The sequence below is a fragment of the Pseudomonas sp. GD04058 genome (assembly GCF_029836855.1).
Classification (GTDB): Bacteria; Pseudomonadota; Gammaproteobacteria; order Pseudomonadales; family Pseudomonadaceae; genus Aquipseudomonas; species Aquipseudomonas bharatica.
The window spans coordinates 1-55,371 of the sequence record NZ_JAOECN010000016.1 but is presented as its reverse complement, the minus strand read 5'-3'; the positions used below and the strand labels follow the sequence as shown (position 1 = coordinate 55,371).

Here is a 55,371-nt window from a genome sequence, read left to right as displayed (position 1 = left end):
CCACCAGCTTCGTCTTCGATTCCCGTGGCCGCCTGCACCTGGGGTTGTCCCATTCGCTGACGGCGAAGGAATGCGCCGAAGACCTGCTGACCCTGATGGAGATCTGCTGATGCTGCCGATTCGCAAACCCCTGGCCGTCCTGGCCCTGTGTGCCGCCGCCCTGCCGGCGCTGGCGCAAACCACCGTGGAAAATGCCTGGGCCCGTGCCAGCGTGGCCAACCAGCATTCCTCCGGCGCGTTCATGACCCTCACTTCCGATACCGACGCCAAGCTGGTCGCCGTGCAGTCGCCGGTCGCCAAGGATGTGCAGATCCATGAAATGAAGATGAACGGCGACGTGATGACCATGGGGCCGGTCTCGAGCCTCGACCTGCCGGCCGGCAAGGCGGTTAGCCTGGATGCCAACGGCTATCACGTGATGCTCATGGGCCTGGTTCACCAGCTCAAGCAGGGTCAGGAAGTACCGCTCACCCTGGTGATCGAGGATGCCAAGGGCAACAAGGAAAACCTCGAGATCAAGGCGCCGGTGCGCTCCTTGACCGAGGGTGAGCCGGAAATGAAGCACGGTCACGTGCATCAGTGATTTCACGGGCTTCGTGTGTCTTGAAGGTCCGTCAGTAGATCGCATCAGGGCTGACAGGTGCTTGTCATTACGTTTCCGGTGACCTTGAGATCGAGCGCCGCCCGCGCGGCGCATCGCTGGCAAGCCAGCTCCCACATTTGTTGCAACGTACCTATGCCTGACAGGCCATAGTGATCGCCTTGCTTGTACGACGCGATACCCTGTCGAACCCAACAGTCTCCCCGCAGTTGATCGCCGAACATCCAAAAGGCTGGCAACGGAGATCTCACAGGCCATGGCACGTTGCAACAAATGTGGGAGCTGGCTTGCCAGCGATGCGCCGCGCGGGCGGCGCTCGATCTCAAGGGCGCTGAAGATCTCCCGGCGAGCGCCTGGTGGCCATAACGCGGTTCTCTGACGGGCACGTCGCAGCCACCAAAACCGATACCCACACCCCAAATACCCATCACCCCAAACACCCCCTTCCCGCTATTTCCCGCCACCCGTCCGGCCGCTTCGAACCAAAGCGAATCCTTGCAACGCCATGGACTCACACATCATGTACGGCAAACGTCGTGCATCCCTAGTTTTCTATGAGGTGAAAGATCATGGCTAACAATGAAAACCGCACTGGCTCCAAGCAAGGCGGCGGCAACCCGGGCAACTTTGCCAACGATCGGGAAAAAGCCTCCGAAGCCGGTCGCAAGGGCGGGCAACATTCGGGTGGCATGAATCAGGACCGGCAGAAAACCCAGGACTCCGGCCGCAAGGGCGGCCGTTCCTGACGCGGTAGCGTAGTGAATGACGGGGCATAGCCATGCCCCGTTCGTCTGGCGCATCGGAGGCCTCGGCCTTGATGCGCCATTTGCTATTGTGAAGAACTTTCCTGGAGAACATGGCCATGAACAAAGGCGCAGCCCTGTTGCTGCTGTCCGGCCTGCTGGCCCTGGGCGGCTGTTTCGACAACTCCGATCACCCCGGCAAGGACTCCGACCCGAGCAAGCCGTCGCTGCAGATGCAGCAACCGCAATCGGAAAGCCCTGCCTCGCAATTGGCTCCGAGCAAGGACAGCGACAACTGATCATCCCGATCAAACCTTCCGCACCTCCTGGTAGTCATTAGTGGTAACAGACCTATGACCAGGAGGTGCCCCATGACCTTTCTTTGCCTGCTACGTGGATGCCAGTGGCGCTCGATGCCGGTGAACGATGCCGTGCCCGGCGATTGCGAGTGCTGCGAGCGTTGCGGTGCCTTGCGTCATCACCTTCTGCAACTTCCGCGTCGCTAGGAGTCCGCCATGCCTCGTGCAATCTGGAAGGGCGCGATCAGCTTCGGCCTGGTGCATATCCCGGTCGCCCTGGCATCCGCCGTGCGCAGCCAGCGGGTCGATTTCGACTGGCTTGACCAACGCAGCATGGATCCGGTGGGCTACAAGCGGATCAACAAGGTCACCGGCAAGGAAATCAGCAAGGAACATATCGTCAAGGGCGTGGAATACGAGAAGGGTCGCTATGTGGTGATCAGCGAGGACGAGATCCGCAAGGCCCGGCCCGAAGCGACCCAGACCATCGATATCTTCTCCTTCGTCGACGCCGGCGATATTCCCCTGCAACACTTCGACACGCCTTACTACCTGGCGCCGGACAAGCGCGGCGGCAAGGTCTACGCCTTGCTTCGCGATACGCTGGAAAGCACCGGCAAGGTGGCCTTGGCCACGGTGGTGCTGCATACCCAGCAGCATTTGGCACTTGTGCGGCCACTGGACGAGGCGCTGGTGCTGATTACCTTGCGCTGGCCAGACGAAGTGAAGGACCTCGCCAGCCTGGAGCTGGATGACAGCGTGACCCATGCCAAGGTCAGCAAGGCCGAACTGGACATGGCCAAGCGCCTGGTCAAGGACATGAGCGGCAGTTGGACACCCGAGGATTACCGCGACGAGTTTCGCCAGACCATCATGGACCTGGTGGAAGAAAAGGCCTCCAAGGGCAAGATCAGCGTGGTCGAGCAACCGGGCGAGGAAGGCGAGGGCAAGGGCGCCGATATCATCGACCTCACCGAACTGCTCAAGCGCAGCCTGGGTGGCAAGGCCAAGCCGGCGCCGAAGAAGAAGACGTCGCGCAAGGCCTCTTGAACCGGCCCCCGGCAAGGCCTGCGGTCAATCAGGCCATCAGGGACCTGAGATAGTCGCCGAAGCCACCCCGGGCGCGGCTGTCCATGCGGCTGCTGGTGGTCACACTGTTGCGCGCCGTCCATACGATAGTTGCCCCGCACGCCTGCAGGTCTTCGATCAGTTGCACATCCTCGTTCAGCGCTAGCGGGCGGAAGCCGCCCACCCTTTGGTAGGCGCGGGCGCAGATTCCCAGGTTGGCGCCGTGGATATGCCGGTGTCCTTCGCGCATCTGGTAGTGCTCCAGGTAGCGCTCGCGCAGTGCCTGGTCCTGCTCGGCCTGCCATTGTTCGATATGCACCGTGCCACACACCGCATCGGCGGCGAAGTCCAGCTGGCAGAGCAGCCAGTCCGCCGGTACGCAGCTGTCGGCATCGGTACAGGCCAGCCATTGGGCGCCACGCTGCAGCATCAGCTCGGCGCCGGCACGGCGCGCCTGGCCGACATTGCGCACCTCCACCTCCAGGGTGTCTACGCCGAAGCGGCGGGCGATGGCGGCGCTGGCGTCGGTACAGCAGTCCAGCACGACCAGGATTTCGACCCGATGCCCCACACTTGCAGCAGTGTCGGCGGCGGCGCGCATGGTGGTCAGGCAAGCGTGCAGCGTGTCGGCTTCGTTGTGGGCGGGGATGATCACGGCAATCATGGGCAGGTCTCGTCGAGGTCGATCACGCTGGGCTGGCAACTCCAGTATTCCAGCAAAAAATCCGCTTCTTCATGACGCAGCACGCGGTACAGCGGCAGGCGCTCTTCCAGCAGGGCGTGCACCTGGCGGCCGTTCTGCGGGCAGCCATCGATGGGGTGCAGCCAGTGACAGGCGAGCAGCCCGCCGTCCTCGCCCAGGCTGGCGGCTGCCTGCTCGATCACTTGCAACCACTGCTCCGGGTCGAGGTAGTAGCCGATCTCGCCGAGTACGATCAGGTCGAAACTGCCGCCGGGCCAGTCTCCCGGCAGGCGCCCTTGCCCCACCTGCACATTGCGCAGGCCGCCCAGGCGCTGGCGGGCAAGGGCGACGGCGGTGCTGTCGAGGTCATGACAGACCAGCTCGGTGCAGCGTTCGGCCAGCGCCGCGCTCAGCTCACCGTTGGCACAGGCCGGCTCGAAGATCCGCTCGTAGAACTGCCTGGGCAGGCTGGCCATGATCAGTTCACGCTTGCGCTTTTCGTACCAGCGGGTGCGGAAGGCCCAAGGGTCGTCGCTGGCGGCGAACAGGTCGGCGAAATAGCGCGCATCCACACTCATCGGAACACCAGTTCGAAAGGTTGCATCAGGCACTCCAGGGTTTCGGCCGGGAGCACCGGCGGGCGCTCGCCATCGGATTCGATCTGGCTGACATGGGCGGCAATCGCCTGTTGCTTGCGTTGCACGGCATCGGCGTCCAGTTGCACCTTGCAAGCCCGTTCCCAGGGCAGCCGCGGATCCTCGGGCTGCGCCCAGTACCAGGCCCATACCGGCACTTCAAGCAGGGTCGCGCCCTTGGCCTGCGCCGCTTGGGCACAGGCGCGGCCAACCGCCTCGTGGTCGCAATGGCCGTCGCCACGCCAGGTGCAGAGCAGCAGGTCGTCGGGCCGCAGCAATTGGCCCAAATGGCCGACCAGGTAGGCTTCGTCGCGGGCTACCGCGGTGTCCTTGAGCGACAGGCGCTGCCAGTCCAGGGCCTGCAGGTTCAGGCCGAGCCGGTGCAGGGCGTTGCGGCTTTCCTGGGGGCGCTGGCGACGCAGGCGATGCTCCGTCCACTGTTGCGAGCCGGGATGGCTGGCCTCGCCATCGGTGGCCGAGATCAGCAGCAGGTCCTGCTCGCGCCCGCGCAGGCTGGCGAGCAGGCCGCCGCAGGCGAGGATCTCGTCGTCAGGGTGGGGCGCCACCACGATCAGGCGGCGCCCCGGTGGGCACAGCTGCTCGGGGGTGATCCAGGTGGCCCGGGCCAGATGGGCCGACTGCTGCCATTGTGCGGGTGTGGTCGCCGGCCCACGGAACAGGTCTTCGCTCATAGCTGCCAGGCTCCCGCCGGCACCTGGGCCAGTTGTTGACCGAGGACGGCGAGATCGCGTTCGGCATGGCTCTGGCGCAGGAAGACCGGCAGGTCGGCGGAGAGCCGGGCGAAGTGGCTGTTGTGGCAGAACGGCGTGGCACCCAGGGCGCGGCCGACATGCTGGATAACCTGGCTCACCGCCTGTTCGACCTGGGCACGGGTGCGCCGTACCAGCAGCTCGGCGTTGGCGCCGGGGTTGGCGTCGATCCACGCTGCGCATTCGCGCAGGGTCGCCCGGGCACCGCCCAGTGCGGCATCGACCGCGCCCAGGTGGGCCTCGGCATGCGGGTCGGGACGTGGCTTGCGACAGTGCTCGCGCAGGTAATCGGCCAGCGCCTCGGCGGCCCCGTACCAGCACGCAGCGATTCCGCCGCCGCCGTGCCAGAAGCCAGGTCGCGATAGGTACTGCCCGGGAGCGCCAATGGCCACGGCAGGAGTACCATCGAACTCCATCACCACACTGGTAGTGGTGGCCATGCCCACCGCCTGCCAGCCCTCGGCAAGGATGCTCTGGCTCGGATGGGACAGCTCGATGGCCACCAGTTGCGGCTGCTCATTACTGTCCCAGGCGGTCAGCAGGGCGTTGTCGATCTGCAGGGCGCCGGAGCACCAGGCCTTGCGTCCTTCCAGCAGCACCGTGTCGCCTTCGCGTCCGACGATGCGCGTGCGGGCCTCGGCCGACTCGGCGGCCCATACCCCCCAGATGCCTTGGCCGACCCGGTGGCTGGCGCTGCACTCGGAGAGGATCGCCAGGGCATCGGTGTGCCCCTCGTACAGCTTGGCCAGGCTCAGGTCGCAGCCGGCGATGCGCGCCAGGGTCTGCCAGCGTTGCAGGGTATGGCCCTGGCCGGGCAGTGGCAGCAGGTCGAGATGGTCCTGTTGCAGCGACTGCATGACCAGCGGCAACTGGGTGTCCAGATGCAGCGCCTGGGGGCGCTGGGTAAAGCTGCGCAGCAGGGTGTCCAGGCTGCCCAGGTCGAAATCCTGGATGATGCTCATGGCGGTGGCTCCTTCACAGGCCGAGTTTCTTGCGCATGCCGGCGGTGATCGACTGGCGGGTGCTGGCGTAGTCCTGCCACGGGTCGTTGCCGTCGGCCAGGCGCTCGTCGATATTGGCCAGGGTCCATTGGTTGGCCCCCTTGAGCCCGGCCAGTTCCTCGGGCCAGATCGGCACCGACACCGGCATGCCTTCCCGGGCCCGCAGCGACCAGGCGCAGACGGTGGTCGCCCCCTTGCCGTTGCGCAGGTAGTCGATGAAGATCCGCCCGACCCGGTTCTTCGGCCCGGAGACCGCCGACAGCCGTTCCGGGAACAGCCCGGCCATGTGGCTGACGATGGCGTGGCTGAAATCCTTGACCTCGTCCCAGCCGGCCTTGCGCTGCAACGGCACCACCACGTGGATGCCCTTGCCGCCGCTGGTCTTGAGGAAACAGCGCAGGCCCAGCTCTTCCAGAAGGGTGAGGGTCAGGGTGGTGGCTTCGATCATCGCCTTCCAGGGCAGTTTCGGGTCCGGGTCGAGGTCGAGCACGAAGCGGTCGGGGCGCTCGAATTGCTTGTCGGTGGCGTTCCAGGTGTGCAGTTCGAGCGTGTTCATCTGCACCGCGCCAAGCAGGGTGTCTTCGCGGTTGATGATCATCGCGGCCTGACCGGCCTGGTCCTTGTCGTAGGTTTTCACGTGGGGCAGGTCAAGCTGGGCGGCGTTCTTCTGGAAGAACAGTTCGCCGTCCAGCCCGTCCGGGGCGCGGACCAGCGCCACGGGACGGTTCTCCAGGTGCGGCAGGATCAGCCCGGCAACCTTGGCGTAGTATTCGGCGATATCCAGCTTGGTGGTGTTGCTGCTGGCATCGATGATGCGATCAGGATGGGTCAGGCGCATCGCCTTGGTGCTGCTGTTCTTCACGGGCATGGCACGCTCCAGGTTGATGGCGCTGGCCGGCTTGTCGTTGCGCAGGCCATGGAAGACCGCGTGGCGAACGATGCCGTCGCGGGTCATCTGGGCGAAGCTGACCTCTGCCAGCAACTGCGGCTTGAGCCAGTGAACGCCCCGGGCTTCGGCGCCGGTCGGCGGGTTATCCAGTGGCGGGCGCGGCGCCTCCAGCGGCTGCAGCCGACGATGCAGGCTTTGCAGGGTCTCGGTGCTGAAACCCGTGCCGACCTTGCCCGCATAACGCAACCGGCCATCGTCATGCAGGGCCAGCAACAGGGCGCCGAACGCTGCCCGGCTGCCCTTGGGCTCGGTGTAGCCGACCACCACGAACTCCTGGCGTTTCTGGCACTTGAGCTTGATCCAGTCGCTGCTGCGTCGTTCCACATAGACGCTGTCCTGGCGCTTGCCGATCAGGCCTTCCAGGTTCATCTGGCAGGCGCTGGCGAGCAGCGAGGCGACCGGCTCGGCGAAGCTCGCCGAGTAACGCAGCTCCGGCGGCGGGTCGGCGAGGATCGCTTCAAGGGCGGCGCGCCGCTCCTGCAGTGGCAACTGGCGCAGATCGCGACCTTCGAGCCAGGGCACATCGAACAGGTAGTAGAGAATGCGTTCGTCGTGCTCGGTATCGAAGGCGTTCTGCAGGGCCTGGAAGTCGGCCACGCCGTTGTCGTCGGCGACCACCATCTCGCCGTCGAGCCAGGCGGATTTCAGTTTGAGCGTTTTCAGCGCCGCCACCTGGCGCGGCATCTTCGCCGTCCAGTCGTGGCCATTGCGGGTGAACAGGCGCACCTCGCCATCGTCGATACGGGCAAGGATGCGGTAGCCGTCGAACTTGATCTCGTAGCTCCAGTCGCCTTGCGGCGGCGAGTCCACCAGGGTGGCCAGCTGCGGCTTGAGGCTTTCGGGCAGGGCGGTCTTGGGTGCCTTTTTCGTGCGGCTGGCGGATGCGGCTTTCTTCCTTGCCGCGGGGGCCTTTGCCGCAGGCGCCGCGACGGGCCTGGCCGAAGGCAGGCTGCGGTCGCTGAGCACGCTGTCCGGGGCGGCTTCGAGGATGTCGTAGTCCTTCTCCTCGCGGGCCTGGGCATCCGAGGACTTGACCAGCATCCACTGCTCCTTCTTGCCGCCGAGGCGGGTGCGGAACAGGTTCCAGCGCCCGCCGAGCTTTTCCCCTTGAAGTTCGAAGCGCAGGTGGCCCTTGGCATAGCCCTGGTGCGGGTCGCCTTCGGGAATCCAGATGCCGCGGTCCCACACGATCACGTCGCCGGCACCGTAGTGGCCTTCGGGGATATGACCTTCGAAGCTGGCGTAGTCCAGCGGGTGGTCCTCGACGTGCACCGCGAGGCGCTTGACCTTGGGATCCAGCGACGGGCCCTTGGGCACCGCCCAGCTTTTCAGGGTGCCATCGAGCTCCAGGCGGAAATCGTAGTGCAGGTGGCTGGCGTCGTGTTTCTGGATGCAGAACTGCAGCGCCCGGGCCTTGCCACGGGCTCGCTTGCCGCTGGGTTCGGGGGTGGCGGCGAAGTTGCGCTTGCGTTGGTACTCCTCGAGGGGCTTGGCCATGGCGAATGCTCTGTGTCCGGCGTCTTACCAAGTGGGAGAGGGCGTGCGGGACGGGAGTTCAATCGGCGTGGCGACCGGGCGGCAGAAAGACTGAATCATTTTCCGCGCAGGGGAGTCGACTTCAGGAGAGCTCATCCGCAAGCGAGGTTGCCATGAACGAGAAAAGCCAAAGGCCGGCCACCCATGTGCCAGCCGAAATCGACGACATCCAGGACCGCATGGGCGAAGTCCGCGAGCTGGATTTCAGTGACCGCCATGACGAACGCCAGGGCCGCGCCGGCGATGCGCGGCCGGCAGAGGAATTCAACCGCGAGTTTCCCGCCGAGCGTGTCGAGCGGGGTGGCATGAGTGGCGGTGAAGCGCTCACTGAAAGCCTGCACGAGGACAATGTCACCCTGGACGACCTCAGCCCCGACACCCTGTTCGACCAGACCGGCGCCCGCGATCCTTCCGAGCGAGGCGGCCCGGGGCCGGCAGACCAGCAATTGCGCCGGGTCGACGAGGACGAGATCGGCGGCGGCATCGGCCTGGACGAAGCCGAGCTGGCCCGCTCGGCGCCACTGGACGGCAAACCCTGGACCGATCGTGTATCGCCGCCCGAAGGCGATGAAGACGTTTGAGAGGAGGACACGACCATGAGCGAACAACATTGCGCCTGTCCCGGATGTACCTGCGAGGTGGACGCCAACGCCGTGCAACTGGCTGGCGAGGCCTATTGCTGCAAGGCCTGCGCCAGTGGCCACGCCAACGGCGAACCGTGCCGCATGAGTGAATGCCACTGCGGGGACGACAAGGCCAGGCAGCCAGAGGAAGAGCAGGTGGATAACGCACTTGAAGAAACTTTCCCGGCCAGTGATCCCATTTCGCCTTGAAGCGCGGTAGCGATAAGCCTTAGCGCGAAGAGGTCTTGAGAACTGGCATTTTTGCCAGCAGAACAGAGGGTGGGCCGAGCGGTATTTTTCCATGACCCAAGTGGGGTTATCGAAAGGTACCGGAGGCTCGCCATGTCCACCAAACCCCTTCTGGCTCTGTTGTCCGCCGGCATCCTGCTGGCTTCCAATGGGCTGGCCCTGGCGGCCAACCAGACGTTCACCGCTGCGGGCACTTATGAAGTGAAGATGCCTGAGTCCACCAACAAGGTGTACATCACCCTGATCGGTGCAGGCGGAGGCGGGAGCGCGGCAGGTGGTGGTGCGGGCGTGACATTGGTATGCACCTATGACCTGTATGCCGGGCAGATCGTGACCCTTACCGTGGGCGCCGGAGGGAAGGCAGGCACCAGCGGCGCGTCCGGGGGCGCCGGCGGAGAAAGCGTATTGTCTTTCAACCGCGGCGCTTACCAGGTTCCCGTAAAGGGCGGCAAGGGAGCGACGGCTGAAGGCGGGAAGGGTGGTAGTGCAGGGCCCACCCCCGAATGCGGGTTCAGCAGTGGTGGCAATGGCACTGCGACTGCGGGCGGCAAGCCGGATACCGCGGAGGCGTCGCGTCAGGAAGGTGCGAGGCGCGAGGCAAAGATGAAAGACGAACTTCGCCAGTTCTTGGCCAAAGAGCATCCAGATATCGACATGATGCATTTAGACCTTAGTCCGATGCTCAAGGACCTGGACTCCGCCACTGCAGCCGACGCAGTCCGCGCCGCTGCCTGCAAGACCGCCGGCAGCGGCGGGGCTCCAGGCATGTCTGGTGCGGATGGTTGTGCATCCATCGATTATTGAACGAAACGGTGCCTGGGTTGGCTTGAAACATTCCCGGCCATTTCGCCTTGAAGCGCTTTGGCGATAAGCCTTAGCGCGAAGAGGTCTTGAGAACTGGCATTTTTGCCAGCAGAACAGGGGGTGGGCCGAGCGGTATTTTTCCATGACCCAAGTGGGTTCATCGAAAGGTACCGGAGGCTCGCCATGTTCACAAAACCCCTTCTCGCTCTGTTGTCCGCCGGCATCCTGCTGGCTTCCAGTGGACCGGCCCTGGCGGCCAACCAGACGTTCACCGCTGCGGGCACTTATGAAGTGAAGATGCCTGAGTCCACCAACAAGGTGTACATCACCGTGATCGGTGCAGGCGGAGGCGGGAGTGTAGCAGGTGGTGGTGCGGGCGTGACATTGGTATGCACCTATAACCTGTATGCCGGGCAGATTGTGACCCTTGTTGTGGGGGCCGGCGGGAAGGCGGGTACCAGCGGCGCGGCCGGTGCAGCAGGTGGTGAAAGCGGATTGTCTTTCAATCCCGGCGGGTACCAGCTTTCCGTGAAGGGTGGCAAGGGAGCGACGGCTGAAGGAGGGAAGGGTGGTAGTGCATTGGCTTCCCCCGAATGCGGGCTCAGCAGTGGCGGCAACGGCACTGCGAGCGCCGGCGGCAAGCCGGATACCACGCAGGCTTCGCGTCTGGAAGGTGCGAGGCGCGAGGCAAAGGTGGAAGAGGAAGAGCGCCAGCTCTGGAGCAAGGTTAACGGCGTGTCTATCAACGATCTGGATGTTCAAAAGCTTGAATACGAACTTAATCGGATCACCCTGGAGCCGCAGATCGCCGGTGCAGCCGACGCAGTCCGCGCCGCTGCCTGCAAGACCGCCGGCAGCGGCGGGGCACCCGCAATGCCCGGTGCGGATGGATGCGCATCCATCGATTATTGAACGAACCAGTGGCTGCGGCTGGTCATCGGCTCAGCGCCCTGACCAGCTCCGCCTTGTTCATCTTCGAACGTCCGGAAATGTCTTGCTTCCTTGCCTTGTCCATCAATTCCGCCTTGGTCAGCTCGCCCAACGACTGATCCGGTCGTGGCTCTCCATGTTTGGTCTTCACCGCCCGTTGTGCCGAAGACTGTCGCGCCTTGTGCTTGGCGCTTGCACTCTTCTTCTGCCCGGACCCGCCGGCTTTTTCACCGCCGCCGGACTGCTTGTTTACCGTGGCCCAGGCTCGGGCTTCGGCCTCGTCCCTGGACACGCCCTTGGCCTCGTAGCTGTCCTCGATATGCTCGGCCTTGCGTTTCTGTTCTTCGGTGTACTTCGCTTTGCTTCCGCGTGGCATGGGTATGCACTCCTGTGTGGGTTGCAAGGGAAATCTGCGGGCGTCACGGCATGCGCCAGGTCCCGCCTGCCTTCTCGCAGTCGATCCTGGCCTGCCCCTGGTTGCGGGTGTCGTAGTAATAGGTCACCACCCGCGCATCGTTCGGAACCTGTGGCCTGGCCGCCTGCGGGTCATTGCTGGTGGACTTGGGGTTGGCCAGGCTTTCCTGGGTCAAGGGTGCAGTGCATTGACCGATTTCCTGGTCCGGGCAGCGTGGGACCCGCTGTTTCAGGGTATTGAGCATTTCCTTGTTCTCGCTGCTGCAGGACCAATCGATGGCCTCGTCGGGCATGCCTTCGAGCCTGTAGCAGGTACGCGTCTCCACCTCCGGCACCGCGGCGCTGGACGAGCGCGTGGTGACCTGGCAGGCATCGGCCAGGACCGTGCCGCTGGCAAGGCTGGCAAGGATCAACAGCAGGGCAGGGGTATGCATGATCGTCTCCCGTCACAAAGGTGGCTGCGCCGGTTGGCCCGGTTCGGTTTGCAGCCCGGCATCGAGTTTCAACCGGTGCAGCAACTCCCGGGCATCGAAGGGCGCGCGGACTTTCAGGTCGTTGTCGAAATAGCAGTACACCGCCTTTGCCCCCTTGGTCGCGGCTTCCCGGGGCCCGGCCAGGTGTGCATCGCCCGGTTGTTGCCCGCGGCTCCAGGTGCGGATGCGTTGGGCCCAGCGCTGCAGGGCTTCATCGGTGTAGCCGCTGGCGTACAGCTCGGCATCGCCATGCAGGCGCAGGTAGATGAAGTCGGCGGTCAGGTCTTCCAGGTAGGGCCATTTCCCGGCGGTATCGGCGACCACCAGAGCCACCTGGTGTGCGCGCAACAGTTCGATGAAGGCCGGGTCACGGAAGCTGTCGTGGCGGATCTCCACGGCATGGCGCAGCGTACCGTTGCCCTGGGTTTCGAAGGCGCCGTCTTTCTTCAAGCGCTCGGCGCAATGGCGTGCGCATCGGCTGGCCGCGGCGTGATCATGGGGCAGGCGCTGAAGAAAATCGGCGAAGCGCTGCGGGTCGAATTTAAGGCTCGGCGGGAACTGCCACAGGATCGGCCCCAGCTTGGCGCCCAATTGCAGCGGCCCGGAGGCGAAGAAGTTGGCCAGCGGCTCGTCGATCTCCTTGAGCCGTCGCACATGGGTGATGTAGCGCGGCGCCTTGACCGCGAAGACGAAGTCCTCGGGCGTCGCGTCGCGCCATTCGGCATAGCGCTGCGGGGTCTGCAGGGCATAGAACGACCCGTTGATCTCGATGCTGCTCACCGCCCGCGAGGCGAATGCCAGCTCCTTGGCCTGGACCAGGCCCTGGGGATAGAACACCTTGCGCCACGGGGCATAGCGCCAGCCGGAAATACCGATGCGAATCTCGCTCACGCCGTCGTTCCTTGTGCTGCTCGTTACAGGTTGCGACCGGGGCGCGGCAAGGCGGGTTCAGCAAGATTGACGAGTGGCGCGCAGTGGCCGGACTGAACTTTGCCAGCCCCAGCTTTTCCACCGAATGTCGGGTTCGACACGCAGGACCGCAAGAGGAGGCCCTCCCATGAAGTTCTCCCGTTTCGCCCAGAAGCTGGCCAACTGGATGGGCCGTCCGCTGACCTTCGCCATCGCCTTCGGCCTGATCCTGGCTTGGGGCATCAGCGGGCCGCTGTTCCACTTCAGCGACACGTGGCAACTGGTGATCAATACTTCCACCACCATCGTGACCTTCCTCATGGTGTTCCTGATCCAGAACACCCAGAACCGCGACACCGATCAGTTGCATATCAAGGTCGACGAGCTGCTGCGCGCCACGCGCCGGGCACACAACGCCTTGCTCGGGCTCGACGACCTGGATGAAAAGCAGCTGCATGCGCTACGCGAGCGCTACCAGCACCTGGGCGAACTCGCCGAGAACAAGGGGGCCGACAAGCAAACGCGTGACAACGACCCCTGACCCAAGGACCCACAGCACGAGGTGACCATGGCCAGTCATATCATCCATTTCACCGGACCGATCAATGCGTCCACCTGCGGCAACCTCATCACCACCTGCTCGCGGGCTCTGCAGCAGGGCGCCGAGTGTATCCAGCTGAATATCGCCACCATGGGCGGGGAATGCAGCTACGGCTTCAGCCTCTATAACTTCCTCAGGGCGCTGCCGGTACCGGTGCATACCCACAATCTCGGCACGGTGGAGTCGATGGGCAACATCCTGTTCCTGGCCGGCGAGCGGCGTACGGCCTGTGCCCTGAGCAAATTCCTGTTCCATCCCTTCCACTGGACCCTGCACGGTTCGGTGGACCATGCGCGGATGGCCGAATACGCGATGAGCCTGGATTACGACCTGCTGCTGTACGCGCAGATCGTCGAGGAACGCACCCAGGGCGCGGAGGAGGTGCTGGATATTCCGCGCTACCTGATGGCCCATCCGCGGATCGTCACGCCCGAGGAGGCGATGCGCTGCGGCTTGATCCAGGCGGTGGACGATTCGGTGATCGGCGTGGATGTGGTGCAGTGGAGTGTGCATGCCTGAGCCGGTTCTCATGTAATCAACCGCAACTTGCAGGTCACGTTTTGTAAAGACCCCATGCCTATCGCTGGCAAGCCAGCTCCCACAGGTGCTGCACATGGCTTGAGGTCTGCGCTGACCCTGTGGGAGCTGGCTTGCCAGCGATGGGCATCGGTGTCTACCCAATTCGGGGTTGATGCGCCGCGGACCTTGCAGTGTCACCCGCCAGCGTAATGACGATATGATGTTTCAAATTATTACGCGTGCAATGGGGGAAGAATGCCGCTCAAGGATTTGTTGCTGGCGCTGGTGGTGATCGTTGCCTGGGGCCTGAATTTCGTGGTGATCAAGGTCGGTCTGGACGGCCTGCCGCCGATGTTGCTGGGCGCGCTGCGGTTTATCCTGGTGGCGTTCCCGGCGGTGTTTTTCATCCGTCGTCCGCAATTGCCCTGGCGCTGGTTGATCGCCTACGGCTCGACCATTTCCCTGGGCCAGTTCGCCTTTCTCTTCGAGGCCATGCACAACGGCATGCCGCCGGGGCTGGCGTCGTTGGTGCTGCAGTCCCAGGCCTTCTTCACCATGATCTTCGCTGCGCTGTTCCTCGGTGAGCGCCTGCGCAGCGCGAGTGTGTTCGGCTTGCTGGTCGCGGCGGGTGGCTTGGCGCTGATCGGCAGCGAGAACGACAGCCATGTTCCCTTGCTGGCGTTGCTCCTGACCCTGTGCGGCGGTGCCTGCTGGGCCATGGGCAATATCATCACCCGACGTTTCGGCAATATCGACCTGATGGCCCTGGTGATCTGGGGCGGACTGGTTCCGCCGCTGCCGTTCCTGGGCCTGTCGTGGTACCTGGAAGGCCCGGAACTGATCGAGTCGTCGCTGCGCAATATCGGGTTGAGTTCGATTTTGTCGCTGGTTTACCTGGCGGTCATCGCCACCATGCTCGGCTACGGCTTGTGGAGTCGCCTGCTGTCGCGCTATCCGGCGGGGAAAGTGGCACCCTTTTCGCTTCTGGTTCCGGTGGTAGGGCTGACCTCTTCGGCCTTGCTGCTGGACGAGCGCCTCAGTGCGATCCAGTGCTGGGGCGGCCTGCTGGTGATGCTGGGGTTGCTGATCAACGTATTCGGCCCGCGTCTGCGGGAAGCATTGAGGACCGCCCAGGCCTGAGACGCCATTGGTCGGGGATCGACATGCTGACCGGTTGGTCGCTAAATGTCCGGCTAGTCTTCTGAGGGTTGAGATCGATATTTTCAGGTTCTCCGCTGGAGGATCGGTATCGGTCGCTTTCAGAGGGGAGCAGGAACATGAAGGATCAATTTCTCGAAGACCTCGGCGACGAATTCCCGATCAATGCCGTGGTGCGTTGTGGCCAGTCAGCGTTTCGCCTGGGCTTCGCCCATATGACCCTGGACGATGCCCAGGCCACCTTCAAGCCGAGGATGCCGGCGCGTATGGAAGGTCGCCGCTTCCTTCCCGCAGCATTGCCCAAGCGCTGACGCCGCGGCCGGCGTGTTGCCTGATTGCTGAAAGCACCGACGGGTACGCGATTCCGGCCAATTCATGCAGCTTTGTTTGACTTCGCTCATTGCGCCGCCCTGCGGCGCTGGAGAGTGATGGCGATCTATGCCTTACTATGTGCCGTCAATGCGCTATTCCAGTGGAGGAAAGCAATGCGTATCAGGGAAGAAAAATACTGGGAATGGGCGGATGCGATGCTGCATAGCCGCAGCCATGATGAAGTGCTCAACGACGGGATCAGCATCGACGTCCAGGTTCGGCTCTCGCGCACCGGCGCGACCCAGCTGTTCCTCGGCGTGTACGCCCGCCACGGCAAGGCGCTGCTGGAGGAATACTATCCGTCCAGGCCGGGGGAGAGCATGAGCCGGGCGCTGGTCTGGGGCGTGGATCGGGCCAGGGCGATGGTCGCCGGGTTGCAGCCTGAAGAACCGCTGGCGCTGTTGCGCCGCGCATGACCAAAACCTTTGGTAAAAGGCCGGTGTGACCCACCGGCCTTTTCTTCGCGCATTAAAAAGCCCGGCCTTGCGGGCCGGGCTCAAGCGAACGGAAGACTCAGCTAAGGCGGTCGATGACCCGCACGCCCTGGCCTTCACGCAGCGCTGGCCACTCCTGTTGCAGGGTTTCCAGCACGCGACCGACGAACTGGGTATCAGCGGCCGCTTTCTTGCCGACGTAGCCCTGGCCACGGCGGTACATCTTCATCCGCGCTCGCATGCCGGGCTTGCGCTGTTCGAATTCATCTTCGGTGGTGCAGGGCGACAGGCTGTCGATATGCACTTCACCGGCTTCGCAGATCCACAGGATATGGCTGTCGAGCGTGTCTTTGCGCGCAGCGAACAGCTTGGCCAGTTCCTGGATGGTCGGTTGTTCGTTCAGATTCATCATTAAAGCCCCCATAACCCTTCAGTGGTTGATTCGTTCAGACTCGCGCTTCATGTAGCGCATCTACCAAGGCTGCTACAGCAGCATCGCAACAGGGGCTTTCTTCACTCTGCCTTTTGGACAGTCCCACTCCACGGACAACCCGCATACCGCTCGGATCGTCTGGAACACCCTTGCCAGCGCTCCCGATCGGGGAGACGGGCCCATCATGCAAGAGCCCGATAAACGGCGTCAACGGGTTTGTAGTGATTTTTTCTTATCACTACAAAATTGATTTCCTGCTTATGTAGTTATTGCCGGGTTGTCCTACAAAATCCGCGATGGGCTAATCCGGCAGGGGTTGATCGATGTCATTTTCTCCGCGCAACGGCGCAGGGATGATTGAAGGAAGGGTGCAAGCCTCGCGCTAGAGCGCTTGCCAACATTTTCCAAGCCAGCGAGGCAGGCCATGAATACGTCGTCCACAACCGCTTCCCACAGGCTGGGGTTACCCATCGGCCTGTGGGTGGGCATCGCCGCGTTGATCGGCGTGCTGCTGCTGCCGTTGCCAAGCGATCTGCCGGTGGCCGGGCACAGGGTCCTGGCGATCCTCGCCTTCGCGGTGGTCATCTGGATCACTGAGGCGGTGTCCTACGAAGCCAGTGCGATCATGATTACCTCGCTGCTGGCGTTTCTCCTGGGAACCGCGCCGACCCTGGCTGACCCGAGCGTCAGCTATGGTTCGTCCGCCGCGGTGGGCATGGCCCTCACCGGTTTTTCCAATACCGCACTGGCGCTGGTGGTCGGCGCGCTGTTCCTCGCCGCCGCCATGACCCACACCGGCCTGGACCGGCGTATCGCGCTGGTCACCCTGGACCGCGTCGGCGTCAGCACCCGGCGCATCCTCCTGGGCGCGGTGGTGGTCACTCTGCTGCTGAGCCTGGTAGTGCCCAGCGCCACGGCGCGCAGTGCGTGCGTAGTGCCGATCATGATGGGGGTGATCGCCGCATTCGGCGTGGACAGGCGCTCGAACATCGCCGCCGGCATCATGATCATCGTCGCCCAAGGCACCAGCATCTGGAACATCGGTATCCAGACCGCCGCCGCGCAGAACCTGCTGACCGTGGGTTTCATGGACAAGATGCTCGGTGCCCGGGTGTCGTGGATCGATTGGCTGGTCGCCGGCGCGCCGTGGGCGGTGCTGATGTCGGCGCTGCTGATCGTCGTGGTGCTGAAGATGCTGCCGCCGGAGACCGACAGCATCCCCGGGGGCAAGGCCGCGGTGTCTGCGCAACTGGCGGCGCTGGGGCCGATGAGCACCGCGCAGAAACGTCTGCTCGGCGTGTCCCTGGCCCTGCTGCTGGCCTGGGCCACCGAAGGCAAGCTGCATGGGTTCGACACCACCTCGACCACCTATGCCGGGCTGGTCCTGCTATTGCTGCCGCGAGTCGGCGTGATGACCTGGAAGGACGTGCAGGCGCGTATTCCCTGGGGCACGGTGATTGTCTTCGGGGTTGGCATCAGCCTCGGCACCACCCTGCTCACCACCCAGGCCGGGCAGTGGCTGGGCGCGCAGGTGGTCGCCCATACCGGGCTGGACCAGTTGGGTACGCTGGGGGTATTCGCGATTCTCGGCGCCTTCCTGATCCTGATCCACTTGGGCTTCGCCAGCGCTACCGCGCTGACTTCGGCGCTGTTGCCGATCCTGATCGCGGTCTTGCAGACGCTGCCGGGCGACTTCAACCGCCTGGGCATGACCATGGTCCTCGGCTTCGTGGTCAGCTACGGCTTCATCCTGCCCATCAATGCGCCGCAGAACATGGTCTGCCTGGGCACCGAAACCTTCAACGCACGCCAGTTCGCCAAGGTCGGGATTGTCGTGACCCTGGTTGGTTACCTGCTGATGCTGGTGTTCGCCGCTACCTGGTGGCACTGGCTCGGGTGGATGTGAACGAGAACGGCGGCCTCCAGGGCCGCCGTTTCATCAGAAGTTCGCCGGGGTGTTGGCGCTGATGATCTCGGCCTCGTCCTGGCCGATGTTCTTGAAGCTGTGGGGCAGGGTGGTGGGGAAGTAGTAGCCGTCACCGGAGTTGAGGATACTCACCTGGCCATCGACCCGCAGTTCGATGGTGCCACGGGTCACCAGGCCGCATTCCTCGCCTTCGGCATGGACGATCGGCTCTTCGCCGGAATCCGCGCCGGGGGCGTACAGCTCGCGCAGCATGCGCATCTGCCGGCCTTCCACGCTGGCGCCGACCAGCAGCATGCGCATGCCGCTGCGGCCGAGGTCGGGCTGTTCGGCGGCGCGGAAGACGAAGCGTTCTTCCCGCGGTGGCTCGTCGAAGCTGAAGAACTCCGCCAGGGACATGGGAATCCCTTCGAGCAGTTTCTTCAGGGAACTGACCGAGGGGCTGACGCGGTTCTGCTCGATCTGCGAGATCGTCGAGTTGGTCAGGCCACTGCGTCGGGCCAGTTCCCGTTGGGAGAGCTTGTTGCGTTCACGCACCAGTCTGAGTCGTGTCCCCGTGTCCATAGCCGCCTTGGTGTTCAGAAGAAAAAATGGGCGACGCATTAAAACACACTCGCGGGGGGTGTGTCGGGGCCGGATTTCCATGGGCTTCTTTCGCGCCTCGTGGCTGGCCGGCCCGCTTCGGCGGACATGGGTCATCGTTACATTGTTAACATGTTATCTTTTCGCCCGCGAAGCCAGGAACCTCGCTGTTTACCTGGATCCATTAACGCCATGACTTGCATGCGGAGCCCCAATGATTCGTAACTCCAATCCAGCGCGGCTGATCGTCCTGCTCGCTGCCCTGGTGGCCTTCGCGCCGCTGTCCATCGATACCTACCTGCCCAGCCTGCCGCTGATCGCCAGGGACCTGCAGGCCAGCGCTGGCAGCGTGCAACTGACCATCAGCCTATTCCTGGTCGGCCTGTGCCTGGGCATGCTGGTCTACGGCCCGCTGTCCGACCGCTATGGCCGGCGTCCTCTGTTGCTCGGTGGCATCGGCCTGTACCTGGTGGCGACCCTGGGTTGCCTGTTCGCCGGCTCGGTGGAGCAGCTTGTCGCCTGGCGCTTCTTCCAGGCCCTGGGCGGAGCCGCGGCCTCGGTGCTGGCGCGGGCCATCGTGCGCGACCTGTTCGCCCTGGCCGAAGCGGCGAAGGTGCTGTCGCTGATGCACCTGGTGACCATGCTTGCCACCCTGGTCGCACCGCTGCTGGGCAGCGTGCTGATGGAGCTGGGTAGCTGGCGCACGGTATTCCTCGGGCTGCTGCTGTTCGGCGCGACCTGCCTGGTTGCCGCCACCTGGAAGCTCGCCGAAACCCACGCGCCCGATCAGCGCGGCGAAAGCCTGGGCACGGTATTCCTGGCCTATTGGCATATCGCCACGCAACCGTTGGCGCTGGGCTACATCCTGTGCATGGGCCTGGCCTTCGCCGGCATGTTCGCTTTCATCACCGCGTCGCCCTTTGTCTACATGGAGTACTTCGGCGTGTCGCCGCGCAGCTACGCCTGGCTGTTCGGCCTGAACATCGCCGGGATCATCCTCATGACCCTGGTCAATGCCCGCCTGGTGACCCGTCGGGGGCCGTTGCGCATGCTGGCGGTAGGCGCGGGCCTGGCCGGGATGTCAGCCCTCGGATTACTGGCGGCAGGCCTGACCGGCTGGGGCGGGCTGGCGCTGGTGGTGGCCCTGGTGGTGGTCTATGTCAGCGTCACCGGGTTGCTCGGGGCCAATTGCGTAGCCAGCCTGCTGGCCTTGTACCCGCGCCAGGCCGGGGCTGCGGCCGGGCTGGCGGTGGCCTGCCAGTTCGCCCTGGGCGCGCTGTTCTCCGCGCTGGTGAGCGCTCTTGCGGACGGCACGCCGCGGCCGATGTGCCTGACCCTGGCGCTGGCGGGGCTGGGCTGCCTGGCCTGCTATGGGATGATCGTCCGAGGTGTCAGGCACAAGGCCTGAGGAGGGAACGACAAGTCCACGGAAGCGTCCATACTCAGTGAACCCCGGCGGCGTTTGCCTCATGCCGGGGCACCTGTTACAAACAGGTGCGAGACCCGCGCGTGCGGTGTTCACAACAGCGGTGCCACAGTCGTTCGCAGGCACCGAACAGCATGGAATCCAGAATGACCCAAAGACAGGTAATCAATGCTTCGGTCGCCCCAAAGGGTAGCCTGGAGACGCTTTCCCAACGTGAAGTCCAGCAATTGAGCCAGGCCGGCTCGGGCAGCATGTATACCCTTTTCCGCCAGTGCGCCCTGGCCATCCTCAACACCGGCGCCCATGTCGACAATGCCAAGACCATCCTCGATGCCTACAAGGACTTCGAGGTCCGTTTTCATCAGCAGGACCGCGGCGTACGCCTGGAACTGCTCAATGCCCCGGCCGACGCCTTCGTCGATGGCGAAATGATCGCCAGCACCCGGGAAATGCTGTTCAGCGCCCTGCGCGACATCGTCTACACCGAAAGCGAGCTCGACCGCCTGAAGATCGACCTGGACAGCTCCCAGGGCATCACCGACTACGTGTTCCAGCTGCTGCGCAACGCGCGGACCCTGCGTTCGGGCGTCGATCCCAAGCTGGTGGTGTGCTGGGGCGGCCACTCCATCAGCAGCGAGGAATACCAGTACACCAAGAAGGTCGGCCATGAACTGGGCCTGCGCAAGCTGGATATCTGCACCGGCTGCGGCCCGGGCGTGATGAAGGGGCCGATGAAGGGCGCCACCATCGCCCATGCCAAGCAGCGCATGAGCAGCGGGCGCTACCTGGGGCTCACCGAACCGGGAATCATCGCCGCCGAGGCGCCGAACCCGATCGTCAACGAACTGGTGATCCTGCCGGACATCGAGAAGCGCCTGGAAGCCTTCGTCCGTGTCGGCCACGGCATCATCATCTTCCCCGGCGGCGCCGGCACCGCGGAGGAATTCCTCTACCTGCTGGGTATCCTGATGCACCCGGAGAACCGCGAGCTGCGCTTCCCGGTGATCCTCAGCGGCCCGCGCAGTGCGGCGCCGTACCTGCAGCAACTGCATGCCTTCATCGGGGCCACCCTTGGCGAGGCGGCGCAGGGCCTGTACCAGATCATCATCGATGATCCGGTAGAGGTGGCGCGGGTGATGACCGAGGCGCTGAAGGAGGTCAAGCAGTTCCGTCGCGAGCGCAACGACGCCTTCCATTTCAACTGGTTGCTGAAGATCGAGGAGAGCTTCCAGCGGCCGTTCGACCCCACTCACGCCAATATGGCGGCACTGCAGTTGAGCCGGTCGCTGCCGCCCCATGAACTGGCGGCCAACCTGCGCCGGGCGTTTTCCGGGATCGTGGCGGGGAACGTCAAGGACAAGGGCATCCGGCTGATCGAGGAACACGGACCCTACGAGATCCATGGCGACCCCGAGATCATGGGGCCGCTGGACAAGCTGCTGCAGGCGTTCGTCGAACAGCACCGGATGAAGTTGCCGGGTGGGGCGGCCTATGTGCCGTGTTATCGGGTAGTGGCGTAGCGCTTCAGGGCCTCATCGCTGGCAAGCCAGCTCCCACAGAGACCGCAGAACCTGTGGGAGCTGGCTTGCCAGCGATAGGGCTTTCGGGATTTACACAAAATCCCCGTCAGCCATCAATTGCAGGCCCCCGTCGGCCTGCTCCTTCACCAGCCCACTGGCCAGCAACAGTGGCTTCACCCGCACATGCAGGCTCGGCTCGACAAAGGCCTTCACCGCTTCCAGGTCCAGGCTTCCGGTCATCGGCATCTCTTCCTTGTTGTAGGACAGCCAGGCCTTCTTCAGACCGCCCAGCACGTCCGCCGCCGTTGTCACGGCGAAGCGCCGATGCAAGGGAATTCCGTTGAATTCGAAACTGTGGGCGAAGGCATAGGCGCTTTCGTCGTTGGCGCTGTCCTTGCAGCGCGCGCAGGCACAACGGCCGTCGCCGAAGGCATTGCTCAGGTAGGTGTTGAAGTCCACCACGGGCTTCAGGCTCAGGCGCTTGTCGACTTCGAACAGGTCACCGGTCATTTTCGCTTCGGCACTCAAGGTCATCTCCTTTGCGGTCGTGCGGATTCAGCCGGGCACGATACCAGCGCGCGGCCCCGGGTGCTCGTTTTCATGATGGCCGGGCGGGCTTTTAGCGGCGGCCTGGCTTATCCTGTGCGACTTTTCCCGTCCGTCCATTCCGGAGCCGCCGAGCATGCAGAAATACACCGCCACCGTCACCATCAGCGCCGAGCAGCGTGATGACGTCGAAGCCACCGAAAATACCGGTGTGCAGGTTTCCCTTGAGGCGGTGTCGGAAAAGCTGAAGAAAGTCCACTTCAACGGCACCCTGGCCGCCCCGGAAAACCCTACCCATATCTGCGTCACCCTGGACAACGGCCTGACCTACTACGGCGAGATCCTCAATGGCCACGCCGAGCTGGAATACGGCTGGATCGCCTTCGAGTCGGACATGCTGACCCCGGAAGAACTCGGGCTGTAAGCGCTTGCCCCGGGCCGCTGCGGATTTATTTTCAGCGGCCTGCATCCGTTTCCCCTCCAGCCAGGTAGTCCAGACAGCAGCCGTCGCGCTGTCGAACCGATTCCCTGACTGGAGTCATGCCCATGAACGTCAAATTCCGCTTCGAACTGGTCGTTGCCGTCCTGTTGTCCAGCTCCCTGGCCCACGCCAGCGGCACGCTGCCCGACAGCATCAAGGTGCCCGACGGACACAAGGTCGCCCTGGAGACCACGGGCGTCGGTGAAATCACCTACGAATGCCGCGACAAGGCGAATATGCCAGGACAGACCGAGTGGGTCTTCGTCGGGCCGAAAGCGGTGCTCAACGACCGTAGCGGCAAGGCCATAGGCGATTACTTCGGTCCACCCGCCACCTGGCAGGCCAAGGACGGTTCCAGGGTCACGGGCACGCAACTGGCGCTGGCGCCTTCGAGCCCTGGCAACCTGCCGTACCAGCTGGTCAAGGCCAATCCGGCCGAAGGCAAGGGGGCCATGAGCGGGGTGACCTATATCCAGCGCACTGCGCTCAAGGGCGGGGTCGCGCCGGGCAGCGCCTGCACCACGGCCGACAAGGGCAAGCGCGAGGTGGTGAGCTACCAGGCGGATTATATTTTCTGGACCGCCCGCTAAATCACCACTGCCAGCCCGGGGGCTGGTCTACGCTGCTTTCAGCCAGTCCCCAGCCACGGCGAGACCCTGTGACCTTATCTGCTCCTGCGTTCGACTACGAAGACCATCTGGCGGCCTGCGCCCGCGGCGACCGCCAGGCCCTGCGACGCCTTTACGACGTCGAGGGCCCGCGTCTCCTCGGCGTGGCCCGGCGATTGGTCAAGGACACCGCACTGGCAGAGGATGTGGTGCACGACGCGTTCATTCGCATCTGGACCCGCGCCGCCACCTTCGACCCGGCGCGGGGCAGCGGGCGTGGCTGGATGTTCAGCATCACCCGGCACCTGGCGCTGGATTTCCTGCGCAGCCAGGAACGGGACGTGGAGCTGGACGAACGTAACGAGCCAGCATTGACCGATACCGGCGAGCTCGACGGGCTGTTGCACGGCGCTCGCCTGACCCAATGCCTGGACCAACTGGAGCCACTACGCCGGGCATGCCTGGTTCACGCCTATGTCGATGGCTACTCTCACGCCGAGATCGCGCGCAAGCTCGATAGTCCGCTGGGGACGGTGAAGGCCTGGGTCAAACGCAGCCTGGCTGCCTTGCGCGAGTGCATGGGATGACAAGCGGCGACGGTAAGGACCACGATCTGGACGCCCAGGCCGCCGAGTACGTGCTGGGTACGCTGCCGTCCGAGCAGCGTCAGGCGCTGGCCCGGCGTCTGCAGCACGAGCCGGCGTTGCGCGCGGCGGTGGATGCCTGGGAGCGCCGCCTGCAGCCGCTGCAGGAACTGACACCGGCGCAATTGCCTTCGGATTATCTATGGCAAAGGATCGAGCGCAGCCTTGATGGCCTCTCGCCTGCGGCGGCCATAGCGACCCCTTCGCGCTGGTGGCAGCGTGCAACGCCCTGGCGCTGGACCACCGCAGCAGGGCTGGCGGCCAGCCTGTTCATGGCCGTTGTACTGTGGCGTGAAGCGCCTGCACCGGTACCGACCTACCTGGTGGTGCTGGTCGCCCCGCAGGACCAGGCCCCGGGCTGGGTCGTGCAGGCAAGCAGCCCGCGCAGCGCCCAGCTTATTCCGCTGGGCATGGCCGAGGTACCGGCGGGCAAGACCCTGCAATTCTGGACCAAGGCCGACGGCTGGAGCGGTCCGGTTTCGCTGGGCCTGATCAAGCCGGGCGAGCGCGTCGAAGTGCCGCTCGAAACCCTGCCGCCGCTGGAGGACAACCAGCTCTTCGAATTGACCCTGGAGGGCCCGTCGGGCTCGCCGACGGGCAAGCCAAGCGGTCCGATCCAGTTCATCGGGCGGGCGGTCAAGGTGCTCTGAGCGAGCACCAAAATGCGACACTGCAAAATAATTGCACTAAAACAGCACTTTTTTGAATTGGAGCAACGGGCCGGTTTTCTTCAGACTGCCAGGCAATCTTTCCATCTCCACGGAAGGAGCCCATTGCGTATTGCCCCTCGCGATACAAGTCCGCCCAGGTTGGGCGGGCTTCTTTTCTTCAAGAAGGTGCCTGGTCGTCACATGTCTAGTCGTGGTCTTGGTCACTGGTTCGATCGCTTCATTCCGGCTGCGTTGCATATCCCCCCACAAGAATGGTTCCGTGCCGCGATCGGTGCCTTGCTGGCATTGGTAGCAGCGGGGAGTGCGTGCAGCTACCTGTTCGGTTCGGCTGCGGCACTGCACCTGATGGCGCCGCTGGCGGCGTCCACCGTGCTGCTGTTCGCCGTGCATTCCGGCGCGCTGTCACAGCCCTGGCCGCTGCTCGCCAGCTACGTCTGTGCGGCAGCGGTGGGCATCAGCCTGCACCACTGGTTCGGCCCGGGCCTGTTCGTCGCCAGCGCCGCCCTGTTGCTGGTGATCCTGTTAATGTGCCTGCTGCGCTGCCTGCACCCGCCGGGGGCGGCGCTGGCGGTGAGCCTGGCCCTGGCCGATCCGTCGCTGGCGGCCATGGGGGGGCGTGTGATCGAGCCGGTGATGCTCAACGCCCTGATCGTGCTGGCCGTGGCCATCGGCTACAACCGCCTCACGGGCGTGCTTTATCCAAAGATCGGCATGCCACGCAAAGCCGCCCATGCCACCGCCGACCAGCCGGCCAGCGAGCGCGTCGGGATCAGCAGCAGCGACCTGGACGATGCCCTGGAGGAACTGGGCGGGTTTGTCGATGTGACCCGCCCCGAGCTGGAGCGGATCATCCTCGCTACCGAACGTCACGCCGTGCAGCGCAGCCTCGGCGGCCTCACGGCGGCCAGGGTAATGTCCCGCGACGTGCAGTTCGCCACGCCGCAGACCACCTTGCAGCAGGCGTGGAAGCAGTTGTCCTCCCATCACTTGAAGAACCTTCCGGTACTGGACGGGTCCGGCAAGCTGGTGGGTATCGTCAGCCTCAGCGACCTGGTCGGCCCGGCCATGGCCCAGGCGAAATTCAGTTGGCGCGGGCTGTTCGGTCGCGGCAAGGCGGTGACCCTGGCGCAGATCATGAGCGAGCCGGTGATCACCGTGGACAGTGATCTGCAGGCGGTGGAATTGATTCCGTTGCTGTGCGACCGCGGCTTGCACTGCCTGCCGGTACTGGAAGGCGGGAAAGTGGTCGGTGTGGTGACCCAGACCGACCTGATCGCCGCGCTCAGCCAACACCTGCTGGCCCAGGACCGGCTGGCCAAGGCCGCCTAGATCAGCGGATCCCAGCGTTGCGACCAGTCGCTGTCGCGCGCCACCACCTCGCGCAGCAGGTCGAAGGCCTGCTGCAGCACCTGCGAATCCCGTTCCCTCGGGTACACTAGCCAGGTCGGATAGGGGAATTCCGGTGCCTGCGGCACGCGCTCCAGCACCCCGCGGTCCAGATAGCTCTGCACCACCCGCGTGCGGAAATAACCGCTGCCGCCGTGTTCGAGGATGAACTGCAAGGCCAGCGGCCCGAGGTTGAAGCTGATGTCCGGGCGCGTGCAGTCGGGCAGGGCCTCGTCGTGCAGGCGGCGGAAGGCGTCGCCCCAGTCGATGTAGACGTAAGGCTCGGGTTTGCGCTTGAGCTGGATGCGGATAAGTTTTTCCTCCAGCAGTTGCTCCACCTGCAGGCCGGGGCTGTAGATCGGCTGGTAGACCAGCGCGGCGTCGAGGGTGCCGGCTTCCAGTTTGTTCAGCAGGCTGTCACTGGCGCCGACTTCGCTGCGGATCGCGTGGTGCGGCATCCGTTCATGAAGCACGCTGACCCAGTCGAGCATCAGCGGGTTGCACAGGCTGACTTCGCCGCCGATGCGCAGCACCTGAAGGGAGTTGTCGGTCAGCGGCAGATCGCGCCGAGCCGCTTCCCAGGTGTGCAGCAACTGCTTGGCATAGGGCACGAAGGCCTCGCCGTTGGGCGTCAGGCTGGCGCCGGTGCGGCTGCGGATGAACAGCTGGCTGTCGAGTTGCTGTTCGAGCTTCTGCACCCGGGCGCTGATGGCCGTCTGGGTAACATGCAGGCGCTCGGCAGCAGCGACCAGGCTGCCGCTGCGCACGATTTCAAGGAAGGTCCGGGCCAGCTCGATGTCCATGGGGCAACCTGGAGGAGAGGGGAGCTGGGGATTTTAAGGCTTTTGGAATGAAATGGGATTTTCTGGACATCCCAAAACCTGTGGGAGCTGGCTTGCCGGCGATGAGGCCGGCTTGAACAATGATGGTGTCAGGCCTGACCCTATCGCTGGCAAGCCAGCTCCCACAGGTTCAGCAGTGTCCTTGCTGTTTCGGTTGTGTCAGTAGCGGATCATCACCGATTTCAGCTCGGTGTAATCCTCGATGAACGCCCCGCCGAATTCCCGGCCCACACCCGAGGCCTTGATCCCGCCAAACGGCACCGCCGGGTCCAGCAGGGTATGCATGTTCACCCACAGCGTCCCCGCCTGGATCTGCGGAATCAGGCGCATGGCCTTGCCCAGGTCGTTGGTCCACAGGCTGGCGCTGAGGCCGTAGGGGCTGTCGTTCATCAGTTCGACCAGCTCTTCCTCGGTGTCATAGGGCAGGAAGGTCGCCACCGGGCCGAAGGTTTCCTCGGTCATCAGGCTGTCCTTGGCCGAGTTGGCCAGGATCACGGTCGGCTCGACGTAGCAGCCCGGGCCGTCGATCAACTGGCCGCCATGCAGGATGCTGCAGTTTTCCGCCCGTGCCTTGGCGAACAACTGGCCCAGCTTGGCCTGGTGCTGCTTGTTGGTGACCGGGCCGAACTCGGCGCTTTCGTCCAGCGGCGAGCCGATCTTCAATTGGCTCAGGCGTTCGCACAGGCGCTGGGTGATGGCATGGATCTGCGAGCGGTGCACATAGAAGCGCTCGGCTGCCGCGCAGATCTGCCCGGAGTGCAGGAAGCCCGCCTCGATGATGCCATTGACCGCTTCTTCCACGTCTACGTCCGGCAGGAAGCCGGCGGCGTTCTTGCCGCCCAGTTCCAGGGTCGCGCGGGTCAGGTTGGCGGCCATGGCTGTCTGGCCCACGGCCAGGCCGGTGGGCACCGAGCCGGTGAAGGAAACCTTATCGGTGTGCGGATGCTCGATCAGCGCCTTGCCCACGCCGCCGGCGCCGGTGACCACGTTCAGCGCGCCGGCCGGCAGTCCGGCTTCGATTGCCAGCTCGGCGATGCGCAGGATGGTCAGCGGGGTGAACTCGCTGGGCTTGATTACCACGCTGCAACCGGTGACCAGCGCCGAGGCCAGTTTCCAGATGGCGATCATGGTCGAGAAATTCCACGGCACGATGCCTACCACCACGCCGACTGGCTCGCGCAGGGTGAAGGCGGTGTATTTCTCGCCGTTGAACGAGGGCAGCGACGGGGTGATGGTTTCGCCGCTGATCTTGGTCGCCCAGCCGGCGTAGTAGCGCAGGAAGTGCGCGGCCTGGTCGACCTCGAAATTGCGCGAGATCTGGATGAGCTTGCCCGATTGCAGGGTTTCGATCTGCGCCAGTTCCTCGCGGTTGCGTTCCAGCAGGTCGGCCAGTTTCAGCAGCACTGCGCCGCGTACTGCGGGCGCCGCTGCCGACCATTGGGCGAAGCCTTTGCGCGCCGAGGCCACCGCGGCATCGATATCCGCCGTGCTGGCCTCGCCAACGCGGCTGATGACTTCGCCGCTGGCCGGATCGATGACGTCCAGCTTGCGCCCGCCGGCGGCGGGCTGGGCGCGGCCGTCGATGAACAGGCCGTGATCACGCTGGAGGAAAGCCTGGACGGAGGGCAGAAGGGAAATGCTCATGTCGGATGTACCTGTGCAAAGAGGCAAAACCGCACCCTAGCGCAGCCTCGGGGGTGGGACTTGACTGTGCCTGCCACGCCGACATGACCGGGTCTGCCACGGGCGTGGCAGTCAGGAGGGCTGCGCCATGAAAAGTACAATCTTGTCTGTGGAAGGTGCATTTCCAGCGGATTGTCCGGCTCCCATACTGGCTCCGAATCCGCCGCTACCGCTGCCGCTGGCAGGTGGGCCGGACATCCAATAATAAGCAGGACCTCCCATGAAAAAGCCAAACCCGTTGCTCGAAGACCTCAGGTCGGTACTGCCGGCCATCGCTGCCAACGCCTCCCGTGCCGAAAAGGAACGCATGGTTCCCGCCGAGAACATCGCCCTGCTCAAGGGCATCGGCCTGCATCGAGCTTTCCAGCCCAAGGCCTGGGGCGGCATGGAAATCTCCCTGCCCGAGTTCACCGATTGCATCGCGCTGCTGGCCGGCGCCTGCGCCAGCACCGCCTGGGCCATGAGCCTGCTGTGCACCCATAACCATCAGTTGGCGATGTTCCCGGCCAGGCTTCAGGAAGAGATCTGGGGCGTGGATCCGGACCACACCGCGTCCAGCAGCATTGCGCCGTTCGGTCGGGTCGAGGAGGTCGAGGGGGGGCTGCTGTTCAGTGGCGAAATGGGCTGGAGCAGCGGCTGCGACCATGCCGAATGGGCCATCGTCGGTTGCCGTCGGGCCAACGCCGAAGGCACCCAGGACTACTGCTTCGCCGTGCTGCCGCGCAGCGACTACGAGATCCGCGATGACTGGTTCGCCGCCGGCATGAAGGGCAGTGGCACCAAGACCCTGGTCATCGACAAGGCCTTCGTCCCCGAGCACCGTATCCAGAAAGCCAAGGACATGATGGAAGGCAAGTCCGCCGGCTTCGGTCTGTACCCGGACAGCAAGATCTTCTACACCCCGTACCGCCCTTACTTCGCCGTCGGTTTCGCCACTGTCAGCCTGGGGATCGCCGAGCGCATGCTCGAGGTTTTCCGCGAGAAGACCAAAAACCGCGTACGTGCCTACACCGGCGCCAGCGTCGGTGCCGCGACGCCCGCGTTGATGCGCCTGGCCGAGTCGACCCACCAGGTCGCCGCTGCCCGCGCCTTCCTCGAGAAGACCTGGCAGGATCACGCCGAGCATGGCGCGCGCAAGGAGTACCCGAGCCGCGAGACCCTGGCCTTCTGGCGTACCAACCAGGCCTACGCGGTGAAAATGTGCATCCAGGCCGTGGATCGCCTGTACGAGGCCGCCGGCGGTACCGCCTGGTTCGAAAGCAACGAGCTGCAGCGCCTGTGGCGCGACTCGCACATGACCGGCGCCCATGCCTACACCGACTATGACGTCTGCGCGCAGATCCTCGGTCGTGAGCTGATGGGCCTGCAGCCTGACCCGAGCATGGTCTAAGTCCGGATTTTTTCTCTCTCGCATAACAACAATCACGGCTGCCCTGTGCGGCAGCCGGGGAGTCTTGCATGTCTGCAGAAACTGCCGCGGCCTTCGACAGCCGCGCCTTCCGCCGCGCCCTGGGCAACTTCGCCACTGGCGTTACCGTAGTCACCGCCGACGATGGCCGGGGCAACAAGGTGGGCGTTACCGCCAACAGCTTCAACTCGGTGTCCCTCGATCCGCCGCTGATCCTCTGGAGCCTGGACAAGCGCTCCAGCAGCCTGGCGACCTTCGATGCGGCCAGCCATTTCGCCGTGAACATCCTCGCGGCGGACCAGATCGACCTGTCCAACAACTTCGCCAAGCCGCGTGACGACCGTTTTGCCGGGATCGCGCACCAGCCGGGGGCCGGCGGGGCGCCGATCCTCATGGACTGCTCGGCCAACTTCCAGTGCGAGAAGTACCAGATGGTCGACGGTGGCGATCACTGGATCATGATCGGTAAGGTCGTGGCCTTCGAGGATTGCGGGCGTTCACCGTTGCTGTACCACCAGGGTGCTTACTCGATGGTGCTGCCGCATACGCGAATGACCCGTCGCGAGGAAGGGCAGCCGCCGAGTAGCCACTTCCAGGGGCGCTTGAGCCATAACCTGTACTACCTGATGACCCAGGCGCTGCGCGCCTATCAGGCCGGGTACCAGCCGCGCCAGCTTTCCAGCGGCCTGCGTACCAGCGAAGCGCGGATGCTCATGGTGCTGGAGAACGATGCCGGCCTGAGCCTGGCCGACCTGCAACGCGAAGTGGCGATGCCGGCGCGGGAGATCGACGAGGCGGTGGCCAACCTGACCCGCAAGGGGCTGGTGAGTGGTAGCGAGGAGGGCGGCAATGTGCGCCTGACCTCCAATGGCGTGGAGCAGACCGAGGCGCTGTGGAGCATTGCCAAGGAACAGCAGGACAAGGTGTTCGGGCAGTTCAGTGAAGAGCAGATCGAGAATTTCAAGACGGTGCTCAAGGCTGTGATTCGCGGGTGAATCTGATGGCCTCATCGCTGGCAAGCCAGCTCCCACAGTGATCTGTGCCGCGGACATTGTGGGAGCTGGCTTGCCAGCGATGAGGCCCTTGAGCCTTGCAAGAAAATCCAATCCCCCACAAACCCGAAGGTGTCTTTTTGTATCTGAATTGTTATGTTATTACGTCAACAATTCAGGTGCCCCCATGAACACCCCGCTCACCACACTTTCCCTCGGCCTTTCCGCCAGCCTGTTCGGCCTGCCCGCCCTTGCCCAGGAGCCGGTTCTGCTCGACGCCCTGACCATCAGCGAACGCCAGATCGAAGAACGCGCCGACGGCCCTGTCCAGGGTTATCGCGCCACCCGTTCGGCCACTGCGACGAAAACCGACACCGATATCCGCGACACGCCGCAGGCCATCAGCGTGGTTCCCGCCCAGGTGCTGCAAGACCTCAACACCACCCGCATCGACCGCGCCCTCGATTTTGCCGGTGGCGTCTCCCGGCAGAACAACTTCGGTGGCCTGACCTTCCTCAACTACAGCGTGCGCGGCTTCACCACGGGCGAGCTGTACAAGAACGGCTTCGCCATCAACCGCGGCAGCTACAGTGCGCCGGATACCTCCACCATCGAACGCATCGAAGTGCTCAAGGGGCCCGCCGCCAGTCTCTATGGGCGGGGCGACCCAGGCGGCCTGGTGAATATCGTCGGCAAGAAGCCCCAGGCCGAGGCCTTCAGCACCTTCAAGGCCAGCGCCGGCAGTTGGGACCGCTATCGCAGCAGCCTCGACGTCAACACGCCGCTGGACGAGGAGGGGCGGGTGCTGTCCCGGGTGAACCTGGCGCTGGAGGACAACGGCAGCTTCCGCGACCATGTCGACAGCCGCCGCGCCATCGTCAGTCCGTCCCTGAGCTGGCAACTGACCCCAGACACGCTGTTGTCCCTCGACAGCGAATTCTCCCGCACCGAATCGGTATTCGACCGGGGTATCCCGGCGGTGAACAACGAACTGGGCCCGGTCTCCCGTTCGACCTTCCTTGGCGAGCCCAACGACGGTCATATCCGCAATGACAACCAGACCCTGGACCTGGCGCTGGAGCATTACCTCGACGACAACTGGAAACTGCGCCTGGCCAACCACTACACCCAGGGCACCCTGCGCGGAAACAGTTCGGAAACCTCGCGGGTGGTGGGTGATCGCATCAGCCGCTTCTACCGCGAGCGGAACTTCGAGTGGAACGACAACATCACCCAGGCCGAGCTGCACGGGCAGTTCGAATTCCTCGGCTGGCAGCACCAGAGTCTCGTCGGCCTGGAGTACGAGAACTACCGCAACAGCCAGAAGTATCCGCAAAGCGTGACCGGCTTCGGCTACGGGCTCGACATCTACAACCCGGTGTACGGCCAGGCCAAGCCACCTTTGGTGAATGCCAATGACTTCTTCGAGCACACCGAAAGCTATGCGTTGAACCTGCAAGACCAGATCGCCTTTACCGACCGCCTGCGCGGGTTGGTCGGGGTGCGCCTGGAGCGGGTCGAGCAGACGGCGCTGAACCGCACGACCCGGGTCAGCAACAGCCAGGAGAAGGATGTCGCCACGCCACGTGTCGGCCTGCTGTATCAGGTGACCCCGCAAATAGGCGTGTTCGCCAATGCTTCCACCTCGTTCAAGCCCAATACCATCGGCACGCGCGGGCAGGTGTACAAGCCGGAGAAGGGTATCGGTTATGAAACCGGGTTGAAGCTGGACCTGTTCGACAGCCGCGTCGGTGCGACCCTGGCACTGTTCCACATCGACAAGGAAAACGTCATTACCACCGATGCCTTCGGCGACAGCATCGCGGCGGGCAAGGCGCGTAGCCAGGGTGTGGACCTGCAGTTCAGCGGACAGGTGACGGATGCAGTGCGGGTGATCGGCGGCTATGCCTACATCGACGCCGAAGTGACCAAGGGCGATGCAAGCCTGCCCAAGGGCAGCGATCTGCTGGGCATTCCGCGGCACAGTGGCAGCGTGATGGCGGTATATGAGTTCCAGGACGGGGCGTTGCGCGGCTCCGACTTCGGCGCCTCGGCGAACTATGTCGGCGACCGCTCGGGGCAGGCGGGAAGCAGCTTCAGGCTGCCGTCGTACAGCACGGTCGATCTGCTGGCTCACTACAAGGCCAGTGAACAACTGACCCTCGGGCTGAACCTGAACAACCTGTTCGACCGCAAGTACTACGAGCGCGGGTACAACCTGGCGTGGAACATGCCGGGCGAGCCGCGCAACCTGAGCCTGAGCCTGGCTTATTCGATGTAGTGGTCCTTGAGGGCCTCATCGCAAGCGCCGCAGACCCTGTGGGAGCTGGCTTGCCAGCGATGAGGCCCTCAAGACCAACACGTCAACCCACGGCAGTGCACAACTCGACCAGAATCCCCGCCGGACACCTGACCCACGACACCGTCTGCCCCCAGGGCTTCACCTGCGGCGCCTTCAGCTCCACCGCCCCGGCCGCCAGTGCCCGGGCATGGGCCGCCGGTACATCCTCGGTCACCAGTCCGATCTCCATCCCCAGTGGCCGCTGGCTTTCACTCGCCGCCAGCACGCCACCCTCGAAATTCATCTCACCCAGTTCCAGCGAAGCGAAGGCGAGGGTGGTTGCGCCGGTTTCCAGCTCGCCATAATCCCCCGACTCATGCAGGAAGCGTTGCTGCAAGCCGAAGGTCTGCTGGAAAAATCGCAACGATGCCGCTACATCGGCGACATAAGCGATGGTGTAACCCAGTTTCATGCTGTTCCTCCTTGATGATGACGCCGACGTTATACCGCACTGCGGCATCCAGCACATTGCCACTGTCGAACGAGCGCACTATCTTGGCGCACGGACCTGGACCAAAGGAGCTGACCATGGCCGATTCACTTGCCCTCAACAAAGCCAGCTGGGACGAGCGCGCGCCGTTGCACGCGGCGTCGGGCGACTACGAGGTGGCGGCATTCGTCGCCGACCCTGCGCACCTCTCGGAAGTGGTGCGCTTCGATTTGCCGCTGCTGGGGGATATCGCCGGCCTGCGTGGCCTGCATCTGCAATGCCATATCGGTACCGACACCCTGTCCCTGGCCCGCCTTGGCGCGCAAATGACCGGGCTGGATTTTTCCGCGCGTTCGCTGGAACAGGCGCGGGCCCTGGCCGGGCGTTGCGCCACGCACATCGAGTACGTCGAAGCCGAGGTCTACGCGGCCTGCTCGGTGCTGCCGGCTGCCTCGTTCGACCTGCTCTATACCGGCATCGGCGCCCTGTGCTGGCTGCCGGACATCCAGCGCTGGGCCGGGACCGTGGCGACCCTGCTCAAGCCGGGCGGGCGACTGTTCCTGCGCGAGGGCCATCCGATGCTGCTGGCCCTGAACGAGGATCATCAGGACCGGCTGGTGGTGGAATACCCATACTTCGAACGGCCCGAGCCGACGGTATGGATCAGTGACCAGACCTACGTCAGCACCGACGCCAGCCTGGTCAATACCGAAACCCATGAATGGAACCACGGGCTGGGCGAGGTGGTGAGTGCCTTGATCAGCCAAGGGCTGCGGGTCACCGGGCTCGTGGAGCACGACAGCATTCCCTGGGAAGCGCTGCCGGGGCAGATGAGCCGGCGGGACAATGGGGAATGGCAGCTGGACAAGCAGCCCTGGCGGTTGCCGTTGAGCTACACCTTGCAGGCGGTCAAGGAGTAAGGCTTTGGCTTGATGGTGTTGCTGATGGCCCTATCGCTGGCAAGCCAGCTCCCACAGGTATGGCTTACACCGGACCTGTGGGAGCTGGCTTGCCAGCGATGAGGCCATAAGCAACACCCCATCAACTCCCAGCCTTCTTCACCCTCGGCTTGCGCACCCGCTTCACCCCATCCTTCGCCGCAGTACCCGCCTTGCGCTTCTTCTTCCAAGGCGATCCACCCCGCCCGGCCGGAGTTGCCGGCCCGGAAATCCGCAACTGCATCCCTGCACAGCGCTCCACCTGCTTGCTCATCCACGCCGACTGTTTCGCGACGAAGGTCTCCAGGCTCATTTCCCCGCTTTGCACCATATCCAGCGCCTGCTCCCAGATCGCCGTGGTACCCGGGTCGGCAATTGCCCGCGGCACCGCGTCGATCAGGCTGAAGGCCGCCGGCGTGGCGTTCAGGGCCTTGCCGTTCTTCACCAGGTAACCACGATCGAGCAGGCCCTGGATGATCCCGGCCCGGGTCGCCTCGGTGCCGATGCCCGTGGTTTCCTTGAGCTTCTGCTTGAGGCGCGGGTCTTCCACCAGCTTGGCGACGTTCTTCATCGCCTTGATCAGGTCGCCTTCGGTGAAGGGCTTGGGCGGCTGGGTCCAGAGGTCTTTCAGTTGCAGATCGCGCACCTCGCACCATTGGCCCTTGCTTAACGCCGGCAGCACTTGCGCTGCTGGCGCCTCCCGGCCCTTTGGCGGCGTCAGTGCTTCCGGCAAGGCCCGCCGCCAGCCCGGCTCGACGATCTGCTTGCCCACGGCCCGCAACGCCTGGCCGGCACAGTCGAAATCCGCCTGGGTGCGGTCGTATTCGTGGTTGGGCAGGAATTGCGCCAGGTAGCGCGCGCGGATCAGGGTGTAGACCGCCTTGGCCTTGCCCGGCAGGCGGTTGGGGTCGAGCGCCGCCGCGGTGGGGATGATGCCGTGGTGGGCGCTGACCTTGGCGTCGTTCCACGCCCGCGAGCGGCGCTGGGCCTGAAGGTGCGGCTGCAAGGGCGCCAGTGATGGGTCGGCCCGACCGAGCGCGGCGAGAATCGCCGGCGCCTCGCTGTGCTGGCTCAGTGGCAGGTAGCCACAATCACTGCGCGGGTAGGTGATGACCTTATGGGTTTCGTACAGCGATTGGGCGATGTCGAGGGTCTCCTGGGCGCCGAGCCCCAGCTTCTTCGAGCAGACCTCCTGCAGGGTACCGAGGTCGAAGGGCAGGGGAGCCGCCTCGCGGACCCGCTCGGTCTTCACCTCGATAACCTGCGCCGTGCCCGCCGCCTGCATCGCTGCGGCGGCCTGTTGCGCCAGTTCGTGCTTCAGGCAGCGGCCCTGGTCGTCGCACACATCGTCCGGCGCGCGCCATTGCGCGGTGAACAGTGTGCCAGCGCTGTCCAGTTGCACATCGATGGCCCAGAACGGCACCGGGACGAAATCGGCGATGCTGCGGTCGCGGTCCACCACCAGTCGCAGGGTCGGGGTCTGCACCCGGCCCACCGGCAGCACGCCCTGGTAGCCGGACTGGCGGCCGAGCAGGGTGAACAGGCGGCTCATGTTCATGCCGATCAGCCAGTCGGCGCGGGAGCGGCCCAGGGCCGAATGGTACAGGCTGAAGGTTTCGGCACCGGGCTTGAGCGCAGCCAGGGCCTTGCGGATCGAGGCATCGTCCAGCGCCGACAGCCACAGGCGGCGGATCGGCCCGCGGTAACGGCAATGTTCCACCAGCTCGCGGGCGATCATCTCGCCTTCGCGGTCGGCGTCGGTGGCGATCACCAGCTCGGCGGCTTCGCCCAGCAGGCGCTTGACGGCCTTGTACTGGCTGGCGGTCTTGGGCTTGACCTGCATCTTCCACTTCTCCGGCACGATCGGCAGGTCGGCCAGCACCCAGCGCTTGTAGCGCGCGTCGTAGGCGTCGGGCGGCGCGGTTTCCAGCAGGTGACCGATGCACCAGGTCACCGTCACCCCGCTGCCCACCCAGCAGCCATCCCCGCGCCGGCTGGCACCGAGGACTTTGGCGATATCCTTGGCCTGGGAGGGCTTTTCGCAGAGAAACAGGCGCATGGGGAAGGGAGGCATCCTGGGGAACGAGGTTCCCTAGGATGCGCAGGAAATGAAAGGGTAGCAAGGATTATCTGTATGGATATACAGCTTTGTCGTCAGCCACGGCTTTTCGACTAATACAGAACCGGATAAAAGCATCTGGCTTTGCCTCCCGACGTGCACTGGTTGCACTCCTGGCTGGCGGCCTTGATCACAGTCGCGTCCCTTTCGCTTTTGGCCGCAGCTGATTTAGCAGCAAGGGCGTCTCTCTGTTTAAGCCATTCTTCGTAGCTAATGTTCCCACGAGGCTCCACCACAACTTCGTACTGTAGCTGCTGCAATGTGTTGCTGACTTCGGGGCAGGCTACGCTGTCATAGCAGAAATTGTTATGATAGGAGGCTTTTGTGCCAGAGCTCATGCCATTGGTGATCAGTTTATCCTTGCACCGCTGAAGGTCGTCGTCGATTTTGTCGCCTGGGTATTGACAGGTAGCGTTGCTGCATACCAGGCCAGCAGCACAGACCGATCCCTTGGTACATGCGCCTCCAACGGATACGCCTGCGTAGGTTGACGGGGTATGAAGGGCGAAGCAGGTGCCCAAGGCAATGAAAAGTGAGGTAACGAACCGTTTGTTCATAGTTGATCTCCTATACACCGGGAATGGCGCCCCGGTGAGTGGGAAATACGCGTCTACAAACAAACTTCAAACCGCGTAGGGTTTGGTTGAAGTCGGAAATAACGCTGTGAATACCGCCAGGAATGCTTACGACACCCTGGCAGATACTTGAAAAGTTAGTACAGGCGGTTCTCTTGTCAAATTGCTGATCGGGGGGCCGCCAGGCGGCTCCCCGAGTTAGCTTCTAAGGCCTCGCACTCACCGTCGCATTGCGCCACGCAGTCGCCAGCTTCTGCTCCAGCTCCGCACTCACCGGTTTCTTCTGCGCCTCCAGGCTCAGCTTCAACCCGTTCAACGATCTGCCGCTCAAGCGGTTCTCGCTCAGGTCCTCGGTAAACACCCGCTCCGCATCCAGCGCCTTGCCCTGGGCCAGGTACGCATAGCCGAGCGACTCGCGCACCGTGTAGTACCAGTCCGGCGGTTCGTTGTACCAGAGCCCGTCCTGTACTTCGACGGCCTTGCGCCATGCCGCGAGGATCTGTGCGTTGTTGTCGCCCTTCAGTTGCGCGAGGTCATCAGCCAGGACCTTGGCGAGGTCGCCGACGGCGCCGGCACTGGTTTTCTGCACGTCAGCCAACGACAGCGTGTTGCCGGTCGCCGCCTGCGCCTTGTTGAACAGAATCAGGTTGGCCAGGCGCAATAGGTCCACTGCCTTGTTGTTGCCGTAGCTGAGCCCGGTCTTTTCGGTTTCATTGAGTACGTCGCGGGTGGTCGTCCAGAAACCGTTCAGCGCCTGCACCGCCTTGCCGCTTTCTTGCGTGCCGTCCAGGGCCTGGTAGGCCCGGGCGTAGCGCTGCATGATCCGCGTGTAGGGCATGGTCAGCGTCTCCCAGCCCCCTGTGCTGGCCTTGCAGGTGGCATTGATTTTCGCCAGCCCGTCCTTGACCTGCTGGTCGAAGCCATCGAGCTTGTCCCACGCCTGGAAGCGCACGGCGTAGTAGTAGGGCACGGCATAGAAGTAGTCGGACTTGGTCTTGAGTTCGGTTGGATACTTCTCGCAGAGGAACTTCACCGAAGCGTTTTCGGTGGTGTTGTCCACCAGTTCGCTGGCCATGTTCAGCGCTTCGTTCCTGCGCCCTTCGATGGACAGGGTCCAGGTCAGGAAGTGGATGTTGTGCCCCAGGTAGTGCAGCAGGTACGGGCTCTCCGGCTGGATTTCGCGCCCATAGGCGCGGTCCACCGAGATCGCCGCGTAGTTGGTGGCACTGGACAGCGCGTTGTTGCCGGTGCGCTGGTAGATGTGCGAGGCCATGTGGATAAGGTGGCCCACCGCCGGGTTGAGGGTGCGGAAGCGCTCGGCCATGGGCATGCCGCTGTCGGGGAATGGCGATTCCTCGATGGCGTGGATGAAGAAGTGGTTTGCGCCGGAGTGGTTCTGGTCCTGCACCAGCACGCGGTTGAGCACCTCAAGGGCGTCGGCGGCTTCATCCGTGGGCTTGACCGCATCGGACGTGGCTTCGCTGCCTTTCCACCATTTCCACGGGTCGATGTTGAGCAGGGCATCGGCGTACAGGGCGGCGGCGTCGAGGTCGTCGAAGTAGTCGTTGGAGAGCCCTTTCATCTCGGCCACGTAGCGTTTCTTGCCGTCCGCCGACAGGGTGACCTGGTCACCCTTGACGTCGTACTGGCTGAGGAACGCCTTGGCATAGCGTGCTTCGCGCTTGACCTGCGCCTCGGTGAATCCGGCAGGAATGCTTTGCACGCGCCGATCGGCATGCTGTCGCGCCATGTTCACCGCCAGGAACGCCAGTTGATCGCAGCCCTCGGTGGCGTCGGTATTGATGTTCGAGCTGGCCGACAGGGCGATGCCCCAGAGCGGCATCGCCGACTTCTCGTCGAGTACGTAAGCCTGGTAGAAGGTGCGGATCGCCTCGCTGAAGTTGAAGCCGTATTGCAGGGCCATGCCCTGGCTGTAGAAGGCCTGGATCTTCTCGTTGTCGCCCACTGACACCAGGTCGTAGCGCGTTCCGCCCAGGCCGGAGAGCAGATGGTCCTGGCGGGTGTCCTTCGAGCTGACGCACAGCTCCAGCGCCTGTTGCAGCGGGGTGTTGTCGGGCAGTTTGGTGAAGGTCTTGCCTTGCGGGCCTGCGTCGCCGTGTCCACCGTGAGCGATGGCGTTGAGCGGCAACGAGGCCAGCAGTGCGCAGGCTACCGCCGTGCGCACGCTGGTGATTCTTTCCATGAACGGGTTCCTGTGTCCTTGTCAGTCTTCGGCCAGACGCTTGATCTGTGCCGCCAGGTCTTTCTCGGGGATCTTCACTTCCACCAGCGCCGGCCGGTCGCCTATCGCCAGCAGTTTCGGCAGCAGCGCCTGCAACTCGCCGACCGTCGTCACCTGATAGCCAAGCGCGCCGTAGCCCTGGGCCAGGGCCCGGTAGTCGAGGCTCGGCAGGGTATCGAACGGGGCGAACTGGCCATCCGCGTCGAACGCCTTGATATCGACGAACGCCTGCTCGATGGCATACACCTGGTTGCTCATGACGAAGACGATGGCGTTGACCTTGTTGCGCGCCAGCGCCGCCAGGGACTGGCTGACCATCATGAAGCCGCCGTCGCCGGCGACCACGACCGGCCGCCGCCCGCTGCCCAGCGCCAGGCCCAGGGCGCAGCCGGTTTCGTGGCCGAGCGAGCCCCAGATGGCATCGGAGAGGAAGCCGTTGCGCGGCATGTCCTGGATGTTGCTGGCCACATACAGCGACGAGCTTTCACCGAGGATCAGCGTGCTGCTGTCCCACAGCCGATGCTCCCTGGCGAAGTCCACCAGGCTGGCGAAGAAGCTCTGGTAGCTGAGCGCGTCGCCGGGGCCGCCGGCGGCGAGCAGGGCCGGATGGCGGGGCAGGAATAGATCCTTGCGCGGGAAACGCGGGTCCAGGTCGAAGGCCTTGAGCAGGCTGTCGACGTAATCCGGCAGGCGCACGTTGGGGTAATACTCGGCGCCGGTGCGGGCCAGGTCGCAGTTGACCTGGATGATCTGCTCGAAGCGCTTGCCCAGCAGGTCCAGGTAGTCGTCGGTGAAAATCACTCCGATGGCCAGGATGCAGTCGGCATCCAGCACCTGGGGCGAGGTTTCCAGGCGCGAGGCCGGGCCGGCATAGGTGCCGATGAACGGCGCCTGGCTTTCGTCGAGAACGGTCTTGGCGTCGAGGGTGGTGCTGAACGGCAACTGGCAGCCATCGATCAGCCGTTGCACGGCGTCCTGCAGGCCATAGCGCATGACTTCCACGCCCAGCAGCACCAGCGGTTTCTTCGCTTCGGCCAGGCGCTTGACGCTGTTGTCCACCAGCAGCTTGAGCGCGTCCGGGTTGGAGGGCCGTGGCGCAGGGCTCAGGGTGCCTTGCGGCTGCGAACATTCCAGGCCCCAGACGTCCTTCCACGCCTCCAGGTACACCGGCTGGCGATGGGTGATGGCGGCGATCAGCGCGCTGTCGATCTGCCAGGGCGCCTGGCGCGCGTCGGAGATGATCTCGCAGGCCACGGTAACCTGCTCCAGCACATTGCGATCGGCCTCGAAGTTGCCGGTCGAATGGTGGAACAGCACATGCTGCTGGCGTGCCCGCTCGCGGTTCTGGGTGGACGGGCTGGCGGAAATCACCACCACCGGGGCGCGTTCGACGAAGGAACCGGCGATGGCGTTGACCGCGCTGAAGGTGCCCACGCCATATTGCAGGGAGACGGCGCCGATGCCGTGCACCCGGGCATAGCCGTCGGCGGCGTAGGCGGCGCCCATTTCATAGACTTCGCCCACCGCGTCAATGCCGTCGAAGGCTTCCAGGGCATTCATGAAGTTGGACACGTAGTCCCCGGGCACCTGGAAGACCTTGGTCAGGCCCAGTTCCTTCAGACGGGTCAGCAGGTAGTCGGCAACGGTGAAAGGTGCGCTGCTCATGCTTTGATCCCCGTGTAGGCGAACTCGGTGACTTCGGTCAGGGTCTTCTTGCAGTGGGTGCAGGCCAGGGCCGGCGGATTGTCGATATCGACCGGCGCCGGGGCGGGCAGCAACTGGTAGGCCTCGGGCAGCCAGGCCGGACGGGGCAGGCCGAAGAAGTCCTGCAGGGTGGATTCGGCGGTGGTCAGTGCGCCTTCGACCCAACCCTGGCCGTAGGAATAGGCTTCACCGACGATGTACACCTCCTGCTCCTGCACCGGATGGCGCATGCGCTGGATGATCAGGTCGAGGCGGTAGTTGGCCTTCCATTCGTGCCAGCCGCCGCCGAACGGGTCTGCATCCCAAGCGTGGTAGACCGCCGAATAGGGCGCCGGCAGTTCGATCTGGTCGTGCAGCGAGGTGACCTGGCGCTGGGCGATGCGCACCATCTCCTCGCTGATCTGGTACTGCATCTTCGGCACCACTTCATTGGCATCGACGCGGCCCTGCAGGCTTTTCGGCTGGTAGCCCTCGAACGGCGCGCCGTCCTCCAGGCCCTTCCAGAACGGCACGGTGCCGATGTCGTTGTAGGAGGCCATCAGCAGCGAGTTGAGGGTTTTCTCGCCGCCGTCCTGCTCGCACTCGGTGCCCATGTAGTAGCACTGGCGGATCGGCAGGTCGGTAACCGAGCGCCCGGCCACCAGGCCCTGGCTGCGCCACCAGGGTTGCTCGTAGGCGAGGAACAGCTTGAAGGCCGACTGCACCAGTACCGAGTCGATGTTCTCCTTCAGCCACGGGTCGTCGAACAGTGGTGACTGGATCAGTTCCAGGGAGCGGCGCGGCAAGGCCAGGATCACCTGGCGGGCGTGGATGATTTCCTCGGCACCGGGCACGTCGCTGGTCTTGCCGTCGACGGTGCGGGTGGCCTGGAAGTGCAGGCGGTAGGGGTACTCGGTGTCGTCGCTGAACTGCACCGAGGCCAGGCGGCGGTTCATGCGGATGCGCTGCTCGCCCGGGATCAACCCGCCCGGCACCTCGGCGAAGCGTTGGGCCAGGGCCAGCGGCAAGGCCTGGAAGCCTTTCTTGAGGGTCAGGAAGATGGTCTTGTCGCTGTATTCGGTGGCGGGCAACTGGGTTACCGCGCTGGCGTTAGCCACGTTGGCCTCGTAGCCGCCGGCGTCCTTCATGAACTGGTAGCCCTCGTTGCTCAGCACGCGGTAGAGCAGGTCCCAGAAGCCATAGCGCCAGATCTCCTTGCCGAACACCTTGACTTGCATCTGCTCGGCCAGGCTGAGCTTGTCGAAGCCTGGGTAGATGTTGTTCATCACCTTGACCTGCAGGTCCTCGGGGCCGAAACCGCGTTCGGACCACGCCAGTTTGTAGGGGATCTTGTCCGGGGCTTCGGTGAAGTCACGCAGGCGGAAGCGTTCGCCGCGCAGATAGAACAGGTTGTCCTTGGCACCGACCGGATCCTTTTCCGGCAGGTTGCTGCCCATGGGGAAGTTCTTGCTCTCCAGCTTGAGCTCGCCGACCAGCTTGTCGACCATCACGTGGCCGCCGGTATTGTCTTTGGTGGCCGGCATCCAGCGCATGCCGCCGACTTCGGCGACGACGTTGGGCAGGCCGGGCAGGTTGATACTGAAGAGACGCCCGCCGATGCGGTCGCTGTATTCGAACAACTGGATGCGTTGATGATCGCCTTGTGCTTCTTGCAGGCGCCAAGCGCTGTAGGTCCCTGATACGCCGCCGCCGATGATGGCGACATCCAATGGCTGGGTCTGGCTCATCGCAAATATCCCTATGTTGTTGTGGGCAAGGAATTCCGTGCGGGAGCCAGTATCGACGAGGTTTTCGTTAATGCCAATCTGCCATTACGGAAAATGTTGTCGGCATTGGCTGAAACGGTGAACCCCAATGAATCCGGGGGTTTCCCGGGCGTCGAAGGTATGTGCGCAAGGCAATTTGAAAGGGACCGCTCAAGCCCGCGCCCTCCATCGTTATCGGGTCGGGCGAGGCTGGCGGTTGCGGCGGTTATCCGCGGCTGGCGGCGAGGGCCTGTTCGAGGTCGGCGATGATGTCATCGCTGTGCTCGATGCCGATCGACAGGCGCACCATGTCGCGTGGCACTCCGGCTTTCTCCAGCTCTTCGTCGTTGAGCTGGCGGTGGGTGGTGGAGGCGGGGTGGCAGGCCAGGGACTTGGCGTCGCCGATGTTGACCAGGCGTACCACCAGCTTCAGGGCATCGATGAACCGCGCGCCGGCTTGCTGGCCGCCCTTGATGCCGAACGAGAGGATCGACGCCGGCTTGCCCTGGGTGTAGCGCCGGGCCAGTTCGTGCTCGGGGTGATCCGGCAGGCCGGCGTATTTGACCCAGGCCACCTGCTCGTGGGTTTGCAGGTAACGGGCGACCTTGAGGGCATTTTCGGTATGCCGCTCCATGCGCAGCGCCAGGGTTTCCAGGCCTTGCAGGATCAGGAAGGCGTTGAACGGCGACAGCGCCGCGCCGGTGTTGCGCAGCGGCACCACCCGGCAACGGCCGATGAACGCCGCCGGGCCGAAGGCTTCGCTGTAGGTCACGCCGTGGTAGGACGGGTCGGGGGTGTTGAGCAGGGCGAAGCGTTCCTTGTTCTCGGCCCAGGGGAACGTGCCCGAGTCGATGACGATGCCGCCGATGCTGGTGCCATGGCCGCCGATGTATTTGGTCAGCGAATGCACGACGATATCGGCGCCGTGTTCGAACGGCCGGCAGAGGATCGGCGTTGCCACGGTGTTGTCGACGATCAGCGGCACGCCATGGCGGTGCGCGGCGTCGGCCAGGGCCTGCAGGTCGACGATATTGCCCGCCGGGTTGCCGATGGTCTCGCAGAACACCGCCTTGGTGCGCTCGTCGATCAGGGCTTCGAGGGCGGCAATATCGTCGTGCGGGGCGAAGCGGGTCTGGATGCCGATGCGTGGCAGGGTATGGGCCAGCAGGTTATAGGTACCGCCATACAGCTTGGCCACGGAAACGATATTGTCGCCGACTTCGGCGATGGTCTGGATCGCATAGGTGATCGCCGCCATGCCCGAGGCCACCGCCAGCGCCCCGACCCCGCCCTCGAGCGCGGCCATGCGTTGTTCCAGCACATCGTTTGTGGGGTTCATGATCCGCGAATAGATATTGCCGGCAACCTTCAGGTCGAACAGGTCGGCGCCATGCTGGGTATCGTCGAAGGCGAAGGAGGTGGTCTGGTAGATCGGCACGGCCACCGCCCTGGTGGTCGGGTCCGGGCTGAAGCCCGCGTGGATGGCCAGGGTTTCCAGCTTCATGCAGTCGTTCCTTGAAAGGGTTGGAGAGGCGGAGCATGGGGCGGGGGCGAGCGGGTGGTCAATAGCCATAGTGGTTATAAGGAAATAGCCGGAGCACCGGAGAACCCTGCTGGCTTGCCAGCGATTGGTCCGTCCGGACACCATCATTGCCTATGCCGGCCTCATCGCCGGCAACGCCGGCTCCCACAGGATCCTGAGTCAACCACAGGATTTGTGTTCAGCACTGACCCTGTGGGAGCTGGCTTGCCAGCGATGGGGCCGGCACTGACAAAGATGCTGCCAGGTCGGGCCCTATCGCTGGCAAGCCAGCTCCCACAAGTTCAGTGCCACATCCAAATCGTGCGGCTGACTGGGAGCCGGCGTTGCCGGCGATGAGGCCGGCATGAGCAATGATGCTGTCAGGTCAGGCCCCCTATCGCTGGCAAGCCCCACAGGGTTTTGTGTCGGCCATGGCGAATCCGGTAAGCTTGCTAACGATTTTTCCCCGCCTGGCTTGCCCTCACGGAATTCCCCGATGTCCCATACCCACACCCGAAACCGGGCCCTGCGCGTGCGCAGCGATGTCCTCGCCGGTCTGACCACGTCGTTCGCCCTGGTGCCGGAGTGCATCGCCTTCGCCCTGGTCGCGCACCTCAATCCGCTGATGGGCCTGTACGGCGCCTTCATCATCTGCACCCTGACGGCCTTGTTCGGCGGCCGCCCGGGAATGATTTCCGGCGCGGCCGGCTCCATGGCCGTGGTGATCGTCGCCCTGGTTGTGCAGCAGGGCGTGCAGTACCTGCTGGCCACGGTGCTGCTGGGCGGGCTGCTGATGATCCTGTTCGGCCTGCTGCGCCTGGGCAAGCTGGTGCGCCTGGTGCCGTATCCGGTGATGCTCGGCTTCGTCAACGGCCTGGCCATCGTGATCGCCATGGCCCAGCTGGAACATTTCAAGGATGGCGAGCACTGGCTGCAAGGCCCGGCGTTGTGGCTGATGCTTGGCTTGGTGGGCCTGACCATGCTGGTGGTCCATACCCTGCCGAAACTGACCCGCGCAGTGCCGCCCGCGCTGGTGGCGATCCTCGGTGTCGGCATGCTGGTCTGGCTGCTCGATCTGCCAACCCGTACCCTTGGCGACATGGCCCATATCGCCGGCGGCCTGCCGTCCCTGGCCTTGCCACAAGTACCGTGGAACCTGGAAACCCTGCGCATCATCGCCCCCTACGCGGTGCTGATGGCCCTGGTCGGCCTCCTGGAAACCCTGCTGACCCTCAACCTCACCGACGAAATCACCGAGAGCCGCGGCCACCCCGACCGCGAATGCGTGGCCCTTGGCGCGGCCAACATGGTTTCAGGGCTGTGTGGCGGCATGGGCGGTTGCGCGATGATCGGGCAGACCGTCATCAACCTCGGCTCCAACGGGCGCGGACGCCTGTCCGGAGTCGTGGCGGGGGTGATGATCCTGCTGTTCGTGCTGTTCCTCTCACCGCTGATCGAGGAGATCCCGCTGGCGGCGCTGGTCGGGGTGATGTTCGTGGTCGCCCAGCAGACCTTCGCCTGGGCCTCGCTGCGGGTATTGCGCAAGGTGCCGGCCAGCGATGTGCTGGCCATCGTCGCGGTGACCGTGGTCACGGTGTTCACCGACCTGGCCACGGCGGTGCTGTTCGGCATCGTCATCGCCGCGATCAACTTCGCCTGGCAGCACGCCCGCGAGCTGTATGCCGACATCCATGACGAAGCGGACGGCAGCCGGCTGTACCGGGTGCATGGAACGTTGTTCTTCGCCTCGTCGACACCGTTTCTCGACCAGTTCGACCCGGCGAATGATCCGGCGCAGGTAACGCTGGACTGCCGGCACCTGAGCTTCGTCGATTACTCGGCCATCGCGGCGTTGAAGACCTTGCGCGAGCGGTATGAGAAGGCGGGGAAGCACCTGCGGGTGGTGCATCTGTCGGAGCGTTGCAAGCAGTTGCTCAAGCGCGCCAGCGTGGAGCACTGATACGCGCGCACCTGGTATTTCTGTCAGGTGCGTGCGCTAGTCGACAAGGATTGAATAGGTTCACGGATGAGGCCCGGCAGGGCGGCGGTCCATCCGACACCCTCAGTGTCGATGGAGATGAGCAATGAACGTACAAACCCGGCCGTCCACGGCCAAGCTGGATGCTTCGTTCGGTAATGGCGGCACGCTGCGCTTTGAGTTGCCAGGGCAGGACTATGTCGCCCGAGCCATCCTGGGCCCGGCCAAGGAAATCGTCGCCATCGGCGTCGGTTCGCTCAAGCCCAATGCCCTGACCCTGGCGCGCTTCACTGCCAATGGCGTCCTCGATGCGACGTTTGCCGACAAGGGCGTGGCGGTCCGCGAGCTGTTTGCGGCGTTCGAGGTATCCGTGGCGGATTGCGTCCAGTTGCCCGACACGCGCCTGGTCGCACTTGGCGCGCGGCGCCCGCCGAATGACCGGAATGCTGATGAAGAGTTTTTTCTCGCCTGTTTCCTGGCCGACGGGCGCCTCGACAGCAGCTTCGGCAGCGGCGGCACGGTGGTCTTCGCACCGCTGGTGAGAAGCCGCTTCGCCCGTGCGCTGCTGGTGCAGAAGGACGGCAACCTGATCGCCGTGTGCGAGGGTGTAGCCATAGGGCTGGACCGCAGCGGCGCGGTGCGGATCAGCAGTACGGGGCAACTGGACAAGACCTTTGGCAGGCGCGGTGTGCTGGGGTTCGGCGAGCACACCAGCCTGCATGCCGCTGCTCGTCAGGAGGATGGTCGTCTGCTGTTCGGTGGTAGCTGCATGTCGCAGGCCAGCGTGGAGCGTTTCTACGACACGGCAGCACCTGATCTTTCCTTGGCCATGACCTCTTTCGTCAGCCTGCCGCTGGGTTCGCTGAAGGACATGTGTATCGAGCGCCTGCTGGAGCAGCCCGACGGGCGGATTGTTGCGCTTGGACAAGGCAGCGATGCAGACTTCGCCGACCGCGGGTTCCTGGCCAGGCTCCTGCTCAATGGCAGTGTCGACAGCGCCTTCAATGGGGGCAGGCCTGTCGAACTGGGTGAGACCACGCCACGAGACATGCTGCTCGACGCTGCTGGCCGTATTCTCACCCTGGAACTGGACAGCCGCACGCAGCAATTGATCGTCAGACGTGTCACGGCAAGCGGCAGCCTGGATAGCTCGTTCGGCGTGGCCAGTGCCGGCCTGGATGGCGGCTTCGTCGAGAACGGGCAACCTCGCTTGTTGGCCCAGTCCGCCGACAAGGTGCTGGCCACGGCGACCGTGCGGGACGCCAGCAAGCAGCGGGCTGGCCTGACGGTCACCCGATTGCTGGTCTGAAGGCCGGGCGGCGATGGCCGGTTGTCCGTACCATCGCCGCTGCCGGGTTCATCATCCCTGCTTCTTGATGATCACATCGGCAATGCTCGCCGGTGCTTCCGCATAGCGAGTGAACTCCATCGAATAGCTGGCCCGGCCCTGGGTCATCGAGCGCATCTCGGTGGAGTAGCCGAACATTTCGCCCAGCGGCACTTCGGCCCGTACCACCTTGCCCGCCGGGGTGTCCTCGCTGCCCTGGATCAAGCCGCGACGGCGGCTCAGGTCGCCCATGATGTCGCCCATGAATTCCTCGGGCGTCACCACTTCCACCTTCATCACCGGCTCCAGCAGCACCGCGCCGCCTTTTTGCGCCAGTTGCTTGGTAGCCATGGACGCGGCGATCTTGAACGCCATTTCGTTGGAGTCGACGTCGTGGTACGAGCCGTCGAACACCGCGGCCTTGAGGCTGATCAGCGGATAGCCGGCAACCACGCCGTTCTGCATCTGTTCCTCGATGCCTTTCTGGATGGCCGGGATGTACTCGCGCGGCACCACGCCGCCGACGATCTCGTTGATGAATTCCAGGCCTTCCTTGCCTTCGTCACCCGGCGCGAAGCGGATCCAGCAATGACCGTACTGGCCGCGCCCGCCGGATTGGCGGACGAACCTGCCTTCGATCTCGCAAGTATTGCGAATCTTCTCGCGGTAAGCCACCTGGGGCTTGCCGATATTGGCCTCGACCCCGAACTCGCGGCGCATGCGGTCGACGATGATGTCCAGGTGCAGTTCGCCCATGCCCGAGATGATGGTCTGCCCGGTTTCCTCGTCGGTCTTGACCCGGAACGACGGGTCTTCCTGGGCCAGCTTGCCGAGGGCGATGCCCATTTTTTCCTGGTCGGCCTTGGTCTTGGGCTCTACCGCCACCGAGATCACCGGGTCGGGGAAGTCCATGCGTTCGAGGATGATCGGCTTGTTGATATCGCACAGGGTGTCGCCGGTGGTCACGTCCTTCATGCCGATCAGCGCGGCAATGTCCCCGGCGCACACCGCCTTGATCTCGGCGCGCTGGTTGGCGTGCATCTGCACCATGCGGCCGACCCGTTCCTTCTTGCCCTTGACCGAGTTGAGCACGGCATCGCCGGAGCTGAGCACGCCGGAATAGACCCGCGCGAAAGTTAGGGTCCCGACGAAGGGATCGGTGGCGATCTTGAAGGCCAAGGCCGAGAACGGCTCGTTGTCGTCGGCGTGGCGTTCCAGGTGCCGGTCCTCGTGGTCCGGGTCGGTGCCGTTGATCGCCGGGATCTCCGAGGGGGCGGGGAGGTAGTCGATCACGGCATCGAGCATCAGCGGCACGCCCTTGTTCTTGAACGACGAGCCGAGGATCGCCGGAACGATCTCGTTGGCCAGAGTACGCTGGCGCAAGCCGGCCTTGATCTGCTCGTTGCTCAGTTCGATGCCGTCCAGATAGAGGGTCATGAACTCGTCATTGGCCTCGGCGGCGGCTTCGATCATATGCGCGCGCCATTCCCGGGCTTGCTCCAGGAGTTCGGCGGGGATGTCTTCCTCGCGGTAGCTGGTGCCCTGGTCGTCTTCGTTCCAGTAGATAGCCTTCATCTTTACCAGGTCGATCTGCCCGGCGAAGTTTTCCTCGGCGCCAATCGCCAGCTGGATCGGCACCGGGTGGTGGCCCAGGCGCTGGTCGATCTGCTTGACCACGCGCAGGAAATCGGCGCCCTGGCGGTCCATCTTGTTCACGTAGGCCAGGCGCGGCACATGGTACTTGTTGGCCTGGCGCCACACCGTTTCGGACTGCGGCTCGACGCCATCGGCGCCGCTGAACACCACCACCGCGCCGTCGAGCACGCGCAGGGAGCGTTCCACCTCGATGGTGAAGTCCACGTGGCCGGGCGTGTCGATGATATTGAAGCGGTACTTGTCGGCGAACTGCTTGGTCGAGCCCTGCCAGAAGGCCGTGGTCGCCGCCGAGGTGATGGTGATCCCGCGTTCCTGTTCCTGGGCCATCCAGTCCATGGTCGCGGCGCCGTCGTGGACCTCGCCCATCTTATGGTTGACCCCGGTGTAGAACAGGATGCGCTCGGTAGTGGTGGTCTTGCCGGCATCGACGTGGGCGACGATGCCGATATTGCGGTACAGCTCGATGGGAGTGGTGCGCGCCATGAGGGGTCACCTGTGCTGCGTGGGGGTGGAGTGGTATTTCCACGGTAGCAGAGGCTAGGGGGATTGCCGGATCGCCGGACAGATGATCGATCAACGCCCGGCTTCTTCGATGACCTTCGGAAACCTTGGCTCATAGCAAAGCAGGAGTGATAACCAGTGGCCGGTGGCGTGGATCAGGATAACGGGCCATAGCAGCAAGTTGAGCAACACGAATACCCGTAGTTCGCTCTGGCGGAAGAAGCTGGTGTCCAATCCCCAGGCGGCCTTGAGCGAAAGCCAGGGCCAGGGGAATTTGCAGATGAGTTTCTTTGGAGCTGGCGCGGCGGTGGGGCCGTCTTCCATGTAGCGGCGGATGTATTCCCAGAACGCCAGCAGTTCACTGGCGTTGCGGGTGGGTTTGCCGATGAAGGTGACTTCGATGTTGTCGGTGGGGGTGCCTTGTAGATCGACGCCATCACCTTTGTCCCAGACCAGGATGACGAAGCCGCCGGTACCTTCGAGTTCGCTCATTTTCTTGTCGATAAGGATCTCGGTCTTGTCCCAGTCCATGATGCGGATGCCGCCCAGGTGCTTGGGACGGAGGAGGTAGACTTTTCGGGTGATGCGGTTGAAGCGAACGATGATGCGGCGGGCGGTGAAGGATTCCAAGCGAGTGAAACGAAACGTGTACTTCAAAAAGACTGCAAGTACCATTAGCAAGGACAGGGGGAAAAATACTGCAAAAAAGTAATCGCTACTGGTTAGCGGCACTTTGTCGTAATAGCTATGTCCAGCCATAATGTAGTCGATGGACATCACTGTATTGATTGTAGTGGCATGTATTAGCATTCCATATATGGCAATTGCAAAAAATGTAATTGCTCCTCTTTTTTCGTCGTTAGGTGTCCTGATGTCAATATGCTCGTCGTTGTACGTGTAGATTGATAAATTATCGTAAGTGCTGTTTGAAACTGGCTCGCTCACTCCACTTGGGGCATGGAGTTCAGTCTGTCCCGGGTGGCGCTGTTGGTTATTGAATTCGTTCTTGGCTTCTTCGTAGGTGGTTAATGTCTTGGACCACTGAAAGCCTCGTTCCAGAAAATACATTAGAGAGTCCCCTCTAATGCTTTTTGCATGGTTGTCACTTCAGCTTTTTCATTATCGATGCCTTTGTTTTTAAGATTCTTGCGGAATGTGCAGGTGTCGAGGTAGCGCTGCAGCTGGTTAGGAAATAGGACGATTTCAACTAATACCAATGCCAGAATCACCATGTTCAGGCCGAAAAATAGCCGAAGCATTGGAATCATGCGTAGGGCCAGAGCAGTAGATGCTTGCAAACTTGATCTAACCGCTACACCGAGAATTGGGCGAGTTCCGTACTGCTTGAGCAAGTATTCCAAGTATGGCCTCGCGAACGCCAAGCCCGCCGTAATAGATAAGGTGGCGGAACCCATCTGTGTCACTGCGCGCAATAAGTAGACTCCGGCAAGCGAATACCTTTTATGGCCTCGACTCTCATACGCATCCTGAAAGTCATACCAAGCCCCCACCAACCCAGCCGTCCCCGCCAGAACCCCCGCCCCCAACCTCAAGCCACCCCCAAACACCTTGGCCCCCTGCTGAACCGCAGTGCTCCCGCTGCGCGAACCAAGCGCCACCGCCGCCGCGCCGATCTCGACACCAGCAGCCGTCACCGCCAGTATCGCGGCAACCAATTCGGCATATTGCCTGCCGCCTTTGTCCTCGACCGCCAGCTTGTTGAGCAGATTCCAGACATCCAGCACCGCCAGGACGCCACCAAGCCGCATTTCGACCATCGGCCCGTGGCGTCCTCCTCGAAGCGCGTCGTCGAAGCTACGCTGCGCAGCTCGATCGATGCGCGCAGACGCGCCGCGACCGAGGGGTTTCCCGCCACGCATTTCGAGCTGGATGTTCTGTGCATAGCGCCCCAGTTGCGCCTGCAGCACCGCTGCCGCAACCTTGTTGGCGGCCTTGTCCAGAAGGGTTGCGGGCTTGTTCTGGAGCAGGGAGTTGCCAAGGGTATTGATCAACATGGCCCCGCCCACCAGGTAGCTGGACGGTGGTCCGCCCGTGCCCGCGGCCAGCTCGTCCATGAAGGCATGGGCGCGGTCGTAGACAACGGCCAGCTTCTTCAGGCGATCCTGCAGGGCGACAGGGTCGATGTCCTCCAGCGTGCTGCGGGCCTCGTACAACGCAGCCACTTCGTCCTCGGCCGCCTGCTGGTTCTGCGCCAGCGACCGCCAGTACAGGTTTTCCCGCGAGATCTCCGCTTCGCGCCAGCGCTCCAGTAACGCCTGGCCAGCTTCGGTGGCATTCATTCCGGCGATGGCCTTGCCCATCTGGTCTTCGAACAGCAGTGCTTGTTCCGTGTCATCACGGTCGAACACTTCGAGCGCATCGAGCAGTTGCTCGCTCTGCAGCCAGAGCAGGTGATCCGCCGTGCGCGCATCGCGAGCTGCATCGGCCTTGGCAACCTCGTCTTGATAGCGTTCCAGGAAATCCTGGCGCCTTTGCTCGTCGATATAGGGCGCGTACTTGTCCCAACTGCTGGCGCGTGCGGCCTTGATCGCGGCGTCCTGTACCTGCCGTTGCTGGGTCGGATTGCGGAAGCTCTGGTAGTTGCCGGAGGATTGCACCACTGCATACCTGTTGCCCGCCTGGTACTCCGGGTCGGTGTAACGCACGCCGATAGTGTTCTGATGATTGCGATAGCTGGCCTCGGCCTCGTCCTCCACCAGCTTCCTGATGTTGTCGATAGCGAAGGCGATGGTGAACTTGCGCTGGTTGTCGACCTTTTCTTCATCCTCTTTGGCCATGAAGGTGTCGAGTGAGTCGCTGCTCGCGTTACGCCAGGCATTGAGCTCCTGAACCATGCCGAGGGCATCATTCAGGACGATGGCGACTCCGCCTTGAGTGTCACGTCCGGCAGCAGGCCGCATTTCTGCGGAGACTGCCTGCCGGGGTGGCGGTAAGGGCAGGAAGGCCAGTGTCTTGAGGTGCTCCTTGAGCGTGGGCTTGCTGTCTGCCGCGAAGTCCGTGATCAGGTCGAGGGCATTGCGGGTGAGCACGTTGGGCATGATGGGTGGTTCTGCCGAGAGCAGTCCGGCGATATCCACCGAGGTCATGGTGTCGCGGTACTTGGCAAGCTGGCGGAACCTGTCACGCACTGTCTGGGTGAGGGGCGCCGGGCTGTAGAGAAAGCGCAGCTCATCGATGCCGTCCATGTCGTGCAGCCGCAGCATCCAGGTTGGGGTCTTCACTGCGCCTGGGCCAAAGGTCGGAGCCGGTTGGGCCCAGGGTCGGTCGGCGTCAATGAAGTCGAGTACGCCGATAGCCGAGACGCGGTACTGGCTATGCCAGGCGTAGGCTGCTTCCTTGCGCTTGATGAGGACATAGAGGAATCCCTCGCGCAGAGGGCGCAGGGCATAGGCGGACTCGCTGAGCCGACCGACCTTTGTCGGGCGGCTCAGGTGCGGCGGCAGGAAGGGCAGTTGTCCCTTCTGGCTCGCGCTGCCGCCCACTGCGCCATAGCGCAGCGGGAGGAAAGAGAAGGTGCGCGTGCAGGTGGTGGCCGAGCCCTGTAACTGACCTTGCAACCATGTACGCATTAGCTCGCAGAGTTCGAAGGTTTTTTCCAGGTTAGACATGGTGGGGGCTCGTCAGCATTGTCGGGGTAATGTGCCGTTTCAGCGCCTGGGCGAGGGGTTGCTTGCCTTCAAGAGCGTCTTTCAGTGCGGCCTGCAATGGAAGGCCACCGCGCAAGGCCCGGTCATGCAAGGCCATGAGCAGGGCGTAGTCGCTCTGGTCTGCTTGCTGCCTGAAACCCATTCGACGCGCCTCGGCCAGCAGCCTGCGAACTTGTGCCAGACGCTTGCCGTGGCACCCCCCGGTGGCCGGCGTTACCTGCAGCTTGTCGATCAGATCGACCAGCCGATAGCTGAGCGCGTCACCCGTCAGGTCATCCCAACAGAGCTGGTCGAGGTAGATCGGCGGAACGCCGCAGTAGTCCGCCCGGTCCTTGCCGGCATAGCGTCGCCAGCCTTTTTCTCCATCATCGAGGTCAGACTCGGGCTCCCTGAGCCACCATGAGTGGATGGGAGCAAGCAGGTGCACGATGCCAGGCAGGTCCTGGCGGGAATGCAGAACGGGAAAGGCTTTCTCGCTGTAGAAGCGCAGCAGGTGGGTGCGTCCGTCCGGGCCTCGGGCAATGGCGGCCTCGCCGAGGTGGAAAGCGAGCCTGGAGGGTTCCAGGGCACTTATCAGCCAACTGCTCGGTGCATCGCCTGCCACGTTGCTCAGGTCATGATGGAATTCGTACTGGCCTTGCAGGCCGGTGCGCTCCCCGGAGCAGAACAACCAAGGACCGATGTCCCGAAGATTGGCAAAGTGGTCTTGTTGCAGGATCGGATAGCCGGCGTTGCCGAATGTATCGAAAACCTGGCGACGCTCGGGAGGCGACAGGCGAGCCATTTCCACGATGGCTGTCAGGCGATGGTCTGGCAGCGGCCTGAGTTGCTCCACCAGTAGACGTTCGAAGGGTGTCATCATGCCGCAGGTGCTCCTTCCATCGGGATCAGGTTGTTCCCCTCGGCGATAGCCTTGAGCAGACATCCCACACACACGGGTTCGCTCACGTCCGCCACGCCGGACATGGCGATACTGTTGCTGTTTCCTCGTGGGTCGACCGTCAGTGGCCCTCGCTGCTGGAGCGTGATGCCATCCAGGGTGATACCCGCAGCGTCGATACGCAGTGAGCCCCCCGGCCCCTTGATGTTCAGCGCGTCGGCGCAATGGATTTCGAAGACCTTGGTGTGCTGGACGATGCGCTGCCCTGCGTGCAGGCTGACTGCCCCTTGTACGTTTTGTTCCATATGCCCACCGATCTCCACCCGATGATTGGCGGCGGTCGTGTCACGGCGGTTTCCGCGAACCTCTTCGCTGCGGTCCCTGCCGATGGTGATGGTATGGTTGCGATCGATGACCAGTTCGTCGTTGTTGCCGATCTCATGCCGCCGGTTCTGCCCGATGAGCAGTGTTTCGTCATTGCCCACCGTGTCCTTGCGGTCGTGGCCAACGGTAAGGCTCTCGTCGTTGTCCACCCGCTCGCTGCGGTCGTGCCCGACGTGGGTGGTTTCGTCGTTCCTGACCTCGTTCCTCTGGTTCCTCTGGGCATGGATGAACACCTCTTCCTGCCCCGCCTCGTCCTCGAAGCTCAGCTCGTTGAAGCCGTCGCCCTTGTGGGTCTGACTCTTGAAGACCATTCGGGTCTTGTTTGCGGGCAGTTCGTAGGGCGGGCGCTGAAGTGCCGTCACGCACCGACCGGTGATCACTGGCTGGTCAGCGTCCCCGTTCTGGTAGCTGACAATCACGCCCTGACCGATGCGCGGGATTGCCA

At 63.7% G+C, this 55,371-nt stretch carries 52 protein-coding genes and 2 pseudogenes (1 of these 54 only partly in view); 29 read left to right on the top strand and 25 right to left on the bottom strand.

The window, feature by feature from the left end; translation table 11 throughout:
- The 6 genes from N7650_RS15260 to N7650_RS15235 all read left to right on the top strand — a co-directional run.
- On the top strand, nucleotides 1–110 hold the 3' portion of the coding sequence (locus N7650_RS15260; protein ID WP_009398928.1) for an SCO family protein. The gene continues 496 nt to the left of window position 1, outside the view; 110 of the gene's 606 nt are visible here — the last part of the coding sequence; its start codon lies off the left edge, out of view; it ends in the stop codon at nucleotides 108–110.
- Complete coding sequence (locus tag N7650_RS15255; protein ID WP_100228105.1) at nucleotides 104–583, top strand: copper chaperone PCu(A)C; 480 nt, start codon at nucleotides 104–106, stop codon at nucleotides 581–583. Before N7650_RS15260 ends, N7650_RS15255 begins: the two co-directional genes overlap by 7 nt.
- A gap of 587 nt (nucleotides 584–1,170) precedes the next feature.
- Entirely contained in the window at nucleotides 1,171–1,347 is a 177-nt protein-coding gene (locus N7650_RS15250) for a general stress protein (RefSeq protein ID WP_009408912.1), read from the top strand.
- 110 nt (nucleotides 1,348–1,457) lie between these two features.
- On the top strand, nucleotides 1,458–1,643 hold the full coding sequence (locus tag N7650_RS15245) for a hypothetical protein (protein ID WP_158467786.1): 186 nt from the start codon (nucleotides 1,458–1,460) through the stop codon (nucleotides 1,641–1,643).
- Between the two features lie 72 nt (nucleotides 1,644–1,715).
- The gene (locus N7650_RS15240; protein ID WP_279898938.1) at nucleotides 1,716–1,850 is read left to right on the top strand and encodes a PSPA7_2676 family Cys-rich small protein; all 135 of its coding nucleotides are present in this window, start codon (nucleotides 1,716–1,718) and stop codon (nucleotides 1,848–1,850) included.
- 9 nt (nucleotides 1,851–1,859) lie between these two features.
- Nucleotides 1,860–2,693, top strand: a complete 834-nt coding sequence (locus N7650_RS15235; protein ID WP_279898937.1) for a Ku protein — start codon at nucleotides 1,860–1,862, stop codon at nucleotides 2,691–2,693.
- Nucleotides 2,694–2,721: 28 nt separating this feature from the next.
- Here the strand turns inward: N7650_RS15235 and N7650_RS15230 are convergent, their stop codons facing one another.
- The 5 genes from N7650_RS15230 to ligD are packed head-to-tail and all read right to left on the bottom strand — an operon-like array spanning nucleotide 2,722 to nucleotide 8,245.
- Nucleotides 2,722–3,375, bottom strand: a complete 654-nt coding sequence (locus N7650_RS15230; protein ID WP_279898936.1) for a glycosyltransferase — start codon at nucleotides 3,373–3,375, stop codon at nucleotides 2,722–2,724.
- Nucleotides 3,372–3,971 (bottom strand): class I SAM-dependent methyltransferase, encoded by a 600-nt coding sequence (locus N7650_RS15225; RefSeq protein WP_279898934.1) that lies wholly within the window; start codon nucleotides 3,969–3,971, stop codon nucleotides 3,372–3,374. Before N7650_RS15225 ends, N7650_RS15230 begins: the two co-directional genes overlap by 4 nt.
- Nucleotides 3,968–4,720, bottom strand: coding sequence for a PIG-L family deacetylase (locus tag N7650_RS15220; protein WP_279898933.1), 753 nt, complete (start codon nucleotides 4,718–4,720; stop codon nucleotides 3,968–3,970). The genes N7650_RS15225 and N7650_RS15220 overlap by 4 nt, the downstream gene beginning before the upstream one ends.
- Nucleotides 4,717–5,760, bottom strand: coding sequence for an acyl-CoA dehydrogenase (locus N7650_RS15215; protein WP_279898931.1), 1,044 nt, complete (start codon nucleotides 5,758–5,760; stop codon nucleotides 4,717–4,719). Before N7650_RS15215 ends, N7650_RS15220 begins: the two co-directional genes overlap by 4 nt.
- Before the next feature lie 13 nt (nucleotides 5,761–5,773).
- Nucleotides 5,774–8,245 (bottom strand): DNA ligase D, encoded by a 2,472-nt coding sequence (gene ligD, locus N7650_RS15210; protein ID WP_279898929.1) that lies wholly within the window; start codon nucleotides 8,243–8,245, stop codon nucleotides 5,774–5,776.
- A gap of 152 nt (nucleotides 8,246–8,397) precedes the next feature.
- Here ligD and N7650_RS15205 point away from each other — a divergent pair, with 152 nt between their 5' ends.
- From N7650_RS15205 to N7650_RS15190, 4 genes are all read left to right on the top strand, one after another.
- A complete protein-coding gene (locus N7650_RS15205) occupies nucleotides 8,398–8,865 on the top strand; it encodes a hypothetical protein (protein WP_009408896.1) in 468 nt (155 codons plus the stop codon).
- Nucleotides 8,866–8,880: 15 nt separating this feature from the next.
- A complete protein-coding gene (locus N7650_RS15200; protein ID WP_279898928.1) occupies nucleotides 8,881–9,117 on the top strand; it encodes a metallothionein in 237 nt (78 codons plus the stop codon).
- Between the two features lie 132 nt (nucleotides 9,118–9,249).
- On the top strand, nucleotides 9,250–9,960 hold the full coding sequence (locus tag N7650_RS15195; RefSeq protein ID WP_279898927.1) for a glycine-rich domain-containing protein: 711 nt from the start codon (nucleotides 9,250–9,252) through the stop codon (nucleotides 9,958–9,960).
- 183 nt (nucleotides 9,961–10,143) lie between these two features.
- Nucleotides 10,144–10,872, top strand: a complete 729-nt coding sequence (locus tag N7650_RS15190; RefSeq protein ID WP_279898926.1) for a glycine-rich domain-containing protein — start codon at nucleotides 10,144–10,146, stop codon at nucleotides 10,870–10,872.
- Nucleotides 10,873–10,894: 22 nt separating this feature from the next.
- Here N7650_RS15190 and N7650_RS15185 read toward each other — a convergent pair whose 3' ends face one another.
- Genes N7650_RS15185 through N7650_RS15175 form a run of 3 tightly spaced genes read right to left on the bottom strand, consistent with a single transcriptional unit; the run spans nucleotide 10,895 to nucleotide 12,668 of the window.
- Nucleotides 10,895–11,266 carry a termination factor Rho gene (locus tag N7650_RS15185; protein WP_279898925.1) on the bottom strand — a complete coding sequence of 124 codons (372 nt, stop codon included), beginning with the start codon at nucleotides 11,264–11,266 and terminating at the stop codon, nucleotides 10,895–10,897.
- Between the two features lie 43 nt (nucleotides 11,267–11,309).
- Nucleotides 11,310–11,738: a hypothetical protein gene (locus tag N7650_RS15180; RefSeq protein WP_279898923.1), complete on the bottom strand. Its 429-nt coding sequence runs from the start codon at nucleotides 11,736–11,738 to the stop codon at nucleotides 11,310–11,312.
- A 12-nt stretch (nucleotides 11,739–11,750) separates the two neighbouring features.
- Nucleotides 11,751–12,668, bottom strand: a complete 918-nt coding sequence (locus tag N7650_RS15175) for a DUF72 domain-containing protein (protein WP_279898921.1) — start codon at nucleotides 12,666–12,668, stop codon at nucleotides 11,751–11,753.
- A 166-nt stretch (nucleotides 12,669–12,834) separates the two neighbouring features.
- Between N7650_RS15175 and N7650_RS15170 the strand changes: the two genes are divergently transcribed.
- From N7650_RS15170 to N7650_RS15150, 5 genes are all read left to right on the top strand, one after another.
- Entirely contained in the window at nucleotides 12,835–13,227 is a 393-nt protein-coding gene (locus N7650_RS15170) for a low affinity iron permease family protein (protein ID WP_279898919.1), read from the top strand.
- Nucleotides 13,228–13,254: 27 nt separating this feature from the next.
- Entirely contained in the window at nucleotides 13,255–13,806 is a 552-nt protein-coding gene (locus tag N7650_RS15165) for an ATP-dependent Clp protease proteolytic subunit (RefSeq protein WP_279898918.1), read from the top strand.
- Between the two features lie 255 nt (nucleotides 13,807–14,061).
- Complete coding sequence (locus tag N7650_RS15160; RefSeq protein WP_279898917.1) at nucleotides 14,062–14,946, top strand: EamA family transporter; 885 nt, start codon at nucleotides 14,062–14,064, stop codon at nucleotides 14,944–14,946.
- Nucleotides 14,947–15,083: 137 nt separating this feature from the next.
- Nucleotides 15,084–15,275 carry a hypothetical protein gene (locus N7650_RS15155; RefSeq protein ID WP_279898916.1) on the top strand — a complete coding sequence of 64 codons (192 nt, stop codon included), beginning with the start codon at nucleotides 15,084–15,086 and terminating at the stop codon, nucleotides 15,273–15,275.
- A 174-nt stretch (nucleotides 15,276–15,449) separates the two neighbouring features.
- Nucleotides 15,450–15,752, top strand: coding sequence for a hypothetical protein (locus tag N7650_RS15150; protein WP_009408877.1), 303 nt, complete (start codon nucleotides 15,450–15,452; stop codon nucleotides 15,750–15,752).
- A gap of 97 nt (nucleotides 15,753–15,849) precedes the next feature.
- On the opposite strand, the gene N7650_RS15145 is transcribed toward N7650_RS15150, so the two are convergent.
- Nucleotides 15,850–16,182 (bottom strand): hypothetical protein, encoded by a 333-nt coding sequence (locus tag N7650_RS15145; RefSeq protein WP_009408875.1) that lies wholly within the window; start codon nucleotides 16,180–16,182, stop codon nucleotides 15,850–15,852.
- Nucleotides 16,183–16,627: 445 nt separating this feature from the next.
- Here N7650_RS15145 and N7650_RS15140 point away from each other — a divergent pair, with 445 nt between their 5' ends.
- Nucleotides 16,628–18,109 carry a DASS family sodium-coupled anion symporter gene (locus tag N7650_RS15140; RefSeq protein ID WP_279898914.1) on the top strand — a complete coding sequence of 494 codons (1,482 nt, stop codon included), beginning with the start codon at nucleotides 16,628–16,630 and terminating at the stop codon, nucleotides 18,107–18,109.
- A 33-nt stretch (nucleotides 18,110–18,142) separates the two neighbouring features.
- On the opposite strand, the gene N7650_RS15135 is transcribed toward N7650_RS15140, so the two are convergent.
- Complete coding sequence (locus N7650_RS15135; protein WP_009408871.1) at nucleotides 18,143–18,691, bottom strand: cupin domain-containing protein; 549 nt, start codon at nucleotides 18,689–18,691, stop codon at nucleotides 18,143–18,145.
- 232 nt (nucleotides 18,692–18,923) lie between these two features.
- Here N7650_RS15135 and N7650_RS15130 point away from each other — a divergent pair, with 232 nt between their 5' ends.
- The gene (locus N7650_RS15130; protein ID WP_279898913.1) at nucleotides 18,924–20,117 is read left to right on the top strand and encodes a Bcr/CflA family multidrug efflux MFS transporter; all 1,194 of its coding nucleotides are present in this window, start codon (nucleotides 18,924–18,926) and stop codon (nucleotides 20,115–20,117) included.
- A 164-nt stretch (nucleotides 20,118–20,281) separates the two neighbouring features.
- On the top strand, nucleotides 20,282–21,655 hold the full coding sequence (gene ppnN / locus N7650_RS15125) for a nucleotide 5'-monophosphate nucleosidase PpnN (RefSeq protein WP_064303766.1): 1,374 nt from the start codon (nucleotides 20,282–20,284) through the stop codon (nucleotides 21,653–21,655).
- Nucleotides 21,656–21,745: 90 nt separating this feature from the next.
- On the opposite strand, the gene N7650_RS15120 is transcribed toward ppnN, so the two are convergent.
- Nucleotides 21,746–22,183 (bottom strand): hypothetical protein, encoded by a 438-nt coding sequence (locus tag N7650_RS15120; protein WP_009408865.1) that lies wholly within the window; start codon nucleotides 22,181–22,183, stop codon nucleotides 21,746–21,748.
- 154 nt (nucleotides 22,184–22,337) lie between these two features.
- On the opposite strand from N7650_RS15120, the gene N7650_RS15115 reads away from it, so the two are divergent.
- From N7650_RS15115 to N7650_RS15095, 5 genes and pseudogenes are all read left to right on the top strand, one after another.
- Nucleotides 22,338–22,625 (top strand): hypothetical protein, encoded by a 288-nt coding sequence (locus N7650_RS15115; RefSeq protein ID WP_009408863.1) that lies wholly within the window; start codon nucleotides 22,338–22,340, stop codon nucleotides 22,623–22,625.
- A 122-nt stretch (nucleotides 22,626–22,747) separates the two neighbouring features.
- Nucleotides 22,748–23,272: a DUF3455 domain-containing protein gene (locus N7650_RS15110; protein WP_279898912.1), complete on the top strand. Its 525-nt coding sequence runs from the start codon at nucleotides 22,748–22,750 to the stop codon at nucleotides 23,270–23,272.
- 68 nt (nucleotides 23,273–23,340) lie between these two features.
- Nucleotides 23,341–23,877 (top strand): sigma-70 family RNA polymerase sigma factor, encoded by a 537-nt coding sequence (locus N7650_RS15105; RefSeq protein WP_009408859.1) that lies wholly within the window; start codon nucleotides 23,341–23,343, stop codon nucleotides 23,875–23,877.
- Nucleotides 23,874–24,584, top strand: a complete 711-nt coding sequence (locus tag N7650_RS15100) for an anti-sigma factor (RefSeq protein ID WP_009408858.1) — start codon at nucleotides 23,874–23,876, stop codon at nucleotides 24,582–24,584. The genes N7650_RS15105 and N7650_RS15100 overlap by 4 nt, the downstream gene beginning before the upstream one ends.
- A 201-nt stretch (nucleotides 24,585–24,785) precedes the next feature.
- Nucleotides 24,786–25,910, top strand: a pseudogene (locus N7650_RS15095) (CBS domain-containing protein); the annotation flags it as partial.
- Between the two features lie 20 nt (nucleotides 25,911–25,930).
- On the opposite strand, the gene N7650_RS15090 reads toward N7650_RS15095, so the two are convergent.
- Both N7650_RS15090 and N7650_RS15085 read right to left on the bottom strand, forming a co-directional pair.
- On the bottom strand, nucleotides 25,931–26,794 hold the full coding sequence (locus N7650_RS15090; RefSeq protein WP_279898911.1) for a LysR family transcriptional regulator: 864 nt from the start codon (nucleotides 26,792–26,794) through the stop codon (nucleotides 25,931–25,933).
- A gap of 198 nt (nucleotides 26,795–26,992) precedes the next feature.
- A complete protein-coding gene (locus N7650_RS15085; protein WP_279898910.1) occupies nucleotides 26,993–28,477 on the bottom strand; it encodes an aldehyde dehydrogenase family protein in 1,485 nt (494 codons plus the stop codon).
- 259 nt (nucleotides 28,478–28,736) lie between these two features.
- Here N7650_RS15085 and N7650_RS15080 point away from each other — a divergent pair, with 259 nt between their 5' ends.
- The 3 genes from N7650_RS15080 to N7650_RS15070 all read left to right on the top strand — a co-directional run bounded on the left by N7650_RS15080 (nucleotide 28,737) and on the right by N7650_RS15070 (nucleotide 33,197).
- Nucleotides 28,737–29,906, top strand: a complete 1,170-nt coding sequence (locus N7650_RS15080; RefSeq protein WP_279898908.1) for a p-hydroxyphenylacetate 3-hydroxylase oxygenase component — start codon at nucleotides 28,737–28,739, stop codon at nucleotides 29,904–29,906.
- Nucleotides 29,907–29,974: 68 nt separating this feature from the next.
- Nucleotides 29,975–30,919 (top strand): p-hydroxyphenylacetate 3-hydroxylase reductase component, encoded by a 945-nt coding sequence (locus N7650_RS15075; RefSeq protein ID WP_009408850.1) that lies wholly within the window; start codon nucleotides 29,975–29,977, stop codon nucleotides 30,917–30,919.
- 184 nt (nucleotides 30,920–31,103) lie between these two features.
- Nucleotides 31,104–33,197, top strand: a complete 2,094-nt coding sequence (locus N7650_RS15070; RefSeq protein ID WP_279898907.1) for a TonB-dependent siderophore receptor — start codon at nucleotides 31,104–31,106, stop codon at nucleotides 33,195–33,197.
- Between the two features lie 82 nt (nucleotides 33,198–33,279).
- Here the strand turns inward: N7650_RS15070 and N7650_RS15065 are convergent, their stop codons facing one another.
- The gene (locus tag N7650_RS15065; RefSeq protein WP_279898906.1) at nucleotides 33,280–33,669 is read right to left on the bottom strand and encodes a VOC family protein; all 390 of its coding nucleotides are present in this window, start codon (nucleotides 33,667–33,669) and stop codon (nucleotides 33,280–33,282) included.
- Between the two features lie 116 nt (nucleotides 33,670–33,785).
- On the opposite strand from N7650_RS15065, the gene N7650_RS15060 reads away from it, so the two are divergent.
- Nucleotides 33,786–34,607, top strand: a complete 822-nt coding sequence (locus tag N7650_RS15060) for a class I SAM-dependent methyltransferase (RefSeq protein WP_279898904.1) — start codon at nucleotides 33,786–33,788, stop codon at nucleotides 34,605–34,607.
- A gap of 121 nt (nucleotides 34,608–34,728) precedes the next feature.
- Here the strand turns inward: N7650_RS15060 and N7650_RS15055 are convergent, their stop codons facing one another.
- From N7650_RS15055 to N7650_RS15030, 6 genes are all read right to left on the bottom strand, one after another.
- Nucleotides 34,729–36,684: a DNA topoisomerase III gene (locus tag N7650_RS15055; protein ID WP_009408843.1), complete on the bottom strand. Its 1,956-nt coding sequence runs from the start codon at nucleotides 36,682–36,684 to the stop codon at nucleotides 34,729–34,731.
- Between the two features lie 113 nt (nucleotides 36,685–36,797).
- On the bottom strand, nucleotides 36,798–37,301 hold the full coding sequence (locus N7650_RS15050; protein ID WP_009408842.1) for a hypothetical protein: 504 nt from the start codon (nucleotides 37,299–37,301) through the stop codon (nucleotides 36,798–36,800).
- A 223-nt stretch (nucleotides 37,302–37,524) separates the two neighbouring features.
- Nucleotides 37,525–39,522, bottom strand: coding sequence for a hypothetical protein (locus N7650_RS15045; protein ID WP_279898902.1), 1,998 nt, complete (start codon nucleotides 39,520–39,522; stop codon nucleotides 37,525–37,527).
- Nucleotides 39,523–39,543: 21 nt separating this feature from the next.
- Nucleotides 39,544–41,226 (bottom strand): thiamine pyrophosphate-binding protein, encoded by a 1,683-nt coding sequence (locus N7650_RS15040; protein ID WP_279898900.1) that lies wholly within the window; start codon nucleotides 41,224–41,226, stop codon nucleotides 39,544–39,546.
- Nucleotides 41,223–42,992, bottom strand: coding sequence for an FAD-dependent oxidoreductase (locus N7650_RS15035; protein ID WP_279898899.1), 1,770 nt, complete (start codon nucleotides 42,990–42,992; stop codon nucleotides 41,223–41,225). The genes N7650_RS15040 and N7650_RS15035 overlap by 4 nt, the downstream gene beginning before the upstream one ends.
- Before the next feature lie 244 nt (nucleotides 42,993–43,236).
- On the bottom strand, nucleotides 43,237–44,514 hold the full coding sequence (locus N7650_RS15030; RefSeq protein WP_279898898.1) for a bifunctional O-acetylhomoserine aminocarboxypropyltransferase/cysteine synthase: 1,278 nt from the start codon (nucleotides 44,512–44,514) through the stop codon (nucleotides 43,237–43,239).
- A gap of 514 nt (nucleotides 44,515–45,028) precedes the next feature.
- Between N7650_RS15030 and N7650_RS15025 the strand changes: the two genes are divergently transcribed.
- Both N7650_RS15025 and N7650_RS15020 read left to right on the top strand, forming a co-directional pair.
- Entirely contained in the window at nucleotides 45,029–46,492 is a 1,464-nt protein-coding gene (locus N7650_RS15025) for a SulP family inorganic anion transporter (RefSeq protein ID WP_279898897.1), read from the top strand.
- Nucleotides 46,493–46,616: 124 nt separating this feature from the next.
- Nucleotides 46,617–47,819, top strand: a complete 1,203-nt coding sequence (locus tag N7650_RS15020; RefSeq protein WP_279898896.1) for a delta-60 repeat domain-containing protein — start codon at nucleotides 46,617–46,619, stop codon at nucleotides 47,817–47,819.
- Between the two features lie 51 nt (nucleotides 47,820–47,870).
- On the opposite strand, the gene fusA is transcribed toward N7650_RS15020, so the two are convergent.
- From fusA to N7650_RS14995, 5 genes and pseudogenes are all read right to left on the bottom strand, one after another.
- The gene (gene fusA / locus N7650_RS15015; RefSeq protein WP_279898895.1) at nucleotides 47,871–49,976 is read right to left on the bottom strand and encodes an elongation factor G; all 2,106 of its coding nucleotides are present in this window, start codon (nucleotides 49,974–49,976) and stop codon (nucleotides 47,871–47,873) included.
- 90 nt (nucleotides 49,977–50,066) lie between these two features.
- Nucleotides 50,067–51,062, bottom strand: coding sequence for a DUF6708 domain-containing protein (locus tag N7650_RS15010; RefSeq protein WP_279898894.1), 996 nt, complete (start codon nucleotides 51,060–51,062; stop codon nucleotides 50,067–50,069).
- Nucleotides 51,062–53,623 carry a T6SS effector BTH_I2691 family protein gene (locus N7650_RS15005; RefSeq protein ID WP_279898893.1) on the bottom strand — a complete coding sequence of 854 codons (2,562 nt, stop codon included), beginning with the start codon at nucleotides 53,621–53,623 and terminating at the stop codon, nucleotides 51,062–51,064. The genes N7650_RS15010 and N7650_RS15005 overlap by 1 nt, the downstream gene beginning before the upstream one ends.
- Nucleotides 53,616–54,524, bottom strand: a complete 909-nt coding sequence (locus tag N7650_RS15000; RefSeq protein WP_279898892.1) for a DUF4123 domain-containing protein — start codon at nucleotides 54,522–54,524, stop codon at nucleotides 53,616–53,618. The genes N7650_RS15005 and N7650_RS15000 overlap by 8 nt, the downstream gene beginning before the upstream one ends.
- A pseudogene (locus tag N7650_RS14995) lies at nucleotides 54,521–55,371 on the bottom strand (type VI secretion system tip protein VgrG); the annotation flags it as partial. The gene N7650_RS15000 and the pseudogene N7650_RS14995, both read right to left, overlap by 4 nt.

Excerpts from the sequence above, each read along its gene's own strand:
- N7650_RS15240 (WP_279898938.1), top strand. The coding sequence starts at position 1,716 with ATGACCTTTCTTTGCCTGCTACGTGGATGCCAGTGGCGCTCGATGCCG.
- N7650_RS15200 (WP_279898928.1), top strand. The coding sequence starts at position 8,881 with ATGAGCGAACAACATTGCGCCTGTCCCGGATGTACCTGCGAGGTGGAC.
- N7650_RS15050 (WP_009408842.1), bottom strand. The coding sequence starts at position 37,301 with ATGAACAAACGGTTCGTTACCTCACTTTTCATTGCCTTGGGCACCTGC.
- N7650_RS15045 (WP_279898902.1), bottom strand. The coding sequence starts at position 39,522 with ATGGAAAGAATCACCAGCGTGCGCACGGCGGTAGCCTGCGCACTGCTG.
- N7650_RS15150 (WP_009408877.1), top strand. The coding sequence starts at position 15,450 with ATGCGTATCAGGGAAGAAAAATACTGGGAATGGGCGGATGCGATGCTG.
- N7650_RS15140 (WP_279898914.1), top strand. The coding sequence starts at position 16,628 with ATGAATACGTCGTCCACAACCGCTTCCCACAGGCTGGGGTTACCCATC.
- N7650_RS15225 (WP_279898934.1), bottom strand. The coding sequence starts at position 3,971 with ATGAGTGTGGATGCGCGCTATTTCGCCGACCTGTTCGCCGCCAGCGAC.
- N7650_RS15160 (WP_279898917.1), top strand. The coding sequence starts at position 14,062 with ATGCCGCTCAAGGATTTGTTGCTGGCGCTGGTGGTGATCGTTGCCTGG.
- N7650_RS15075 (WP_009408850.1), top strand. The coding sequence starts at position 29,975 with ATGTCTGCAGAAACTGCCGCGGCCTTCGACAGCCGCGCCTTCCGCCGC.
- N7650_RS15185 (WP_279898925.1), bottom strand. The coding sequence starts at position 11,266 with ATGCCACGCGGAAGCAAAGCGAAGTACACCGAAGAACAGAAACGCAAG.
- fusA (WP_279898895.1), bottom strand. The coding sequence starts at position 49,976 with ATGGCGCGCACCACTCCCATCGAGCTGTACCGCAATATCGGCATCGTC.
- N7650_RS15215 (WP_279898931.1), bottom strand. The coding sequence starts at position 5,760 with ATGAGCATCATCCAGGATTTCGACCTGGGCAGCCTGGACACCCTGCTG.
- ppnN (WP_064303766.1), top strand. The coding sequence starts at position 20,282 with ATGACCCAAAGACAGGTAATCAATGCTTCGGTCGCCCCAAAGGGTAGC.
- N7650_RS15065 (WP_279898906.1), bottom strand. The coding sequence starts at position 33,669 with ATGAAACTGGGTTACACCATCGCTTATGTCGCCGATGTAGCGGCATCG.
- N7650_RS15165 (WP_279898918.1), top strand. The coding sequence starts at position 13,255 with ATGGCCAGTCATATCATCCATTTCACCGGACCGATCAATGCGTCCACC.
- N7650_RS15250 (WP_009408912.1), top strand. The coding sequence starts at position 1,171 with ATGGCTAACAATGAAAACCGCACTGGCTCCAAGCAAGGCGGCGGCAAC.
- N7650_RS15110 (WP_279898912.1), top strand. The coding sequence starts at position 22,748 with ATGAACGTCAAATTCCGCTTCGAACTGGTCGTTGCCGTCCTGTTGTCC.
- N7650_RS15180 (WP_279898923.1), bottom strand. The coding sequence starts at position 11,738 with ATGCATACCCCTGCCCTGCTGTTGATCCTTGCCAGCCTTGCCAGCGGC.
- N7650_RS15245 (WP_158467786.1), top strand. The coding sequence starts at position 1,458 with ATGGCCATGAACAAAGGCGCAGCCCTGTTGCTGCTGTCCGGCCTGCTG.
- N7650_RS15085 (WP_279898910.1), bottom strand. The coding sequence starts at position 28,477 with ATGAGCATTTCCCTTCTGCCCTCCGTCCAGGCTTTCCTCCAGCGTGAT.
- N7650_RS15030 (WP_279898898.1), bottom strand. The coding sequence starts at position 44,514 with ATGAAGCTGGAAACCCTGGCCATCCACGCGGGCTTCAGCCCGGACCCG.
- N7650_RS15195 (WP_279898927.1), top strand. The coding sequence starts at position 9,250 with ATGTCCACCAAACCCCTTCTGGCTCTGTTGTCCGCCGGCATCCTGCTG.
- N7650_RS15090 (WP_279898911.1), bottom strand. The coding sequence starts at position 26,794 with ATGGACATCGAGCTGGCCCGGACCTTCCTTGAAATCGTGCGCAGCGGC.
- N7650_RS15205 (WP_009408896.1), top strand. The coding sequence starts at position 8,398 with ATGAACGAGAAAAGCCAAAGGCCGGCCACCCATGTGCCAGCCGAAATC.
- N7650_RS15115 (WP_009408863.1), top strand. The coding sequence starts at position 22,338 with ATGCAGAAATACACCGCCACCGTCACCATCAGCGCCGAGCAGCGTGAT.
- N7650_RS15000 (WP_279898892.1), bottom strand. The coding sequence starts at position 54,524 with ATGATGACACCCTTCGAACGTCTACTGGTGGAGCAACTCAGGCCGCTG.
- N7650_RS15080 (WP_279898908.1), top strand. The coding sequence starts at position 28,737 with ATGAAAAAGCCAAACCCGTTGCTCGAAGACCTCAGGTCGGTACTGCCG.
- ligD (WP_279898929.1), bottom strand. The coding sequence starts at position 8,245 with ATGGCCAAGCCCCTCGAGGAGTACCAACGCAAGCGCAACTTCGCCGCC.
- N7650_RS15035 (WP_279898899.1), bottom strand. The coding sequence starts at position 42,992 with ATGAGCCAGACCCAGCCATTGGATGTCGCCATCATCGGCGGCGGCGTA.
- N7650_RS15145 (WP_009408875.1), bottom strand. The coding sequence starts at position 16,182 with ATGATGAATCTGAACGAACAACCGACCATCCAGGAACTGGCCAAGCTG.
- N7650_RS15230 (WP_279898936.1), bottom strand. The coding sequence starts at position 3,375 with ATGATTGCCGTGATCATCCCCGCCCACAACGAAGCCGACACGCTGCAC.
- N7650_RS15010 (WP_279898894.1), bottom strand. The coding sequence starts at position 51,062 with ATGTATTTTCTGGAACGAGGCTTTCAGTGGTCCAAGACATTAACCACC.
- N7650_RS15025 (WP_279898897.1), top strand. The coding sequence starts at position 45,029 with ATGTCCCATACCCACACCCGAAACCGGGCCCTGCGCGTGCGCAGCGAT.
- N7650_RS15060 (WP_279898904.1), top strand. The coding sequence starts at position 33,786 with ATGGCCGATTCACTTGCCCTCAACAAAGCCAGCTGGGACGAGCGCGCG.
- N7650_RS15130 (WP_279898913.1), top strand. The coding sequence starts at position 18,924 with ATGATTCGTAACTCCAATCCAGCGCGGCTGATCGTCCTGCTCGCTGCC.
- N7650_RS15100 (WP_009408858.1), top strand. The coding sequence starts at position 23,874 with ATGACAAGCGGCGACGGTAAGGACCACGATCTGGACGCCCAGGCCGCC.
- N7650_RS15055 (WP_009408843.1), bottom strand. The coding sequence starts at position 36,684 with ATGCGCCTGTTTCTCTGCGAAAAGCCCTCCCAGGCCAAGGATATCGCC.
- N7650_RS15020 (WP_279898896.1), top strand. The coding sequence starts at position 46,617 with ATGAACGTACAAACCCGGCCGTCCACGGCCAAGCTGGATGCTTCGTTC.
- N7650_RS15135 (WP_009408871.1), bottom strand. The coding sequence starts at position 18,691 with ATGGACACGGGGACACGACTCAGACTGGTGCGTGAACGCAACAAGCTC.
- N7650_RS15170 (WP_279898919.1), top strand. The coding sequence starts at position 12,835 with ATGAAGTTCTCCCGTTTCGCCCAGAAGCTGGCCAACTGGATGGGCCGT.
- N7650_RS15040 (WP_279898900.1), bottom strand. The coding sequence starts at position 41,226 with ATGAGCAGCGCACCTTTCACCGTTGCCGACTACCTGCTGACCCGTCTG.
- N7650_RS15070 (WP_279898907.1), top strand. The coding sequence starts at position 31,104 with ATGAACACCCCGCTCACCACACTTTCCCTCGGCCTTTCCGCCAGCCTG.
- N7650_RS15005 (WP_279898893.1), bottom strand. The coding sequence starts at position 53,623 with ATGTCTAACCTGGAAAAAACCTTCGAACTCTGCGAGCTAATGCGTACA.
- N7650_RS15220 (WP_279898933.1), bottom strand. The coding sequence starts at position 4,720 with ATGAGCGAAGACCTGTTCCGTGGGCCGGCGACCACACCCGCACAATGG.
- N7650_RS15155 (WP_279898916.1), top strand. The coding sequence starts at position 15,084 with ATGAAGGATCAATTTCTCGAAGACCTCGGCGACGAATTCCCGATCAAT.
- N7650_RS15190 (WP_279898926.1), top strand. The coding sequence starts at position 10,144 with ATGTTCACAAAACCCCTTCTCGCTCTGTTGTCCGCCGGCATCCTGCTG.
- N7650_RS15235 (WP_279898937.1), top strand. The coding sequence starts at position 1,860 with ATGCCTCGTGCAATCTGGAAGGGCGCGATCAGCTTCGGCCTGGTGCAT.